This window comes from Acidipropionibacterium jensenii, from assembly GCF_005890135.1.
Lineage (GTDB): Bacteria > Actinomycetota > Actinomycetes > Propionibacteriales > Propionibacteriaceae > Acidipropionibacterium > Acidipropionibacterium jensenii.
On the sequence record NZ_CP040635.1, the window covers coordinates 2124266 to 2181216 of the forward strand.

54 protein-coding genes and 2 pseudogenes (2 of these 56 running past the window's edge) are annotated in these 56951 nt (G+C 69.4%); 44 read left to right on the forward strand and 12 right to left on the reverse strand.

The features are described from left to right. The 3 genes in view from FEZ32_RS09460 to FEZ32_RS09470 are tightly spaced (at most 10 nt apart) and all read right to left on the reverse strand, a layout consistent with a single transcriptional unit that may run on beyond the window. Positions 1-762 carry the 5' portion of a methyltransferase domain-containing protein gene (locus tag FEZ32_RS09460; protein ID WP_331855826.1) on the reverse strand. The gene continues 75 nt to the left of window position 1, outside the view, so the window shows 762 of its 837 coding nt (coding positions 1-762); the start codon lies at positions 760-762; its stop codon lies off the left edge, out of view. After that, positions 759-1667, reverse strand: a complete 909-nt coding sequence (locus tag FEZ32_RS09465; RefSeq protein ID WP_126412800.1) for an SURF1 family cytochrome oxidase biogenesis protein — start codon at positions 1665-1667, stop codon at positions 759-761. Before FEZ32_RS09465 ends, FEZ32_RS09460 begins: the two co-directional genes overlap by 4 nt. 10 nt (positions 1668-1677) lie before the next feature. Further along, entirely contained in the window at positions 1678-2103 is a 426-nt protein-coding gene (locus FEZ32_RS09470) for a DUF3099 domain-containing protein (protein ID WP_232020930.1), read from the reverse strand. A 138-nt stretch (positions 2104-2241) separates the two neighbouring features. Here FEZ32_RS09470 and fabG point away from each other — a divergent pair, with 138 nt between their 5' ends. Continuing rightward, positions 2242-2967, forward strand: coding sequence for a 3-oxoacyl-ACP reductase FabG (gene fabG, locus FEZ32_RS09475; protein ID WP_097798596.1), 726 nt, complete (start codon positions 2242-2244; stop codon positions 2965-2967). A 47-nt stretch (positions 2968-3014) separates the two neighbouring features. Beyond that, positions 3015-3788 (forward strand): enoyl-ACP reductase FabI, encoded by a 774-nt coding sequence (fabI, locus tag FEZ32_RS09480; protein WP_097798597.1) that lies wholly within the window; start codon positions 3015-3017, stop codon positions 3786-3788. Between the two features lie 111 nt (positions 3789-3899). Here fabI and FEZ32_RS09485 read toward each other — a convergent pair whose 3' ends face one another. Both FEZ32_RS09485 and FEZ32_RS09490 read right to left on the reverse strand, forming a co-directional pair. Next, positions 3900-5327 carry an aspartate ammonia-lyase gene (locus FEZ32_RS09485; protein WP_028702330.1) on the reverse strand — a complete coding sequence of 476 codons (1428 nt, stop codon included), beginning with the start codon at positions 5325-5327 and terminating at the stop codon, positions 3900-3902. A gap of 252 nt (positions 5328-5579) precedes the next feature. Further along, on the reverse strand, positions 5580-6338 hold the full coding sequence (locus FEZ32_RS09490) for a hypothetical protein (RefSeq protein WP_028702331.1): 759 nt from the start codon (positions 6336-6338) through the stop codon (positions 5580-5582). A 60-nt stretch (positions 6339-6398) separates the two neighbouring features. Between FEZ32_RS09490 and dxr the strand changes: the two genes are divergently transcribed. From dxr to FEZ32_RS09510, 4 genes are all read left to right on the forward strand, one after another. After that, complete coding sequence (gene dxr, locus FEZ32_RS09495) at positions 6399-7484, forward strand: 1-deoxy-D-xylulose-5-phosphate reductoisomerase (RefSeq protein WP_097798598.1); 1086 nt, start codon at positions 6399-6401, stop codon at positions 7482-7484. 38 nt (positions 7485-7522) lie between these two features. After that, positions 7523-8311, forward strand: a complete 789-nt coding sequence (locus FEZ32_RS09500; RefSeq protein WP_028702333.1) for an ABC transporter ATP-binding protein — start codon at positions 7523-7525, stop codon at positions 8309-8311. Positions 8312-8318: 7 nt separating this feature from the next. Continuing rightward, positions 8319-8813, forward strand: a complete 495-nt coding sequence (locus tag FEZ32_RS09505) for an NfeD family protein (RefSeq protein ID WP_138680479.1) — start codon at positions 8319-8321, stop codon at positions 8811-8813. A gap of 85 nt (positions 8814-8898) precedes the next feature. Further along, positions 8899-10233, forward strand: a complete 1335-nt coding sequence (locus FEZ32_RS09510; RefSeq protein WP_138680480.1) for an SPFH domain-containing protein — start codon at positions 8899-8901, stop codon at positions 10231-10233. A gap of 79 nt (positions 10234-10312) precedes the next feature. On the opposite strand, the gene FEZ32_RS09515 is transcribed toward FEZ32_RS09510, so the two are convergent. Next, on the reverse strand, positions 10313-11305 hold the full coding sequence (locus tag FEZ32_RS09515) for a bile acid:sodium symporter family protein (protein ID WP_138680481.1): 993 nt from the start codon (positions 11303-11305) through the stop codon (positions 10313-10315). Between the two features lie 657 nt (positions 11306-11962). Here FEZ32_RS09515 and FEZ32_RS14060 point away from each other — a divergent pair. The 7 genes and pseudogenes from FEZ32_RS14060 to FEZ32_RS09550 all read left to right on the forward strand — a co-directional run. After that, positions 11963-12532: pseudogene (locus FEZ32_RS14060) on the forward strand (ABC transporter substrate-binding protein); the annotation flags it as partial. 40 nt (positions 12533-12572) lie between these two features. Next, positions 12573-13190, forward strand: a complete 618-nt coding sequence (locus tag FEZ32_RS14065; protein ID WP_276338736.1) for an ABC transporter substrate-binding protein — start codon at positions 12573-12575, stop codon at positions 13188-13190. Next, on the forward strand, positions 13187-14155 hold the full coding sequence (locus FEZ32_RS09530; RefSeq protein ID WP_138680484.1) for an ABC transporter permease: 969 nt from the start codon (positions 13187-13189) through the stop codon (positions 14153-14155). Before FEZ32_RS14065 ends, FEZ32_RS09530 begins: the two co-directional genes overlap by 4 nt. Beyond that, positions 14152-14928, forward strand: a complete 777-nt coding sequence (locus tag FEZ32_RS09535; protein WP_138680485.1) for an ABC transporter permease — start codon at positions 14152-14154, stop codon at positions 14926-14928. The genes FEZ32_RS09530 and FEZ32_RS09535 overlap by 4 nt, the downstream gene beginning before the upstream one ends. Further along, on the forward strand, positions 14925-15722 hold the full coding sequence (locus tag FEZ32_RS09540; RefSeq protein WP_138680486.1) for an ABC transporter ATP-binding protein: 798 nt from the start codon (positions 14925-14927) through the stop codon (positions 15720-15722). The genes FEZ32_RS09535 and FEZ32_RS09540 overlap by 4 nt, the downstream gene beginning before the upstream one ends. After that, complete coding sequence (locus FEZ32_RS09545) at positions 15710-16531, forward strand: ABC transporter ATP-binding protein (RefSeq protein WP_138680487.1); 822 nt, start codon at positions 15710-15712, stop codon at positions 16529-16531. The genes FEZ32_RS09540 and FEZ32_RS09545 overlap by 13 nt, the downstream gene beginning before the upstream one ends. 23 nt (positions 16532-16554) lie before the next feature. Further along, on the forward strand, positions 16555-17370 hold the full coding sequence (locus FEZ32_RS09550; RefSeq protein ID WP_097798601.1) for a TrmH family RNA methyltransferase: 816 nt from the start codon (positions 16555-16557) through the stop codon (positions 17368-17370). 46 nt (positions 17371-17416) lie between these two features. On the opposite strand, the gene def is transcribed toward FEZ32_RS09550, so the two are convergent. Then, positions 17417-18019: a peptide deformylase gene (gene def / locus FEZ32_RS09555; protein WP_097828158.1), complete on the reverse strand. Its 603-nt coding sequence runs from the start codon at positions 18017-18019 to the stop codon at positions 17417-17419. Between the two features lie 68 nt (positions 18020-18087). Next, complete coding sequence (locus FEZ32_RS09560; RefSeq protein ID WP_138680488.1) at positions 18088-19155, reverse strand: lactonase family protein; 1068 nt, start codon at positions 19153-19155, stop codon at positions 18088-18090. A 68-nt stretch (positions 19156-19223) separates the two neighbouring features. Between FEZ32_RS09560 and FEZ32_RS09565 the strand changes: the two genes are divergently transcribed. Then, complete coding sequence (locus FEZ32_RS09565; RefSeq protein ID WP_097798604.1) at positions 19224-20141, forward strand: tyrosine recombinase XerC; 918 nt, start codon at positions 19224-19226, stop codon at positions 20139-20141. Positions 20142-20150: 9 nt separating this feature from the next. Here FEZ32_RS09565 and FEZ32_RS09570 read toward each other — a convergent pair whose 3' ends face one another. Further along, the gene (locus FEZ32_RS09570; protein ID WP_051238102.1) at positions 20151-21218 is read right to left on the reverse strand and encodes a M23 family metallopeptidase; all 1068 of its coding nucleotides are present in this window, start codon (positions 21216-21218) and stop codon (positions 20151-20153) included. A 352-nt stretch (positions 21219-21570) separates the two neighbouring features. Between FEZ32_RS09570 and rpsB the strand changes: the two genes are divergently transcribed. The 6 genes from rpsB to rlmN all read left to right on the forward strand — a co-directional run bounded on the left by rpsB (position 21571) and on the right by rlmN (position 27044). Further along, positions 21571-22530 carry a 30S ribosomal protein S2 gene (gene rpsB, locus FEZ32_RS09575; protein ID WP_028702341.1) on the forward strand — a complete coding sequence of 320 codons (960 nt, stop codon included), beginning with the start codon at positions 21571-21573 and terminating at the stop codon, positions 22528-22530. A gap of 36 nt (positions 22531-22566) precedes the next feature. After that, entirely contained in the window at positions 22567-23379 is an 813-nt protein-coding gene (tsf, locus tag FEZ32_RS09580; protein ID WP_028702342.1) for a translation elongation factor Ts, read from the forward strand. 160 nt (positions 23380-23539) lie between these two features. Continuing rightward, positions 23540-24253, forward strand: a complete 714-nt coding sequence (pyrH, locus tag FEZ32_RS09585) for a UMP kinase (RefSeq protein ID WP_028702343.1) — start codon at positions 23540-23542, stop codon at positions 24251-24253. Positions 24254-24336: 83 nt separating this feature from the next. Beyond that, positions 24337-24858, forward strand: a complete 522-nt coding sequence (frr, locus tag FEZ32_RS09590; protein WP_051238113.1) for a ribosome recycling factor — start codon at positions 24337-24339, stop codon at positions 24856-24858. Positions 24859-24877: 19 nt separating this feature from the next. Then, the gene (locus FEZ32_RS09595) at positions 24878-25750 is read left to right on the forward strand and encodes a phosphatidate cytidylyltransferase (protein ID WP_028702345.1); all 873 of its coding nucleotides are present in this window, start codon (positions 24878-24880) and stop codon (positions 25748-25750) included. Between the two features lie 76 nt (positions 25751-25826). Continuing rightward, positions 25827-27044 (forward strand): dual-specificity RNA methyltransferase RlmN, encoded by a 1218-nt coding sequence (gene rlmN / locus FEZ32_RS09600; protein ID WP_097798606.1) that lies wholly within the window; start codon positions 25827-25829, stop codon positions 27042-27044. 105 nt (positions 27045-27149) lie between these two features. Here the strand turns inward: rlmN and FEZ32_RS09605 are convergent, their stop codons facing one another. After that, positions 27150-28205 carry a calcium:cation antiporter gene (locus tag FEZ32_RS09605; protein WP_232020931.1) on the reverse strand — a complete coding sequence of 352 codons (1056 nt, stop codon included), beginning with the start codon at positions 28203-28205 and terminating at the stop codon, positions 27150-27152. 203 nt (positions 28206-28408) lie between these two features. Here FEZ32_RS09605 and FEZ32_RS09610 point away from each other — a divergent pair, with 203 nt between their 5' ends. The 8 genes from FEZ32_RS09610 (at position 28409) to FEZ32_RS09645 (ending at position 37890) form a co-directional block, all read left to right on the forward strand. After that, complete coding sequence (locus FEZ32_RS09610; protein ID WP_138680490.1) at positions 28409-29692, forward strand: M50 family metallopeptidase; 1284 nt, start codon at positions 28409-28411, stop codon at positions 29690-29692. 98 nt (positions 29693-29790) lie between these two features. Beyond that, a complete protein-coding gene (ispG, locus tag FEZ32_RS09615) occupies positions 29791-30933 on the forward strand; it encodes a flavodoxin-dependent (E)-4-hydroxy-3-methylbut-2-enyl-diphosphate synthase (protein WP_097798609.1) in 1143 nt (380 codons plus the stop codon). A gap of 1 nt (position 30934) precedes the next feature. Further along, positions 30935-31771: a GNAT family N-acetyltransferase gene (locus tag FEZ32_RS09620; protein ID WP_097828810.1), complete on the forward strand. Its 837-nt coding sequence runs from the start codon at positions 30935-30937 to the stop codon at positions 31769-31771. Between the two features lie 58 nt (positions 31772-31829). After that, complete coding sequence (locus FEZ32_RS09625; RefSeq protein ID WP_051238114.1) at positions 31830-33464, forward strand: circularly permuted type 2 ATP-grasp protein; 1635 nt, start codon at positions 31830-31832, stop codon at positions 33462-33464. Further along, positions 33458-34369, forward strand: a complete 912-nt coding sequence (locus FEZ32_RS09630) for an alpha-E domain-containing protein (protein WP_201270134.1) — start codon at positions 33458-33460, stop codon at positions 34367-34369. Before FEZ32_RS09625 ends, FEZ32_RS09630 begins: the two co-directional genes overlap by 7 nt. A 3-nt stretch (positions 34370-34372) precedes the next feature. Continuing rightward, on the forward strand, positions 34373-35215 hold the full coding sequence (locus FEZ32_RS09635) for a transglutaminase family protein (protein WP_028702352.1): 843 nt from the start codon (positions 34373-34375) through the stop codon (positions 35213-35215). A 142-nt stretch (positions 35216-35357) separates the two neighbouring features. Continuing rightward, entirely contained in the window at positions 35358-37103 is a 1746-nt protein-coding gene (locus FEZ32_RS09640) for a proline--tRNA ligase (RefSeq protein WP_138680914.1), read from the forward strand. Between the two features lie 4 nt (positions 37104-37107). Further along, positions 37108-37890: a sulfite exporter TauE/SafE family protein gene (locus FEZ32_RS09645; RefSeq protein ID WP_138680491.1), complete on the forward strand. Its 783-nt coding sequence runs from the start codon at positions 37108-37110 to the stop codon at positions 37888-37890. Between the two features lie 8 nt (positions 37891-37898). On the opposite strand, the gene FEZ32_RS09650 is transcribed toward FEZ32_RS09645, so the two are convergent. Further along, entirely contained in the window at positions 37899-38843 is a 945-nt protein-coding gene (locus tag FEZ32_RS09650) for a DUF4439 domain-containing protein (RefSeq protein ID WP_138680492.1), read from the reverse strand. A 70-nt stretch (positions 38844-38913) separates the two neighbouring features. Here FEZ32_RS09650 and rimP point away from each other — a divergent pair, with 70 nt between their 5' ends. The 12 genes from rimP to FEZ32_RS09710 all read left to right on the forward strand — a co-directional run bounded on the left by rimP (position 38914) and on the right by FEZ32_RS09710 (position 54015). Further along, positions 38914-39441 (forward strand): ribosome maturation factor RimP, encoded by a 528-nt coding sequence (gene rimP, locus FEZ32_RS09655; protein ID WP_028702356.1) that lies wholly within the window; start codon positions 38914-38916, stop codon positions 39439-39441. A gap of 1 nt (position 39442) precedes the next feature. Further along, positions 39443-40453 (forward strand): transcription termination factor NusA, encoded by a 1011-nt coding sequence (gene nusA / locus FEZ32_RS09660; protein WP_097828150.1) that lies wholly within the window; start codon positions 39443-39445, stop codon positions 40451-40453. A 68-nt stretch (positions 40454-40521) separates the two neighbouring features. Beyond that, complete coding sequence (locus tag FEZ32_RS09665; RefSeq protein WP_097799817.1) at positions 40522-40725, forward strand: YlxR family protein; 204 nt, start codon at positions 40522-40524, stop codon at positions 40723-40725. A 300-nt stretch (positions 40726-41025) separates the two neighbouring features. Beyond that, entirely contained in the window at positions 41026-44052 is a 3027-nt protein-coding gene (gene infB, locus FEZ32_RS09670; protein ID WP_138680493.1) for a translation initiation factor IF-2, read from the forward strand. A gap of 262 nt (positions 44053-44314) precedes the next feature. Continuing rightward, positions 44315-44773, forward strand: coding sequence for a 30S ribosome-binding factor RbfA (gene rbfA / locus FEZ32_RS09675; protein ID WP_097798616.1), 459 nt, complete (start codon positions 44315-44317; stop codon positions 44771-44773). 41 nt (positions 44774-44814) lie between these two features. Continuing rightward, a complete protein-coding gene (truB, locus tag FEZ32_RS09680; protein ID WP_138680494.1) occupies positions 44815-45705 on the forward strand; it encodes a tRNA pseudouridine(55) synthase TruB in 891 nt (296 codons plus the stop codon). 46 nt (positions 45706-45751) lie between these two features. Then, positions 45752-46678, forward strand: a complete 927-nt coding sequence (locus FEZ32_RS09685; RefSeq protein WP_097828148.1) for a bifunctional riboflavin kinase/FAD synthetase — start codon at positions 45752-45754, stop codon at positions 46676-46678. Positions 46679-46829: 151 nt separating this feature from the next. Further along, positions 46830-47093, forward strand: a complete 264-nt coding sequence (gene rpsO, locus FEZ32_RS09690; protein ID WP_028702362.1) for a 30S ribosomal protein S15 — start codon at positions 46830-46832, stop codon at positions 47091-47093. A 228-nt stretch (positions 47094-47321) separates the two neighbouring features. Further along, complete coding sequence (locus tag FEZ32_RS09695) at positions 47322-47951, forward strand: PadR family transcriptional regulator (RefSeq protein WP_138680495.1); 630 nt, start codon at positions 47322-47324, stop codon at positions 47949-47951. Then, positions 47948-48727: an ABC transporter ATP-binding protein gene (locus FEZ32_RS09700; RefSeq protein ID WP_097798620.1), complete on the forward strand. Its 780-nt coding sequence runs from the start codon at positions 47948-47950 to the stop codon at positions 48725-48727. Before FEZ32_RS09695 ends, FEZ32_RS09700 begins: the two co-directional genes overlap by 4 nt. Positions 48728-48879: 152 nt before the next feature. After that, positions 48880-51543, forward strand: a complete 2664-nt coding sequence (locus FEZ32_RS09705; RefSeq protein WP_138680496.1) for an FtsX-like permease family protein — start codon at positions 48880-48882, stop codon at positions 51541-51543. A 270-nt stretch (positions 51544-51813) separates the two neighbouring features. Then, positions 51814-54015, forward strand: a complete 2202-nt coding sequence (locus FEZ32_RS09710; protein ID WP_126412802.1) for a polyribonucleotide nucleotidyltransferase — start codon at positions 51814-51816, stop codon at positions 54013-54015. Positions 54016-54189: 174 nt separating this feature from the next. Here FEZ32_RS09710 and FEZ32_RS09715 read toward each other — a convergent pair whose 3' ends face one another. Further along, a complete protein-coding gene (locus FEZ32_RS09715; protein WP_138680497.1) occupies positions 54190-54684 on the reverse strand; it encodes a hypothetical protein in 495 nt (164 codons plus the stop codon). Between the two features lie 110 nt (positions 54685-54794). Between FEZ32_RS09715 and FEZ32_RS09720 the strand changes: the two genes are divergently transcribed. From FEZ32_RS09720 to FEZ32_RS09725, 4 genes and pseudogenes are all read left to right on the forward strand, one after another. Beyond that, complete coding sequence (locus FEZ32_RS09720) at positions 54795-56072, forward strand: hypothetical protein (RefSeq protein ID WP_244937842.1); 1278 nt, start codon at positions 54795-54797, stop codon at positions 56070-56072. Continuing rightward, positions 56063-56134: pseudogene (locus FEZ32_RS14220) on the forward strand (hypothetical protein); the annotation flags it as partial. The gene FEZ32_RS09720 and the pseudogene FEZ32_RS14220, both read left to right, overlap by 10 nt. Next, positions 56135-56569: a sensor histidine kinase gene (locus tag FEZ32_RS13965; RefSeq protein ID WP_244937843.1), complete on the forward strand. Its 435-nt coding sequence runs from the start codon at positions 56135-56137 to the stop codon at positions 56567-56569. It abuts the pseudogene before it with no gap. Next, on the forward strand, positions 56560-56951 hold the 5' portion of the coding sequence (locus tag FEZ32_RS09725; RefSeq protein ID WP_138680498.1) for a LuxR C-terminal-related transcriptional regulator. 247 nt of this gene lie beyond the right edge of the window; 392 of the gene's 639 nt are visible here — the first part of the coding sequence; its start codon is at positions 56560-56562; the stop codon falls past the right edge of the window. The genes FEZ32_RS13965 and FEZ32_RS09725 overlap by 10 nt, the downstream gene beginning before the upstream one ends.

Here is a 56951-nt window from a genome sequence, read left to right on the forward strand (position 1 = left end):
GTGGGTGGCGTGATGGGCGCTGGGTCCCATCCCCACCGCATCGGCGGCGAGCCGCGGATCCAGGGTCACGACATTGCTGACCGTCTGATGGGCGAAGGGTGTGAAGGACTCCACCAGCCCCTCCATCATCTGGTGCCTCTTGTCGGGCTGGATCCCGATCATCCCGGTGGCCTCGCGCAGCTCGGCTAGATGGGTGCTGAGCGGGGTCACGACGACCAGCAGACCCCCGGCAGACAGCACCCGGTGGAACTCCTGGCGGTTGCGAGGAGCGAAGACGCACATCACGGCGTCCACCGATCCGCTGCGCAGCGGCAGGCCGCGCCAGGTGTCGGCGACGACAGCCGCCATCCGCGGATGGGCCCGGGCCGCCCGGCGGACGGCGGCCACCGAGACATCGGAGGCCAGTCCGTGGGCCGACCCGACGGCGTCCAGCACCTTCCCCAGATGATGTCCGGTGCCGGCCCCGGCCTCGAGGATCCGCTGCGATGAGGCCAGTTGTCGCGCCATCACGGCGTCCACCGGGTCGAAGATGCCGGAGTCCAGGACGCGCTGGCGGGCAGCGACCATCTCGGTGGTGTCGGCATTGATGCCGGGGCGCGCCGGGATCATCGTGACGTGACCCTGACGGGCGACGTCCAGGCTGTGACCGTGACGACAGCGCAGGGTTCGCTCGGTCAGTTCCAGGCCCTCCTCGGCGCCCGTCCGGCGTCGACAGGTGGGGCAGATGAGCCAGTCGACGACCTGGGCCAGGCCGCCGGTCACGAGGGATCGTCCGAGGAGGGGCCGGTGCTCGAGGAACCGGTGCCGGGCACCCCGGTCGCGGAGTCGATCGGGACGCCGTTGCGGGTGGCTGGCTTACCGATCGGGACGCCGTTGCGGGTGGCTGGCTTTCCGACCGGGGCCGGCCTGTGAGCCCTGCGGGCCGAGCGCTCCCGGCGCGTGCGGCGGTCGCGGATGTCACCGCGGATCAGGACGAACAGCCCGCCCACCGCGATCGCGGTGAAGCAGAACCACTGGATCGCGTAGGACAGGTGCGGACCCTCGTCGAGCTGGGGCAGCGGCAGCGGGGTGATCCGCGCCGACTGCGGAGGCATCGAACTGGCCAGCATGATGTACCCGTCGACGTAGTCGCCGCCCTGGGCGCGGCCGATCGCCTGTGAGTTGATGAGTCTGGCGCGGCCGTCGACCGGGACGACGGCACTGTCCTTGCCGTTCTCGTTGCCGCGCACATAGCCGATCACCGTGACGGTGCCGCCCGGAGGTGCCGGGATGTCGGCGATGTCGGGATCGGTGCCGTCCCCGGCTCGCGGGATGAATCCGCGGTCGACGAGCACGGTCCGACCGTCCGCGGCGCGCAACGGGGTGATGACCTCACTGCCCTGCTGGTCCCCGGACTTCCGGTAGCGGATCTGCAACTGGTGGGCGGCGTCATAGCTTCCGGTGACGGTGACCCGGGTCCACTGGTCGTCGGCGCCGATGACCTTGCCGGGGGTGAAGACCTGGGCCCAGTCGACGACCGGTTGGCCCTCGTGGGCGCGGACGATCGCATTGGCCTCGCGCCGGCCCGAGAGCCGGTGGAGCTGCCACTCGCCCAGGCGCACCATCACCCCGGCCAGGATCACGACGAACAGCGCCAGTCCGATCCATCGCAGCCACAGCCTCTTCACCCGGCCGAGCCTAGTCGCTGCGGTCGGTCCGGTCCCGGGGGCTTCCCGCCGGGTCCTGGTCGTCCTCGGCCAGTTGTCCCGGGATGGTCACCGCCGAACCGAGCTGGTGCTGGGCCTGCGAACGCTCGGAGGCCTCGACGGTACTGGTGCGACGGTCGTCGACATTGCCCAGGATCACCGCGATGGCCGGCAGCAGGGCCGCCCCGGGGATGAAGAGCCATCGCCACGGGTTCGGGGCGACCACCAGACCGATGAAGCAGACCGTCCTGATCGCCATCGAGATGAGGTAGCGGCGCTGACGCGACTCCAGATCCTCGGAGGCCGAGGGCCGGGCGCCGGTGATGAGATGACCGCCGTGGCGGCGCGAGTGCGACCTCCGGCCGGGGTGGCCGGTGTCGCTGCGGTGCGACGACTCGGATGGCACAAGAGTGGGCACCCCTTCAGGGTAGGCGCGCCGTCGGGCCTGTGGAGACCTCACAGACACCTGCTTTCCGGGTTGTGCTGCCAGCGCATCGGGCACCCGCCGGCAGGGGCCGTCGTGCCTGAAGCTCCCGTGCGGCGCTAGGTTCGTGCCATGACTGTTGAGGATCCTGACCAGGGGCGCGTCGCGCTCGTCACCGGAGGGTCGCGAGGTATCGGCGCGGCGATCGCCCAGGCACTGGCCGCCGACGGCTACCGGGTGGCGGCCACCAGTCGCAGCGGCACCGCACCCGAGGGAGTCCTCCCGGTGGTCTGCGATGTCACCGACGCCGACTCGGTCGACGCCGCCTTCACCACGGTGGAGAAGGAGCTGGGTCCGGTCGAGGTGCTGGTCGCCAATGCCGGAATCACCCGCGACACCCTGCTGGCCCGGATGAGCGAGGAGGACTTCACCTCGGTCCTCGACACCAACCTCACCGGGGCTTACCGGGTGATCCGTCGCGCCGCCCGCGCCATGACCCGTGCCCGGTTCGGCCGGATCGTGGTGATGTCCTCGGTGGTGGGACTGCTGGGATCGGCCGGCCAGGTCAACTACGCGGCCTCCAAGGCGGGCCTGATCGGGATCGCGCGCAGCGTCTCCCGGGAGCTCGGGGCCCGCGGGGTCACCTGCAATGTCGTCGCTCCCGGGTTCATCTCCACCGACATGACGGCGGTGCTCCCGGACAAGGTCATCGCCGACTACCGGGCACGGATCCCGGCCCGGCGGCTCGGGGAGGTCGACGACGTCGTCAACGCCGTGCGCTTCCTCACCTCCGATGCCACCTCCTACATCACCGGCGCCGTCATCCCGGTCGACGGCGGTCTGGGCATGGGCCACTGAGCTCCGCCTCCGGCTGCCTCTGAAACGTCAACGAAAGGGTTACAACAATGGGACTTCTCGAAGGAAAGACCATCCTGGTCACCGGGGTGACGATGCACACCTCGATCGCCTTCAAGGTGGCGCAGATCGCACAGGACGAGGGCGCCCGGGTCATCGTCTCCAACATCCCCCGCGCGATCCGGGTCACCCACCGGGCGGTCCGCAAGCTGGATCCGGTACCTGAGGTGATCGAGCTGGACGCCACCGACGAGGAGCAGCTCACCGCCCTCCCGGAGACCCTGCGCGCACTGGGGGTCGAGAAGCTCGACGGCGTCGTCCACGCGATCGCCTTCGCCAACCCGAAGACCGCCCTGGGCGGGGAGTTCCTCAACACCGAGTGGCACGACGTCGACGTCGCCCTGCACACCTCGACCTACTCCTACGTCTCCCTGGCCAAGGCCGTCCAGCCGCTGTTCGGCACGACCGCCGCGGTGGTCGGGCTCACCTTCGACGCGACCGTGTCATGGCCCTTCTACGACTGGATGGGAGTGGCCAAGGCCGGTCTGGAGTCGGCCAACCGCTACCTGGCCCGCTACCTGGGCAAGGACGGGGTGCGCTGCAACCTCGTCTCGGCCGGACCGCTGGACACCATGGCCAAGACCTCCATCCCCGGGGCCGACGCCTTCAACGACCTGTGGGGGGACCGAGCCCCGCTGGGATGGGACACCAAGGACGCCACGGCGGCCGCCAAGGCCGTGGTGGCCCTGCTGTCCGACTGGTTCCCGGCCACCACCGGTGAGATGGTGCACGCCGACGGAGGACTGCACTCCACCGGCGCCTGATCCGACCCTCCGCTGGGAGGACGCGACGGTCCGGCACTGTGCAGTGCCGGACCGTCGCTGTGTACTGGGGCGCTCCGCGGGGTTGTGGGGCGCCCCGCCGGGCTCGCGGGATCAGTTCGTCGGCATCCAGGGGTGGATGAGGTGCTCGGGGGCCAGCGCCGAGGCGAGTGCGTCCTTGTCGAGGAGGTGCTCCTCCAGGATGATCTCGCCGACCGTGCGGCCCTCCGCCAGAGCCTGCTGAGCGACCCGGGTGGCGGTGCGGTAGCCGAGCGCCGGCGACAGCGCGGTGACGATGGAGACCGACCTCCAGACCTCCTCGCGCAGAGTCTCCTCATTGGCGGTGATGCCGGTGATGCAGCGGTCGGTGAAGACCACCATGGCCCGCTGGAGGTGGCGGATCTCCTCGAACAGCAGGTGGGCGATGATCGGCTCGAAGGCGTTGAGCTGCAGCTGGCCGGCCTCGGCGGCCATCGAGATGGTGACGTCATGGCCGACGATCTCGAAGGCAACCTGGTTGACCATCTCGGGGATGACCGGGTTCACCTTGCCGGGCATGATGCTGGATCCGGCCTGGACCGCCGGCAGGTTGATCTCCCCGAGCCCGGCCCGCGGACCCGAGGACAGCAGCCGCAGGTCGTTGCAGATCTTCGAGATCTTCACCGCGATCCGCTTGAGCACCCCGGACAGCTGCACGAAACCGCCGACGTCCTGAGTGGCCTCGACCAGATCGGGGGAGGCCGACAGCTCGAGGCCGGTCAGCCTGTTGAGCTCGGTGATCATGGCGGGGGCGTAGGCGGCCGGGGTGTTGATGCCGGTGCCGATGGCGGTGCCGCCGATGTTGAGCTGGGTGAGCAGTTTCCGGGCGGCCGCCAGGATCGACTCGTCATTGCGCAGCATCACGGCATAGGTGCCGAACTCCTGGCCCAGGGTCATCGGGACGGCGTCCTGGAGCTGGGTGCGTCCGAGCTTGAGGACGTCGGAGAACTCCTCGGCCTTGGCGGCGAAGGCGTCGCCGGCGTGCCTGAGCGCACCGGAGAGGTCGTCGAGCATCAGGAGCAGGGCGATCTTGATGGCCGAGGGGTAGACGTCATTGGTGGACTGGCAGCAGTTGACGTGGTTGTGGGGGTCCACGACGTCGTAGCGGCCCTTGGCCAGACCGAGCTCCTCGAGGGCGACGTTGGCGACCACCTCGTTGGCGTTCATGTTGGTGGAGGTGCCGGCCCCACCCTGGATGGTGCCCACCACGAACTGGTCGTCGAACTCACGGGCGCGGATCCGCTGGCAGCCGGCGATGATCGCCTCGGCGGCGCGGGCGGGGACCAGCCCCTGTGCGGAGTTGACGGTGGCGGCGGCCTGCTTGATGACGGCCAGGGCGTCGACGAACTGAGGGTAGTTGCCGATCTTCTTGCTGGTGATCGGGAAGTTCTCGAGGGCGCGGGCGGTGTTGATGCCCCAGTAGTGGGCGTCGTCGATCTGCACCTCCCCGAGCAGGTCGACCTCCACGCGGCTGGACTGGGATGACCTCGGGTGCTGTGTCATGAAGCTCCTCGCCTTGGTTGGACACCACTCATGATGGGCCAACCATACGGACAGCCGCGAGGCTCGGGTCCGGCGCGGTCCTTCCTGCGCGAGTCCTCCTCGTGGCCCGTGTCCGGCGCCGTCGACGGTGTTCGTCGATCTGAGCGCGAGACGCTGATCAGGTGGTCGGGCAGGGCTGCTCGTCCGGTCACCGCACTGTGTTCAAGCGGCCATGAGATGTGCTCGGTGGGCCGTGGCTCTGTGCTCGGTCGGTCACTCTCGACGGCCCGGCGCCCGATCGCCCCGGGGCCAGGCGGTGGCGGCGGTGACGGCGTCCTGAGCGGCGGCGCGCAGCCTGCGAAGAGCGGACTCGCGGACCTGGGAGCCTTGGGAGGTGAGCATCGGTGAGGACTCCAGACCCGACTCACTGGCCTCCAGGGCGGTCCATGCCAGGTCCAGCAGCACCTGGTCGGAGTGCCGGTGCCCCCGGCCCAACCTCGGCGGGACCGACTCGGGACGACTGCCGGTGACGATGTCGAGGCGGCCCAGCTCCCCGGAGACCTCGGCCATCACCTGACGCAGCTGCTGGCCCGCCTCGGCAGGGGTGGCCGGGGGAATCGGCGGTCGGCCCTGCACTATTCGCCACTGAATGGCCGGGCCGACCGGCTGGGGGATCCAGCACAGCCCGGCCGGAATGCCCGCCGGTCCCGAGGTGTGGCAGATCACCGCGGTCCCCGCCTCCAGCACGTCGGCGTTGAGCTCGGCGGGCCCGCGCAGTCCGGCCAGCCGACCGGGAGCGGTGAGCACCATCGCCCACAGGGCGGACCCGGCCCCGGGCCAGTGGGCGATCCGGGTGAGGGCCCGGCGGACCGGCACCGAGGCCAGCGGATCCTGCTCGGACAGCTGCAGCAGGCCGTCGGGGTCGTGGACCTGGTGCATCGGTCCGAGTCGGTCCTCGGCCATCGGCGCGCTGATCCGGCCTGCGCACAGGTCGTTGAGCAGGGATGTCAGCTGCAGACAGGTCTCACGCACCTCAGGAAGGATACGGGGCGGGGCGGACCATGGCCCGTGTGCATGTGACAGTCTGTGGGCATGCGACGCGTGATCCTTCTCGGTTCCACCGGATCCATCGGCACCCAGGCTCTCGATGTGGTGAGGGCCAATCCTCAACGGTTCCAGGTGGTGGGCCTGTCGGCAGGCAGCAACCGGGAGATGCTCGCCGACCAGGCACGGGAGTTCGGCGTCGAGCATCTGGCACTGGGCGCCGAGGAGTCCTGTCAACTGGTTGCCGATGTCGAGGCCGACGTCGTCCTCAACGGCATCACCGGGTCGGTCGGGCTCGGCCCGACCCTGGCCACCCTGAAGGCTGGCAGGTGCCTGGCGCTGGCCAACAAGGAGTCACTCATCGTGGGCGGGGAACTGGTGAGGAGGGCGGCGGCCCCCGGCCAGCTGGTCCCCGTCGACTCCGAGCACTCGGCCATCGCCCAGGCCCTGCGCGCCGGCGCTCCCACCGAGGTCGCGAGGTTGGTGGTGACGGCCTCCGGCGGCCCGTTCCGCGGCTGGACCCACTCCGAGCTGGAGGAGGTCACCCCCGCCCAGGCGCTGGCCCACCCGACCTGGCGGATGGGCCGGGTCGTCACCACCAACTCCGCAACCATGGTCAACAAGGGGCTGGAGGTCATCGAGGCCCACCTGCTCTTCGACGTCGACTACGACAACATCGAGGTGGTCGTCCACCCCCAGTCGGTCGTCCACTCGATGGTCGAGTTCGTCGACGGGTCGACGATCGCCCAGGCCTCCCCGCCCGACATGCGGCTGCCAATCTCGCTGGGCCTGGGCTGGCCCGATCGCGTCCCCGGGGTCGGCCGGCCGCTCGACTGGCACCAGGTCACCAGCTGGACCTTCGAACCCCTCGACGAGCAGACCTTCCCCGCGGTGGCCCTGGCCCGACAGGTGGGACGGGCCGGGGGAACCTACCCGGCGGTCTACAACGCGGCCAACGAACAGGCCGTGGAGGCCTTCCACGCCGGTCGGCTGTCCTTCCCGGGGATTGTCGAGACGATCCAGCGGGTCGTGGAGGCCCACCAGCCGCCCGCCGAGCTCACCCTCGACAGCCTGGCCGGCGCCGAGCAGTGGGCGCGTCGTCGCGCCGATGAGGACATCGCCGCACGGCGGTAGCGGCTCGGCCCCTCGCGATCGTTGGTAGGTTCGTGCCCATGAATGCAGTGGTGCAGTTGGCCGGGGTCGGTGTGCGGCGCGGGACCACCCAGATCCTCGAGGATGTCGACTGGGAGGTCGACGAGGGTCAGCGCTGGGTGCTGGTCGGACCGAACGGCGCCGGGAAGACCACGATCCTGCAGATTCTGGGCGCCCAGCTGCACCCCACCACCGGGCTGGTGGAGATCCTCGACGAGATCATCGGGGCCGTCGACGTCTTCGAGCTGAGACCACGGATCGGGGTCTGCTCCTCGGCTCTGGCCCACCGGATCCCGGCCTCCGAGACGGTGCGCAACATCGTCGTCTCGGCCGCCTGGGCGGTGATCGGGCGCTGGCGGGAGTCCTACGACCCGATGGACCTGGCCCGCGCCGACGAGCTCATCGCCCAGATGGGGCTGGCCGGAATGGCCGAGCGCACCTACGGGACCCTCAGCGAGGGGGAGCGCAAGCGGGTGGAGATCGCCCGGGCGCTGATGACCGACCCGGAGCTGCTGCTGATGGACGAACCGGCCGCCGGCCTGGACCTGGCCGGCCGCGAACAGCTGGTCGCCGTGATGTCGCAGATCTGCGCCGATCCGAGTGCCCCGGCCACCGTGCTGGTCACCCACCATCTGGAGGAGATTCCGGCCGGTATCACCCACGCCCTGGTGCTGGACGGCGGCAGGGTGGCGGCCAGCGGTCCGGTCGACCAGGTGCTGACGTCCGAGATCCTCTCCGAGGCCTTCGGGCTACCCTTGGAGGTCACCACCAGCAACGGTCGCTGGAGCGCCGTGGCAGCGAGAGAGTGAGGCCCCGATGGCAGAGTTCTGGAGGTGGGTCGCCGAGCACGGCTGGGTGGGCTGGCTGGGAGCCTCGGCGGTGCTCGCCTGCGCCGAGATGCTCACCCTCGACTTCACCCTGCTGATGCTGGCCTCCGGGGCCCTGGCCGGTGGTGTCACCGCCGTCTTCCTGCCCGGTGCCTGGCTGATCCAGGTGCTGGTCGCCGTCGCGGTGGGCGGCGTGATGCTCGCCGTGCTGCGGCCCACCCTGCTCAAGCGGGTGAGGGACGCCCCGGGTTACCGGTCCCTGCTGGACCAGTTGGTGGGTTCGGAGGGCACCGCCACCCGGCAGGTCACCTCGGAGACCGGGGAGGTCAAGGTCCACGGGGAGATCTGGGAGGCCCGCACGATGAGCCCCGGCGTCACGATCGACGCCGGCGAGTCGATCGAGGTCTACCAGGTCGATGCCACCACCCTCATCGTCTACCCGGCCAGTCAGGGCCTCGGATGGTCGGGAGGGGCCCGAACCTGAGGCCCGTCCGGCGCGCGGCACCGGATGGCGGCGCAGCGGATGGCAGGATGGAGGAAATGACTGTCGCACTCGCTGAGGAGGCCTGATGACCGAGTTCATCGTCGCGATCATCATCATCGTTCTGGTGGTGGTTGCCCTTGGATCGTCGGTGAAGATCATTCACCAGCAGAAGATCGGACTGGTGGAGCGTCTGGGGAAGTTCCACCGGCGTCTCAATCCGGGACCGCATCTCGTGGTCCCCGTCATCGACAAGGTCCAGTACAACCTGGACATGCGAGAGCAGGTCCAGCCCTTCCCGCCCCAGGGTGTCATCACCGAGGACAACCTGATGGTCAACATCGACTCGGTGATCTACTTCCAGATCGTCGATCCCGAGCGTGCCGCCTACGAGGCGCAGTCCTACCGGACCGCCATCGAGCAGCTCACCATGACCACCCTGCGCAACATCATCGGCGGGATGGACATGGAGGCCGCGCTCACCTCGCGCGAGGAGATCAACCAGAAGCTGCGGTCGGTCCTCGACGAGGCCACCGGCAAGTGGGGCATCAAGGTCAACCGTGTCGAGCTGAGGGCCATCGAGCCGCCGCCCACCATCCGTGACGCGATGGAGAAGGGGGCTCGCGCCGAACGCGACAAGCGGGCCGCGATCCTGCTGGCCGAGGGCCAGCGTCAGTCCCAGATCCTGGCCGCCGGCGGCGACCGGGAGTCGGCGATCCTGAGGGCCCAGGGCGACCGGGAGGCTCAGGTGCTGCGCGCCCAGGCTGACCGTCAGGCCCAGATGCTGAGGTCGGAGGGCGAGGCCCAGGCCATCACCACCGTGTTCAACGCGATCCACGCCGGTCAGCCCGATCAGGGGCTGCTGGCCTACCAGTACATGCAGATGCTGCCCACCCTGGCGCGTGGGGACGCCAACAAGGTGTGGATCGTCCCGAGCGAGCTGAACGACGCCCTGCGCGGACTCGGTCAGATGGTCGGTGACGGCGACAACCGCAAGCCGACCTACCAGACCGCCGACCCCTCCTCCTTCGACCAGCCGAAGAAGGTCGACGTGATGGCGGAGATCGCCCAGCAGAAGGAGGACGAGCGGGCGCAGTCCGACGCCACCGTCCAGCAGGCCATCGAGGAGGCCGCGAAGCTGGAGAACCCCGGCCTGAGCACCGGGCCCAAGACCGCGCCGTCGGTCGGTCGTGGACCCTCGACCGCGCTGCCCGGATCGTCCAAGGGCGGCCACACGCCGGCCGATCAGCAGGCCCAGGGGCCGATGGGTGGTCTCTACCAGACCGGCTGGGGCACCCCGCAGAGCCAGCCGACCCCGCCTCCCCAGCGCCCGCAGGCCCCCCAGGCCCCCCAGGGCCCGCAGCCGGACCAGGGTCAGCCTCCCCAGCAGCCCTTCAACCCTCGTGGCGGCGACCAGGGCTGAGGTCGCGGGCGGGATCGGGGTCGCCCCGGACCGCTCGCAGGAGCACTCGTCACAGCGCGTTCAGATGTACCCCGGGGGCTCAGCCCCCGGGGTGCTGCGCGTCCCACTGCTGTCGGTAGCGTTCGGCGATCCAGCCGCAGGCGATGAGCTGGGCCATGTGGAAGATCATCAGCGGCAGCACGATGAGTCCGACCGGCTGGCCGGTGAACAGCACGGTGGCCATCGGCAGGCCGGTGGCCAGCGACTTCTTGGTCCCGCAGAACTGGATCGCCACCCGGTCGGCCCGGGGGAAGTGCAGCCATCCGCTCAGCGCCCAGGTGAGCCACAGCATCACCGCCAGCAGGACCAGGCAGATGAGGACCGTCACGGCCAGCTGCGGGCCGCTGGTGATCGACCAGATGTGCTCGCGCATCCCCGAGGAGAAGGCGGAGTAGACCACCACGAGGATGACGCCGTTGTCGACGAACTTGAGGGGCTTGCGGTGCTCGGTGACGAAGCGGGCGGTCAGCGGGCGTGAGAGCTGCCCGAGGACGAAGGGCAGCAGGATCTGCAGGGCGACGTCGAGAATCGACGAGGCGGAGATGGTGACCCCGGAGTGCGAGGAGACCAGCAGGAATGCCAGCACCGGGGTGATGAAGGTCCCCAGCAGGTTGGAGGTGGTCGCCGAGACGATGGCCCCGGGGACGTTGCCGTGGGCGATCGAGGTGAAGTTGATCGAGGACTGGACCGTCGAGGGGACCAGACACACCCACAGCAGCCCCAGGTAGAGCAGCGGCGAGATGGCCCACGGCACCAGGAGCTGCAGGAGGATGCCGATCAGCGGGAAGACGATGAAGGTGCACCCCAGGATCGTCAGGTGCAGTCGCCAGTGGGTGAGCCCGGCCAGCGTCTCGCTGGGTTGCAGGCGGGCGCCGTAGAGCAGGAAGAGCCAGAAGACCAGCACGTTGACCAGTCCGTCGACCACCGGGACTCCCGCCCCGCGGGCCGGCAGGACACTGGCGATGAGGGCGGAGGCGACGATGCCCACCAGGAACCAGTTGATCTGATGGTGTCTGCCGGACGTCGGGGTCACCCCGACACCCTATTCTCGCGGGCCCGGTTCCCGGGCGGTCCCGCAGGAGCGGTGCCCGGGACCAAACGGCGTCCGACAGTGCGGGGTCCGGTCATCCGGTTCGGTCTGGGACTCCCCGGGACCCCCGCGGTCATCGCTCGGGGGCGCGGGTGTTAGCGTGACGCTGCGTTCGTGCGGAGGAATCCAGTGAAATCCTGGGGCGGTCGCGCCACTGTGAGGCTGAAGAGCCGAGCCAGACCCTCTCGAGCGCGTCACATGTTGTATCGGAAGCGCACGACTTCTGGCTGTGACCGGTCGGCCGAGCTGCCGCACTGGCATCGGAGGATCGTGCCGAGATAGGAGCGCACCTCTCATGTCATCCCGTTTGTTGCACGGCACTCGCAGCAGAGCCCTGCTCGCATGCCTGGTCACGGTCTCGATGGGCTGATCACCGGATGCGGATCGACCGCATCCTCCTCGACGGCCTCGTCCTCGGGGCCGACGGCCTCCCTGGTCGTCGGTCAGACGAGTGTCGCCGACAGCAGCAATCCCTTCAAGGATGCCTGGGACCTCACTTCTCACGGCGTCGCGGAGTACGTGTTCATGCTTGACGCCAAGGGGAATCAGACGTCCCGCTTCGTCAAGGATGTGAAGCAGACCGGGAATCTCGACTGGACGATGGCGGTCAAGCCCGGTGCCAGGTTCTCCGACGGATCCGCCGTCGATGCGAAGGCACTGGCCTGGAGCCTCAACCAGATCCAGCAGAAGAACCCGCTGTCCAACGCGTCTGCAGGCAGGATCACCTTCACCGCCGGTTCCAGCACTCTCACCGCGCACACTACGCGCATCACAAGGGTTCTCCCGGCAATCCTGGGGGAGTGGAGCAATGTCGTCTTCAAGACCGACTCCAAGGGGAACTACCTGTACACCGGTCCTTACCGAATCACGTCGATGCAGTCCGGAACGCAGATCAACCTCGCGCCGAACCCCTCGTACCCCAACGCCGGCAGGCGCCAGAATGTGACCCTCAAGGCGTTCAAGGACGCCGACGCGATGAAGCTGGCGATGCAGACCAGGAGCATCGACATGGCCTTCACCGTCACCCCGACCGTCGCCGAGCAGCTCAAGTCGACCGCGGGAGTCACCGTCAAGACCCTCGACGCGGGATACCAGTACTTCGGCCGTCCGAACCTCAAGTCCGGGATGCTGGTTGACCCCACCGTCCGCAAGGCCGTCGACCTGGGGCTGAACCGCAACGCCTACGTCACCGCTCTGCGCGGCGGACGCGTTGCGACAGGGGCCTTCGCCCACTACTACAGCTTCGCAGGGACCGAGAAGCTCCGGGCCAACGCCGACCGAGGCGGCCGCACTGCTCGACAAGGCAGGATGGAGGAAGGGGCCCGACGGGATTCGCACCAAGGACGGCAAGAAGCTCACCCTGCGTCTGGTGACATATGCGTCACGGCCCGATCTGTCGGTCATCATGCAGATCATGGTCTCCCAGCTCAAGCAGCTGGGTATCACATCGACGACATCTGTCGCCGATGACATCGTGGCGACGATGAACAAGGGTGGTTATGACTTGGCGGTCTACGCCCAGCACACGGCGCCGACCGGGGACCCGTCATTCTTCCTCAACCAGTTCTTCCGCTCCGGCGGGGCCAACAACCTCACCGGATACTCGTCGAAGTCCACCGACGCGCTGCTCGATCAGCTGGACGCGATGACTCCCGGCGCCGCCCGTGACGCCAAGGCCGTGCAGATCCAGCACCAGCTCCACGAGGACGAGGCGCTGTTCTACCTGGTCGATCCGCAGTGGTATGTCGCCCTCTCTCAGAGGGTCTCCGCCTACCAGCCCTACGGCGGGGACTACTACATCGTTGATGCCGATTTCGGCCTGAGATGAACGGGGACCGGCCCGCGGCCGGCCACCGCGGGCCGCAACCATTCCTGGTGCGCGGCATGGTCCGCACCCTGCTGCGACAGGTGGCTCTGCTCATCGCCGCCAGTGTGCTGGTCTTCGCACTGACCCGTCTGCTGCCCCAGACGCCGATGGAGGCGTACCTCCAGCACCAGGGCCTTCCCGTCACCCGGGAGGCCGTCGAGGCACTGCGTCATCAGTGGGGCCTGGACGGCTCATGGCTCCACCAGTACGGGCACTGGGCCGGTGGCTTCGTCACGGGAAACTGGGGAGTCTCCCTGGTCTCCGGAGAGGCTGTGGCCCCTGAACTGCTCTCCCGGGTACCCGCCTCCATGACGATCGGACTGGGAAGTCTGCTCCTCGGCGCCGTGGCAGCCTACGTGCTGGGTGTCACCGCCAGCACCTGGGGAGGCGTCTTCGACGTCTTCTCCAGGGCGCTCACGATCATCGAGCAGGCCGTGCCCGGTTCCATGGCCTGCGTCATCGTCATCAACCTCGTCGGGGTGAAGTGGGGATGGGTGAGTTTCTACCGACTGAGTGGTCCCGGGATACTCGTCGCACCGACGCTGGTGATGGCCTTCCTCGTGGCCGGGCCACTCTCCCGGGTGGTCGCGGCCCATGTTGACCAGCTCCGGGTCGAACCCTTCATCCAAGCGGGTCTGGAGCGCGGCGTCAGCTTCACCCGGCTGGCCTGGACCGACGGATGGCGCCCGAGCGTCTACGGACTGGTGTCGGCCATGATCTCCCGGATGGCCAGTGTGCTGGGAGGCGCGGCGGTCGTCGAGTACGTCTTCGCCGTGCCCGGAATGAGCTATCTGCTGATCTCCAGCATCGCCGACCGTGACTACTCGATGGTTCAGGGCTACCTCATGATCATGGTCATCTGGATGCTGATCGCCCGAGGACTGCTCCAAATCGTGCTGTCCGCGCTGGATCCGAGAGCCCGATGAGTGGCAAGGTGCGCGGCGCGAGTGCCGCTGCGGTCCTGGTTGTCCTGGTCGTGGTCTTCGCACTGCCTCATCAGGATCCGACCAGTGTCGACCTCACCGCGATTCTCCAGAATCCGAGCCGGACCCATCTGTTGGGGACAGACGACCTGGGCCGGGACGTCTGGGCACTGCTGGCGGCCGGATTCTGGCGCACCTGCACCGTGGTGATCGTCACATGCGCGATCTCCGTGCTGCTCGGCGTTCCGGCCGGCCTGGCCGCCGGCTTCCTCGGACGCACAACGGACTCCGCCATCTCATCGGTGACCGACCTGGTACTGGTCGTGCCGAGCCTCGTGGTTGCGCTCATCGTCACATCGGTCGTCGGACTGAGTCCTGTGTCTGCAGGAGTCGTGCTGGGACTGTACGGCGCCGGCACCTACGCTCTTCAGACCAGGTCGCTCACCCGGGTGGTGCGCGATCGCGACCATGTTCGCGCTGAGGTCCTGCTGGGCACTCCGCGACCGGTGATCCTGGCCCGCCAGATCCTTCCCGAGATCTCCTCGCCACTTCTGCACTACCTGGGATCGACCGCGGCCGGTGCCATCCTGTCCTTCGCCGGACTTGCTTTTCTCGGCCTGGGAGTGGACGCCACAGTTCCGGACTGGGGGACGATGCTCTACCAGTACCGAAGTCAGACCGGTCATCCCACGCTGCTGCTCGCCCCCAGTCTAGCGATCGCGATCCTGGCCGGGGCGATCCACATGGTGTGCGACGCCCCGGGGAGGAAGAGATGACCGAGATCCTGGCAGCGAACGGACTGGGTTTGCGGACGGGCGGCCGCCACCCGGCCAAGATCCTGGCAGATGTTGACTTCAGCATCAGCACCGGTCAGCGGTGGGGAGTCATCGGTCCCTCCGGGGCCGGTAAGAGCATGCTCCTCCGTTGTCTGACGGCCTCCCAACCCGCGGGAAGCCGACTCGACGGCGGAATCCGGGTCAACGGCACGCCTCTCGACGCCATCGCACCGTCCCGGCGCCGCCAGTTCGTGGCCCGCCACATCGCTGTCCTCCGCCAGGACTCGATCGGCTCGCTCAACCCGTACCAGCGCATCGGCACCCAGTTCCGCCACGTACTGGCGGTCCAACGCCGCACCCGCGGCCCGGTCACCGCAGGCCTGTCCCGCGAATGGCTCGGCCGGGTCGGTCTGCCCGACATCGATCGAATTCTGCACTCCTACCCGCATGAACTCTCCGGTGGCATGAGGCAACGGGTGTCACTGGCCCTGAACCTGTGCGGAGATCAGCCACTCGTGGTGGCCGATGAGCCCACCACCGCCCTGGACATGCCCCACCAGAAGGAGTGCATCGACCTCATCGACCAGATCTGCACGCAACAGCAGCGCGACCTGCTGTTCGTCTCCCACGACCTCGCCCTCGTGTGGAGACTCTGCGAGCACGTCATCGTGATGGAGAACGGTCGGATCATCGAACACGGTCCGGTCGACCAGGTTCTCACCGCCCCCGCCACCGATCTCACCCGCACGCTGCTGGCCCAGACCAGAAAGGTGAGGCCGACATGCCCGTCCTGAGCTACCACGACGTCGGGGTCGTGTACGCGAACCACTCACGCCGCGTTGACGCCCTGTCCGGGGTCACGTTCACCATCGACGAGACAGAGTCCATCGCAGTTGTCGGGGAGTCGGGTTCCGGCAAGTCGACGCTGGGCAAGGTGGGAGTCGGGCTTCTGCGTCCGACCAGTGGATCGGTCGTCTCGGCCGAGGGGATCGACCTGGCGAGTGCCCCTCCTCGGCTGATCCGCACGTTGAGACCCGCCCTGCAGCTCATCACACAGAACCCGTACCAGGCGTTCTCCTCGCGCCTGAGGCTGTCACGCTCGCTACTGCCGGCGGCTCGGCGTTTCCGTCGGAGCTCCGATCCTCGGCAGACTGTGATCGAGCTGTTCGAACGGATGGGCCTGTCGCCGGAGCATCTCGACCGGTACCCGCACGAGCTCTCCGGAGGCCAGCTTCAGCGTGCCGCGCTGGCCCGCGCCCTGCTGCCCGACCCCCGACTGCTCATCGCCGACGAGGTGATGTCCGGCATCGGTGTCGCCGGTCAGGAGGAGGCCACGGAACTCCTGCGCAGTTACCAGGAGGAGCGTGGATTCGCGATGCTGTTCATCACCCATGACCTGGGACTGGCCCGGCAGGTCGCCGATCGGATCCTCGTGATGGAGGACGGCCGCATCGTCGAGCAGGGGCTGCTCAACGAAGTGCTCGACGCTCCCCAGCATCCCGCCACCGCGCGCCTGCTCGAGGCCATTCCCTGCCTGCCGCCCCCGGCTGCATCGGGTCAGGGCCGCACCACCGGCAGTCGCTGCGGGTCACCGACGTCATGACACCGAGCATCTAGGCTGTCGGGGTGGCTCGATTCGTGACGATTGACGACTCCCAGGACCCCCGGCTCGCCGACTACGTGAGTCTGCGCGACGTCAACCTCCGCCGGAGTCTGGAGGCCGCCGAGGGACTGTTCATCGCCGAGGGGGCCAAGATCATCCGGCGTGCCGCCGAGGCGGGCTACCGTCCGCGCTCCTACCTGCTGGCGCCGCGGTGGATCGACGGGCTGCGGGATCTTCTGGACGACGTCGACGTGCCGGTCTACGTCGTGACCGAGGAACTGGCCGAGAAGGTCACCGGGTTCCACGTCCACCGGGGAGCGCTGGCGTCGATGGAGCGGGTGACCCGCTGGTCGGAGGCCGATCTGATGTCGGCCGACCGTCTGGTGGTCTGCGAGGACATCGTCGACCACACCAATGTGGGGGCGATCATCCGGTGCGCCGCCGGACTGGGCTGGGACGGCGTCCTGCTGGCCCCCAGGGCCGCCGATCCGCTGTACCGCAGGGCCATCAAGACGTCGATGGGGACGGTCTTCGCGCTTCCCTGGGCCCGCCTGTCGGACTGGCGTCAGGGCCTGGGCCATCTCAAGGAGCACGGTTTCACGATCGCCGCGATGGCGCTCAGCGATGACTCGGTGAGTCTCGACGAGTTCGCCGCACAGCTGCGCTCCCGGCCCCGCAAGGTGGCCCTGCTGATGGGGACCGAGGGGGCCGGGCTGTCCTCCCACTGGGTGAACCAGGCCGATGTCGTGGTGCGCATCCCGATGCACCACGGCGTCGACTCCCTCAATGTGGCGGCGGCCGCCGCGGTGGCCTGCTACGCACTCGGCCCCGTGCACTAGCAGCAGACGTGCTCCCGGAGGGATCCGGCCCGAGAGGACCGGGGCCTCAGCCCTTGGGGTGGACCGGCCAGTCCTCGGGGAAGAGGTGGTCGAGGTTCTCGTGCTGCTCGTCGAGCTTGCGCCGGGAGCGCTTGGAGAGCCGGTCGCCGAAGACGATCCCGTTGCAGTGGTCGGTCTCGTGCTGGAGACACCGGGCGAAGTAGCCGGTTCCGGTGACCGACAGCGGGGTGCCCCAGGGGTCCTGACCGGTGCAGGTCGCCAGATCGGGGCGGGCCAGCGGCTGGAACCCGCCCGGCCAGGACAGGCAGCCCTCGTCGACCGAGACGAGATTGCGGTCACGGCCGGTGGGCAGGGTGACCTGCGGGTTGCAGATCGCGCCCTTGTGGACCACCCCGTCGTCGTCGGGGCAGTTGTAGATGAACAGGGACAGACTCAGCCCGACCTGGGTGGCGGCCAGGCCGACGCCGTCGGCGGCCGCGTTGGTGACGAACATGTCGCGGATCAGCTCGTGGAGGTCATCGTCGAAGTCGGTGACCGGCTGGGTGCTGGCGTGCAGCACCGGTTCGCTCCACCGGGTCACCCGTCGCAGTGTCCCGCCGGTGAACAGTTCTGCCCACCTGGGATCGTCGGTCGGGGTGTGCTCGCGCATGAAAACTCCTCAGGCTGTTCCGATTCGCCCGCCCGATTCTGCCACCAGTGCCCCTCTCCACACATTTTCTAGACAGTGACGCCGACCAGGACGTGGGTGGCCTCGGGAAGATCGAGGGACAGCCGCTGCCGCCAGCCCTGGGGCCCTCGGGTGAAGCAGGAGACCGTTCCGGCGTCCTGCTGGGCCACCCAGACGCGGTCACCGTCGAGGGTGAGATCGCGCGGTGCGATGCCGCCGCAGTCGAACTCCTCGGCCACCCCCAGCTGCCCCGACCAGGTCGTGAGGGCGTGCGCCCCGGTGATCACCGAGACGGTGCCGACCAGCCGGTTGGCGACCAGCAGGGTGCCGTCGGAGCGGGCCACCAGGCCCGACGGCTGGGAACGGCCGCGCAGGGAGGCCGCCACGGGTTCGTGGGGATGCCAGTCCTTGGCCCAGACGTCGTCCCCGGCGCGGCGGGCCCAGGTGAGCAGGCTGCCCGACAGCTCCCCGCAGACCGTGAGGACCTGGAGGCGCCCCGCGGTGGTGAGGACCAGGTGACGCGGTCCGAATCCGGCCGGAGTCTCGATGCTGCCGATCTGCTCCAGCCCGGCGGGACCGTACTTGAGGATCCGGATCTGGTCGGTGCCGAGATCGGTGACGGCCAGGTGCCCACGGTCCAACCAGGTCACCTGGTGGGCGTGCGGAGCCTCCTGGCGGGAGGCGACCGGCCCATGACCGGTGAACTGCAGGCGCGCCACCTGCCGGGGACCGGACCGCCAGGAGTCGAGCTCGATGACACTGACCTCCCCGGAGCCGTAGTGGGCCACCGCCAGGAGACGTCCGGTCGGGTCGGCCGCGGCGTGGCATGGGAGCCCTCCGCCCAGATCCAGCTCGGCGGCGACCGACAGGTCGCCCGACCGCACCAGCCACAGCCGGGAGTCGCGCTCCCCGATCACCGCCAGCATGCTGCCCAGCGGCACGATCCAGGAGGCGTCGCCGAGGGCCACCTGGCCGGTGGCGGTGGCAGTGAGCTCGGCACGGGGATCTGGCAGGCCGTGGTCGTCGCACGGGGCCTCGACCTCCCAGCTGGAGAGTCCGCCGGGCCCGGCCGCAGTGCTGTAGCCGCTGGCCAGGACGGGGGTGCGCAGCATGGTCATGGCCGAAGACTACGACCTCCAGCGTGTCCACCGGCGGGCCGCTCGAGCCGCGGGCCACAGTGGAGGCGATGACACTCCCCGCCGCGCTGACCGTCCCGCTGGAGGACTTCTGCGTCCACCTCAGAGCGGATCTGCGCCGCTCCCCGCGCACCGTCACCGCCTACCGCACCGACCTGGAGTCTCTGTTCGACCACGCCGCCGACAACGGCGTGACCCGGCTGGCGGAGATCGACGTCTCGGCCCTGCGGTCCTGGCTGGCCGACGGTCGCGGTGCCGCAGAGGCACCGGCGACCCTTCAGCGGCACTGGGCCAGTGCCAGAGTGTTCTTCCGCTGGGCCTGCGCCGAGGGGCTGATCGGTGTCGATCCGGCCGCCCGGCTCAAGGCGGCCAAGGTTCCCCGCCGGCTGCCTCGCACCCTGGGCGTCGACCAGGCGCGACGCCTCCTCGACGACGCGGTGGCATCGGCGAGCACCGACGACTCACCGCAGGGGGCCAGGGATGCGGCGATTCTCGAGGTGCTCTACGGGTCCGGCATCCGGGTGGGGGAGTTGTGCGGACTGGACCTGAGCTCCCTGGACCGGGCACGCGACACCCTCCGGGTGCTCGGCAAGGGGTCGAAGGAGCGCACCGTCCCGCTCGGCGATCCCGGCTGGCGGGCGATCGACGGCTGGCTGTCCAGGCGGTCCGAGTGGCAGACGGCGTCCTCCGGCCAGGCCCTCTTCCTGGGCGCCCGCGGAGCCAGGATCGATCCCCGGGTGGTGCGCCGGATGGTGCACCAGCATCTGCGGTCCGAACCCGGTTCCCCCGATCTGGGCCCTCACGGGCTGCGTCACGCGATGGCGACCCACCTGCTGGAGGGGGGAGCGGACCTGCGCACCGTCCAGGAGATCCTCGGCCACGAGTCCCTGGCGACCACGCAGATCTACACCCACGTCTCGACCGAGCGGCTCAGACGCGCCTTCAACCAGGCCCATCCGAGGGCCTGAGCGGGTCGCTCAACGCGACAGGTGCGGCAGCGGGTCGACCGGGGTCCCGTTGCGCTCCATCCCCAGGTGGAGGTGGCAGCCGGTCGAGAAGCCGGTGCTGCCCACCCGGCCGATGGGCTGGCCGCGCAGCACCACCGCTCCGGCCGCGGTGCCCGGACCCGACAGATGGTTGTAGGTGGTCGCCAGACGCGATCCCGACACCGTCCCGTGGTCGACGACCACCCGGTACCCCCAGGCCGGGTGGTACCCGGAGTAGGACACCCGTCCGGTGGCCGCGGCACGGATCGGGGTGCCGCAGGGGGAGGCGAGATCCACCCCGTCGTGGAGCTTCCACACTCCCCGGACGGGGTGGTGACGCATCCCGAAGACCGAGGAGACCGGGCCCGGGACGGGCCTGAGGAAGGAGCCTGGCTGACCGGCTCCGGTGGCCAGCGGCATGCCGATCCCCTGATCGGGGACCGACCGGGGCGGCGGGGGAGGCCGACGGGGCCGGTGACCCTCGGGGTACAGGCGCACCGTCGCGCCGGGATCACCGGAACCCAGCAGAGACATCGGATCCTGGTAGCTCCTGCCGTTGATCAGCCCCCAGTGCAGGCACGGCCGGGAGCAGTGCCTGAACTCGGCCAGGGTCCCGATGATCTGGCCGACCACGACCGGTTGGCCGACCCGCACCGAGGGGCTGACCGGCAGGTGGCTGATGCGGCGGCCGTCTGCCATCTGCACCACCACGACCGGGCGGCCCGCCACCATGCCGGCCACCGTCACCACCCCCGCTCGCACCGCTGTCACCGGGGCGCCGACCGGTGCGGCGATATCAACCCCTCGGTGGCCGGGCAGCCAGTCCCGGGCCGGAGGATCAAAGCCGTGCAGCACCTCGCCGTCGACCGGTGGTGAGTCGGCTGGAGGAGCTCCGGGACGCGGTGCGGCACCCGCCGAGGAGACGGGCGACATCGCGACATCGGCCAGCGCCCGGGCCGCGGTGGTCGAGGTGAGCAGCATGGTCAGTGGGACCGCCAGCAGCGCCGAACCGAGGGTGAGCGCCGTGCGTCGAGCCGAGGTGGTGAAGGGGTGTCTCATACTGAACGTCTCGTGGCGCGGGCCCGGATCTGCCGCACCGGGCAGAATCTGTGGACAACTCGTCGCTGCGAGTCGCCGGGACTCCGGCTCTGGGGACAACTCGCGGAACCACCACCCCCAGACCCGTCGGGCCCCGGATCGAAGTGGCGCCCACCGTGCCCGCGGCATACACTTGGCCCGCAGTCCGGGCTGTCCCGGACTGACTTCGCATGCGTTCGACTCCCCTGTGGGAGGCCGGAACAACGGTCCCGTCCCGACGGGCAGCTCCCGGCGACGCATCAGGCGGTGGCGCACCACGTCACCGAACAACCGCCGGCGCGCTGTGGCGCGCCCTGATGAAAGGACGAGCCCCATGGCCGTCGTCACCACCCGCCAGCTTCTCGAGAGCGGCGTCCACTTCGGACACCAGACTCGTCGTTGGAACCCGAAGATGAAGCGCTTCATCTTCACCGAGCGCAACGGCATCTACATCATCGACCTCCACCAGTCGCTGAGCTACATCGACAAGGCCTACGCCTTCATCAAGAAGACCGTCGCCAATGGTGGCCAGGTTCTTTTCGTGGGCACCAAGAAGCAGGCCCAGGAGGCCATCGCCGAGCAGGCCGCCCGCGTCGACATGCCCTTCGTCAACCAGCGCTGGCTCGGTGGCATGCTCACCAACTTCCAGACCATCTCCAAGCGGATCGCCCGGCTCAAGGAGCTCGAGGCGATGGATCTGGAGACCGTGGCCGGCTCCGGACGCACGAAGAAGGAGCTGCTGATGCTCTCTCGTGAGAAGGACAAGCTGGCCAAGGACCTGGGCGGCATCCGCGACATGCCCAAGACCCCGCAGGCCGTCTGGATCGTCGACACCAAGAAGGAGCACCTGGCCGTCGATGAGGCGCGCAAGCTGCACATCCCGGTGGTCGCCATCCTCGACACCAACTGCGACCCCGACGAGGTCGACTACGCCATTCCGGGCAACGACGACGCCATTCGCTCCGTCTCCCTGCTCACCCGGATCATCGCCGACGCCGTCGCCGAGGGCCTGGTGCAGCGCTCCAAGGGCAACGAGTCCGCCGAGAAGGGTTCCGAGGCCGAGCCGATGCCCGACTGGGAGCGCGAGCTCCTCGAGGGTTCCGACAAGCCGGCTGACAAGGGCGCCGAGAAGCCTGCCGAGCAGGCCAAGGTCGAGGACGCCGAGACCGCCGAGAAGAGCGACGCCCAGGCCGAGCAGCTCACCGCCGAGGTCGAGGCTGCTGCTGCCGCCAAGCCGGCCGCTCCGGCCAAGCCCGCCGCCCCGGTTGCCGAGGCCCCCGCGGAGAACAACTGAGCCGTCAACCCACACCACGACAGGAATCAATCACAGATGGCAATCAAAGCTGCTGATGTCAAGAAGCTCCGCGACGCCACCGGCGCCGGAATGATGGACGCGAAGAAGGCGCTGACCGAGGCCGAGGGAGACTTCGACAAGGCTGTCGACCTGCTGCGCGTCGCCGGAGCTGCCAAGGCCGCCAAGCGCTCCGACCGTGAGGCCAGCAACGGCCTGGTAGCCGCGGCCGGGCACGCCCTGGTCCACATCGGCTCCGAGACCGACTTCGTGGCCAAGAACGCCGAGTTCATGGCCACCGCCGACCAGATCGCCCAGGCCGTCGAGGACGCCAAGGCCGACGGGAAGGACGCCGCCGGTGCGGCCGCCCTGCCCGACGGGACCACGGTCGCCCAGACCCTGGGGGCGCTGGCCGCCAAGATCGGCGAGAAGATCGAGCTGGCCGACGCCGCGTACTTCGACGGCACCGTCGAGGTCTACCTGCACCGTCGCTCCCAGGACCTGCCCCCGCAGGTCGGCGTGATGGTCGAGTACAAGGGTGACGACGCCGCCGCGATCCACGGCATCTGCCTCCAGATCGCCGCGATGAGCCCCCGCTGGCTGTCGCGCGAGCAGGTTCCCGCCGAGATCGTCGACCACGAGCGCACCGTCGCCCGCGAGATCGCCGTCGAGGAGGGCAAGCCCGAGAAGATCCTCGACCGGATCATCGATGGTCGCCTGAACGGCTTCTTCAAGGAGAACTGCCTGCTCGAGCAGGCTGCCGTCTCCGACGACAAGAAGACCGTGGAGAAGATCCTCAAGGAGGCCGGAGTCACGGTCACCCGGTTCGTGCGGTTCTCCGCCGGGGACTGACCTCCCCGCAGACGGTCCGGACCCCCGGGCCGCTCGAACCCGGCACCCGGCAGGGGCCCCGCCATCAGGCGGGGCCCCTGCCGCATCCGGGTCCGGGAGCGCCGAACCCGGCAGAGTCGGTAAGCTGAGGCGACGCAACAGCCCCGATCCAGGAGAGACGATGCCCACTCCGTACCACCGTGTTCTGCTCAAGCTCTCCGGAGAGGTCTTCGGAGGAGGCGGGATCGGCGTCGATCCCGACGTCGTGGCAGCCAAGGCCCGCGAGATCGCCGATGTCGTCAACGCCGGGGTCCAGGTGGCGATCGTGGTCGGGGGAGGAAACTTCTTCCGCGGCGCCGAGCTCCAGCAGCGCGGAATGGACCGCGACCGCGCGGACTACATGGGCATGCTCGGAACCGTGATGAACTGCCTGGCCCTCCAGGACTTCTGCGAGAAGGAGGGGGTGGCCACCCGGGTCCAGACCGCCATCGCGATGGGCCAGGTCGCCGAGCCCTACATCCCGCGCAAGGCCGAGCGCCATCTCGAGAAGGGACGGGTGGTGATCTTCGGTGCCGGGTCGGGGATGCCCTACTTCTCCACCGACACGGTTGCCGCCCAGCGCGCCCTGGAGATCGGCGCCGACGCCCTCCTGATGGGCAAGCAGGGCACCGACGGGGTCTACGACTGCGACCCGCAGACCCACCCGGAGGCCAAGAAGTTCGACGAGTTGACCTACGATGAGTTCCTGGCCCGCGATCTCAAGGTGGCCGATGCCACCGCGGTGGCGATGGCCCGCGACAACGATCTCACGATGATCTTCTTCAACCTCGAGAAGCGCGGAAATATCGCCAAGGTCATTGCCGGGGAGCCGATTGGCACCACCGTTCACCGTTGAGCCACCCGACCGCACCTCTACCAGACATCAAGCACGAAGGATCAGCAGTGAGTTCAGACATCATCAAGGACGCCGGCGCCAAGATGGCCACCGCCGTCGACCACGCACGTGAGGAGTTCGCGGCGATCCGCACCGGTCGTGCGAACCCTGCGATGTTCAACCACATCATGGTGGACTACTACGGCGCCATGACCCCCCTCCAGCAGCTGGCCACCTTCCAGGTTCCCGAGGCCCGCACCGTGCTCATCGCCCCCTACGACAAGAGCTCGGTGAACGAGGTCGAGAAGGCCGTGCGCGACTCTGACCTGGGCGTCAACCCGTCCAGCGACGGCAACATCGTGCGCTGCGTGCTGCCGGCCCTCACCGAGGACCGCCGCAAGGAGTACATCAAGCTGGCCAAGGCGAAGGCCGAGGAGGGACGCATCGCGGTGCGCAGCATCCGACGCTCCTCCAACGACGTGCTGAAGAAGCAGGAGAAGGACAAGGAGATCACCGAGGACCAGCTGACCCGTTCCGAGAAGGAGCTGGACCAGGTGACCAAGAAGCACGTCGACCAGATCGACGCCCTGCTCAAGGCCAAGGAGTCCGAGCTGCTCGAGGTCTGAGCACTCCTCCCCACCGACCGTGACCACACCACCGACACCCCAGTCCGCTCCCGCCCACGAGCGGACTCCCAGGGCCGGGCGAGATCTGCCCGCTGCGATCGTGACCGGGGTCGTCCTGGTCGTCATCGTGGTCGGCACCGTGCTGTGGTGGCACTGGGGATTCGTCATCTTCGTGGCCCTGGCGCTGAGCATCGGGGCGGTGGAACTGCACCGGGCGATGGGCCGGCTCGGGATGCACTCGGCGGTGGTCCCGATCGTGGTGGGCACGGTCCTGATGCTGCTCGGCGCCTTCGCGGCCGCCGCCTACGACCTGCCGATCGGCGCCAACACCCTGCTGGTCGCCGGTCTGGGACTCACCTCGGCGGTCTCCATGCTGTGGCGGCTGCCGGGCGGGCCGAAGGGGTTCGTGGCCGACGCCGCCGCCAGCCTGTTCACCATCGCCTACCTGCCGCTGATGGGATGCTTCATCCCGCTGATGATGGCCGACACCCTCGGGGACCGGCGGATCATCGCCTGGATGCTCTGCGTGATCGCCTCGGACACCGGCGGATACACCGTCGGCGTCCTCCTCGGCCGGCACCCGATGGCCCCCAGAATCAGCCCGAAGAAGAGCTGGGAGGGAATGGCCGGGTCGGTCGTGACCGCGATGCTGGTCGGTGCCGGCTGCGCGGTGTGGGGTCTGGGAGCGCCGGCCTGGGTCGGTGTGCTCCTGGGCGGAGTACTCTCGGTAGCCGCTACCTGCGGAGATCTTGTCGAGTCGATGATCAAGCGCGACGCCGGGTTGAAGGACATGTCCCACTTCCTTCCCGGCCACGGCGGTGTGATGGATCGGCTCGACTCCATGCTGCTGTCCGCCCCGTTCGCGTGGGCTGTGCTCTCCCTGTGCCTGTAGGGCCCGTGCGCCTGCAGGTGGACCGGGGAGGGCCACGGACGCAGAGCGCCGCTGACTGTCCATCGAGGAGTGTGTGATGTCCACCGAGCCGCGTCCAGCCGTGTCCCCATCGGGACTGGTGCTGCCGATCACCCCGCTGGCGGAACCCGGCACGGAGATGCCGGTGGTGCTGCGCAGCCCGAGTCGCACAAAGCCGCCCCGCCACTGGATCGACCTGTCTGTCGACGAACGCGTCGAGGCGGTCAAGGAGATGGGTCTTCCGGGCTTCCGCGCCCGCCAGATCTCCGACCACGTCTTCGTCCGACACGAACTGGATCCCCAGCAGTGGACGGATCTGCCGAAGGCGGCCCGCACACCGATCGCCGAGACCTGGTTCCCCGAGCTCCTCACCGAGGTGTCCCGGCAGTCCTGCGACAACGGCACCACCGTCAAGACCCTGTGGCGACTGCACGGCGGGTCCCTGGTCGAGTCGGTGCTGATGCACTACCGGGCCACCCGGCACTCCTCGGCGCGCACCACCCTGTGCATCTCCTCCCAGGCCGGGTGCGGGATGGCCTGTCCGTTCTGCGCCACCGGCCAGGGCGGTATCCAGCGCAACATGTCGACCGCCGAGATCGTCGCCCAGGTGCTGGCCGCCGACCAGCTGCTCGCCTCGGGACAGGTGCCGGGGGCCGAGCGGGTCTCCAACATCGTCTTCATGGGGATGGGCGAGCCGATGGCCAACTACCGGTCCGTGATGGCAGCGGTGCGCACCTTCATCGCCCCGGCGCCCAACGGCATCGGCATGAGCGCCCGTGGCATCACGGTGTCAACGGTCGGTCTGGTGCCCAGGATCAAGGCCTTCACCGAGGAGGGCATCCCGGCCACCCTGGCGGTCTCCCTGCACGCCCCCGACGACGAGCTGCGCGACGAGCTCATCCCCGCCAACCGGCGGTGGAAGGTCGACGAGCTGCTGGACGCCGCCTGGGAGTACGCCCACCGCACCGGGCGGCGGGTCTCCATCGAGTACGCCCTGATGCGCGACATCAACGACCAGGCGGACCGGGCCGCCGCCCTGGCACGTCAGATCCGTCGTCGTGGCGACTGGACCTGGGCCCACGTGAACCTCATCCCGCTCAACCCCACCCCCGGCTCCCGGTGGACGGCGTCACGGCCCGAGGACCAGGACGCCTTCGTCACCACCCTGGAACGCTGGAAGATCCCGGTGACCGTCCGCGACACCCGCGGGTCGGAGATCGACGGGGCGTGCGGACAGCTGGCGGCCAGGGGCCGCGCCGAGGGGATGGGCGCCTGAGGGGCCAGTCCTCGGTACGGGTGCTCGATCGGACACCCGGTCCCGGTCTCGGGCCGGGGGACCGGCGTCCGGTCTCGTGGCCGGGGCGACCGGCGTGGCGATCGGTCAGGGAACGATCGACATGAAGAGGAAGGCTGCCAGCACGACCAGGTGCAGGGCACCGTGGAGGCGGGTGACCCGCTGGCCGGAGACCGTCAGCATGCCCACCGCCATCGTGGTGATGAGCAGCACGATCTGAAGGTTCCCCAGGCCCAGCTCGAGCTGCACGTCCAGCAGCGGGCTGAGAGCCGCCAGGGTGGGCACGGTGAGTCCGATGCTGGCGATCGCCGAGCCGAAGGCCAGGTTGATCCCCACCTGGAGGTGTCCGCGCTTTCCCGCGTTGTACGCGGCGATGGTCTCGGGGGCCAGCACCAGCAGGGCGATGATCACCCCGACGAAGGTCTGCGGCAGGTTGGCCGCGGCCACCCCGGCCTCGATGGCGGGGGACTCCACCTTGGCCAGCCCGACCACCGCGATGAGCGCGCACACCAGCAGCCCGACGCTCATCATGGCCACCTTGGTGGGCGGCGGATCGGCATGGGCCGAGGCCGTGATGATGTTGCCCTTGCGGTTGAGCGGCAGGAAGAAGTCGCGGTGCTGGACCGACTGGGTCATCACGAAGGTGACGTACACCACGATCGACGCGACCGCCTCGAAGGCGAGCTGGCTGCCGGTGAGGAAGGCCCCGTTGGCGGAGGTGGTGAACCGGGGCACCACCAGGGTGAGCGCGGCCAGCACGACCACGGTCGCCAGCGCGGCGGCCGAACCCTCCTCGTTGATCCGTCCGCTCTCCCCCTTGCGCCTGCCGGTGCCGGCCAGGATGGACAGCCCGAGGATGCCGTTGCAGGTGATCATCACGGCCGAGAACACCGTGTCCCGGGCCAGACTCTGGGTCTCTGATCCGGAGGAGGAGGTCATCAGCATGATGATGAGGCCCACCTCGATCACCGTGACCGCGACGGCGAGGATGAGCGAGCCGAAGGGTTCACCCACCCGGGCTGCGACCACCTCGGCGTGTTCGACGGCCGACAGCACCGATGCGGCGAGAATGATGGCCACCACCACCGAGATGACGACCGGGAGGTCCCGGTGCCAGGTCAGTGCGAGGGTGACCAGACCCACAGCCGGCGCCCCTGTCGTCCATCGGGGCAGAAGAGAACGTGCGGATTGAGGTGCAGTCTTCGACATTGGTCGTATTGTCCCGTGCCGGGCAAATCGCCGCAAACCACGACGGGGAACCCGCCATCGCACGACGGCCGGCTCCCGTGGCCCCGCGGAGGGCGGCCGGGGCCGGATGACTGAGCCGACGTGCCACACTGGGCCCCGTGACTGTCCTGCTGGAGATCCTGGGTGCGCTGCTGTTCTTCGCACTCATCATTGTGTCGGTCTGCCTGCACGAGGCCGGTCACTTCATCCCCGCCAAGATCTTCGGGATCAAGGTCACAGAGTTCTTCGCCGGCTTCGGGCCGAGGATCTGGTCGCGGCGTCGCGGCGAGACCGAGTACGGCCTCAGATGGATACCGGCGGGCGGCTACGTCAAACTCGTCGGGATGTTCCCCCCGCAGGTGACGCGGCGTCACCCCAACTGGCTCACCCGGCTGGCCGACGAGGCCCACGAGGCCGAGCGTGACGACTGGACCCCCGCCGACAACGGACGGCTGTTCTCCCAGAAGCCGATCTGGCAGCGGCTGATCGTGATGAGCGGAGGCATCCTCACCAACCTGCTGCTGGCCTTCCTCATCTTCTGGGCGGTCTTCGGGATCTACGGGCGCACCGGGGAGACCACCACCGTCGCCACTGTCTCCGAGTGCATGATCCCCGCATCGCGCTCGGCATCAACCTGCCAGCTGGGCGACGCCGAGACCCCCGCCCATGCCATCGGGCTGCGCGCCGGGGACCGCATCGTCTCCTTCAACGGCACCGCGATCGGCTCCTGGTCCCAGCTCTCCGAGCTGATCCGGGCCAACCGGGACGGTGCCGCCGCCGTGGTGGTGGAGCGCGCCGGGTCCACCGTGAGGCTGCCCGCCACCCGCACCGTGCTCAACCAGGTGGTCAACCGGCTGGACCCGGGGAGCACCGTGGAGGCCGGCTTCCTGGGATTCGCGCCGGCCACCGAGATCATCCACTCCGGGCCCGCCGACACCGTCGCCCAGATGTGGACGATGTCCAAGCAGTCCCTCTACGCCCTGGTGCGCCTGCCGGTGCTCACCTGGAATGTCGGCGTCGACATGGTCACCGGGCAGGCCCGCAGCCTGTCGAGCCCGATGAGCATCGTCGGCGCCTCTCGTGTCGCCGGCGATGTGGCCGGCGACACGCGGCTGAGCACCGGCGACAAGCTGGCGATGGGCGGCAGTCTGCTCGGCTCGCTCAACCTTTTCCTGTTCTGGCTCAACGTCGTCCCGCTGCTGCCGATGGACGGCGGTCACATCGCCGGGGCTCTCTACGAGGCCTGCAAGCGGGTCGTCTGGAGGATGCGCGGCAAGGGAGATCCCGGACCCGTCGACACCGCGATGATGATCCCGGTGGCCTGGGCGATCGGGGCCGTCATGGTGGTGATGGGGGCGGTACTCATCATCGCCGACATCGTCTCCCCGGTGAAGATCCTCTGAGCCGCGGGCGGCCTTCGCCGGGCAGTGACACACTGGCTGGTGGATCTGGCTGACAGATACTGGTAGATGGATAGCGTCGACACAGGAGCAACACCGCGATGACCGTGAACCTGGGAATGCCCACTCCACCGGCCCCCACCCTCGCGCCCCGCCGCAGGACCCGGCAGATCCGGGTGGGAGATGTCCTGGTCGGCGGTGACGCCCCGATCTCCGTGCAGTCCATGACCACCACCAAGACCCATGACATCGGCGCCACCCTCCAGCAGATCGCCGCCCTCACCGCCGCCGGCTGCGACATCGTGCGGGTGGCCTGCCCGACCGACAAGGACGCCGAGGCTCTGCCCGTGATCGCCCGGCAGTCCCAGATCCCGGTGATCGCCGACATCCACTTCCAGCCGAAGTACGTCTTCGCAGCCATCGAGGCCGGCTGCGGTGCGGTGCGCGTCAACCCCGGCAACATCCGCAAGTTCGACGACCAGATCGCCGCCATCTGCGCGAGTGCCGCTGAGCACCAGGTGAGCCTGCGGATCGGCGTCAACGCCGGATCCCTGGACCCCCGGCTGCTGGCCAGGTACGGCGCCCCCACCGCCGAGGCGCTCGTCGAGTCGGCGCTGTGGGAGGCCAGCCTGTTCGAGCAGGTCGGCTTCCACGACTTCAAGATCTCGGTGAAGCACCACGACCCGGTCGTGATGATCAGGGCGTACGAGCAGCTCTCCGAGCAGTGCGACTACCCCCTCCACCTGGGAGTCACCGAGGCCGGACCGGCCTTCCAGGGCACCATCAAGTCGGCGGTGGCCTTCGGGCACCTGCTCTCCGAGGGGATCGGCGACACCATTCGCGTCTCGCTGTCGGCCGACCCGGTCGAGGAGGTCAAGGTCGGCATCAAGATCCTGGAGTCGCTCAACCTGCGGCCGCGAGGGCTGGAGATCGTCTCCTGTCCCTCCTGCGGACGCTGCCAGGTCGACGTCCTCACCCTGGCCAACGAGGTGACCGACGCCCTGGAGGGGATCACCGCCCCGCTCCGGGTGGCGGTGATGGGATGCGTGGTCAACGGACTGGGGGAGGGTCGGGAGGCCGACCTGGGAGTGGCCGCCGGCAACGGCAAGGGCAAGATCTTCATGCACGGCGAGGTGATCCGCACAGTTCCCGAGCACGAGATCGTGGCCACCCTGGTCGATGAGGCCAACCGAATGGCAGCAGAGATGAGTGACACCGGTGACCCTGTGGTCTCGGTCTCCTGAGGTGGCCACCCGGGTTCGCACCCTCGACGACGCCGACCTGGCCGACGTCATGGAGCTGTTGTCGACGGACCCGGTCGGCAATGTCTTCCTGCTGTCGAGATTCGGACAGTTCGGTCTGGAGCGCCACCGGCTCGGCTGCTACGTCTTCGGCGCCTGGTCCGGTGAGCGGCTGGTCGGCGTGCTGCACGCCGGAGCCAATCTGGTGCCGGTGTGCACCGAGCCCGGGGTACTGGGGCGGCTGGCCGCCCATGTGGGTCCCTGGCGCCATGCCACCTCCATCATGGGACGCGCCGACCTGGTGATCGCCCTGCACACCGAACTGGCCCGCCGATGGGGTCGGCCGTGGGCCCAGGCCCGGGAGATCAGGGCGCACCAGCCGCTGATGGTGATGGGCCCTCACCCCGTGGTTGCGGCGGACCCGCGGGTGACGCTGGTGACCGGGCGCCACTTCAACTCCTACTTCGAGGCCGCGGTGGCGATGTACACCGAGGAGGTCGGCGTCACCCCGTTGGACTCCAGCAACGGCTACCGGCGTCACATGTCCGCTCTGGTGGATCTGCACAACTGCTTCGGGATCGTCGACGACGGGGTGGTGCGGTTCAAGTCCGACATCGGGGTGGCCTGGCGCGACGTCTGCCAGATCCAGGGAGTCTGGATGGATCCCGCCTGGCGTCACCACGGCTCCGCGGCCGCGGCGATGGCGGGGGTCGTGGAGCTGTGCCGGAGGCGCTATCCGACGGTCTCGCTGTACGTCAACGACTTCAACACCCCCGCGCTGAAGATGTACCGACGGGTGGGTTTCACGCAGGTCGGCGAGATGGCCACGGTCTTGTACTGAAACATCGTTGTAATGGGGTCGCGACGACCCGTAACACGGTGAGGGCAGCATGCCCGGCATGGAGTCGTTGCTGGACGGATATCCCATCTCGCCGTCGATCCACGACGAGTTGCTCGGAGCGGACGCGGTCCGACCTCCGTGCGAGAGGTTGGCGAGCGAGTTCGACCGGCTCGGGGTCGACGAGGTGCGCTCCCGGGCCGCCTATCTGGCCTCCCGATATGTCGACTCCGGCGTCACCTTCGACCTGGGCGGCACCGAGAAGCCCTTCCCCCTCGACATCATGCCGCGGATCATCACGGCCCCCGAGTGGAGCACCATCAGCACCGGCGTCGCCCAGCGGGTCTACGCCCTGGAACGCTTCCTCGGTGACATCTACGGCACCGGCAAGGTCTTCGACGACGGCGTGGTGCCGCGACGGCTCATCGTCACCTCTCCGAACTTCGCCCGCGAGGTGGCCGGCATCACCCCGGCCAACGGGGTCCGCATCCATGTCGCCGGCATCGACCTGATCCGTGACGGGGAGGGCACCATGAGGGTGCTCGAGGACAACGTCCGGATCCCCTCGGGGGTCTCCTACGTCCTCACCAACCGTGCCGCGATGGCCGGGGCGATGCCCGATGTGATGCGCCAGTACGACGTCGAGCCCGTCGACATCTACCCCTCCCGACTGCGCGCCGCCCTGGAGGCGGCCGCTCCGGCCGGGGTGAGCGAGCCCAATGTCGTCGTCCTCACCCCCGGGATGTACAACTCCGCCTACTACGAGCACTCCCTGCTGGCCCGCACGATGGGCGTCCCGCTGGTCGAGGGCCCCGACCTGGTCTGTCAGCAGGGCCGCGTCTACGTGCGCACCACCCAGGGCCTCAACCGGGTCGACGTCATCTACCGACGGGTCGACGACGAGTTCCTCGACCCCGTGCACTTCCGCGGCGACACGGTGCTGGGGGCCGCCGGCCTGGTCTCGGCGATGGCCAACGGGACGGTCACGATCGCCAACGGGATCGGCAACGGCGTCGCCGACGACAAGCTCATCTACACCTACCTGCCCGACCTCATCCGCTACTACTGCGGGGAGGAGCCGGTGCTGCCCAATGTGGACTCCTGGCGGCTGGAGGAGCCCGGCGCCCTGGAGGAGGTCCTGGACCGGCTCGACGAGCTGGTGGTCAAGCCCGTCGACGGGTCCGGCGGCAAGGGAATCATCATGGGCCCCGAGTGCACCCGCGAGGAGCTGGACGCCGCCCGGGTCAAACTGCGCTGCGACCCGCGCGGCTGGATCGCCCAGCCGCTCATCCAGCTGTCCACCGTACCGACCTTCGTCGGCGACCGGCTGCAGCCCCGGCGGGTCGACCTGCGCCCCTTCGCCATCAACGACGGGGATGCCATCTGGGTCCTTCCCGGGGGCCTGACCCGGGTCGCCCTGAGGGAGGGGCAGTTCATCGTCAACTCCTCCCAGGGAGGCGGCTCCAAGGACACCTGGGTGCTCGCCGACCGCGGCGCCGCCGAGCACGACAGCGTGCCGGCGATCCAGCTCCAGACCGTCTCCCCCGAGGTGCCGATGTCTCCCCTGGTCGGCACCGAGCCGATGGAGAAGCCCGACCGGTCGGTCTGGGAGGCCCAGCAGGGCCAGCAGCAACAGACCCGCCAGGTCCGTGGCGGTCACGACGAGTCCGCAGATGAGGTGGTGAAGCCATGCTGAGTCGGATGGCGGAGTCGATGTTCTGGATCGGGCGCTACCTGGAGAGAGCCGAGGATGTCGCCCGGATCCTCCAGGTCCACCTCGAGATCACCGCCGAGGAGACCGGGCGCCAGCGCAGCACCGACTCCCGCGCCCTGCTGGCCAGCCTCGGCGCCGAGCAGTCCGAGCAGGCCGGCCCCTCGGAGGTGTGGCGGGTGCTCGGCCACGACCCGGACTCGACGATCTCGATCGTCTCGGCCCTCTCCAGCTGCCGGCAGGCCGCCCGGAGGGCCCGCGAGGTGCTCTCCCTGGGCACCTGGGAGGAGATCAACCGGGCCTGGCGGGCGGTCGCCCAGGGCCAGCTCCGGAGCACCTACCAGCAGCTGGCGCTGCGCACCGTCCTGGACCACTGCTACGCCATCTCGGGGATCATCTACTCGACGATGAGCCACGACGAGGGGTGGGAGTTTCACCATCTCGGCCGCTCCATCGAGAGGATCGATGTGACCGCCAGACTCATCTCGGTGGCCCCGGTCACCGAGACCGAGAGCCAGATCGCGACCCTGCGGGCCTGCGGGGCCGACCACGCCTTCCTCATCAGTCGCGGTGGGGACCGCAGCCGGGGGGCGATCATCGACTTCCTGCTGCGCGATCGGTTGTGCCCCCGATCGGTGGTGCACTGCCTGGCAGAGGCCGACGCCTGCCTGGAGCGCCTGGACGTCGGGAGGCGGACCGGATTCCAGTCCGACGCCCAGCGACTGCTGGGCCGGGTCCGCGCCGAGATCGAGTACCGCTCCGACGAGGCCCTGCTGGTCGGACTTCCCGACCAGATGGCAGGGCTGAGCCGCACCTGCCACAGAGCCACCGATGCCCTGTCGGCCCACTACTTCCAGGGGGCCGACGCGTCCCAGTGGCACGAGGGATGAGCCATGACCTCCACACTGCGTATCCAGCACCGCACCGATGTCCACTACGACGGGCCGGTGATCCAGAGCTTCGACGAGGTCCGGATGACCCCGCTGTACTCCGACTCCCAGCTGATCAGGAGCACCTCGATCAGCATCCTGCCCCACCCCTGGCAGTTCTCCTACGTCGACTACTGGGGCACCCAGGTGACCTCCTTCGAGCTGCACGAGCCCCACGACCGCCTCACGGTCAATGCGGACACCACCCTGGACATCGTCAAGCTTCCACACGTCGACTCGGGGATGACCCTTCCCGAGGTCGTCGCCGGGCACGACCGCTGGTACGAGTACGTCGTCACCTCGGCGGTCACCGATCCCGGTGACGAGCTGCGGGAGCGCACCCGGGAGCTGCTCCATGACTCCATGACCGTCAACCAGCTGGGCCATGCCGTCTCCGAGATGATCCACGACGAGGTGCACTACGTGCCCGGCTCCACCCGGGTCGACACCACCGCCCAACAGGCCTGGGAGGCCCGCTCCGGGGTCTGTCAGGACATCGCCCACCTGGTGATCGGCTGCATGCGCAGCCTCGGCGTCCCGACCCGTTACGTCTCGGGGTACATGCTGCCGACCACCGACGCAGGTCTCGGGGAACCCGTCGACGGCCAGACCCACGCCTGGGTCCAGTGGTGGGACGGCGCCTGGACCGGATTCGACCCCACCAACATGATCGACTCCGGGGAGAGCCACGCCCGGGTCGGGATCGGACGCGAGTACGCCGACGTCGCCCCCTTCAAGGGAGTCTTCAGCGGACCGGGGGTCACCACCACCTATGAGGCCGCCGTCATCATCAGGAAGCTCGCCTGATCCCGCCCGGCCGTCGCACCAGCCTGCGCGGTGAACCCCCTCGGGCGGTTCTTCGGTAGGATCTGCCCGGATCGTGCCTGGTCACGCCGATGGGCGGCGGAGGGCTCAGCACGCACAGAAAGGTCACCACGTGTTGACGCGCATGTCACAGCTGTTCGTCCGAACCCTTCGGGAGGACCCGGCCGATGCCGAGGTCCCCAGCCATCGCTGGCTGGTCCGCGCCGGGTACATCCGGCGGGCCGCCCCCGGCATCTACACCTGGCTGCCGCTGGGCCTGAAGGTGCTGCGCAAGGTCGAGGGAGTCGTCCGCGAGGAGATGGACGCGATGGGCGCCCAGGAGGTCCTCTTCCCGGGGCTGCTGCCTGCCGACCCCTACAAGCAGACCAACCGCTGGGTCGAGTACGGCGACAACCTGTTCCGGCTGACCGACCGCAAGAATGTCGAGATGCTGCTGGGGCCGACCCACGAGGAGATGTTCACCCTCCTGGTCAAGGACCTCTACTCCTCCTACAAGGACCTTCCGCTGGTCCTCTACCAGATCCAGAACAAGTACCGCGACGAGGCCCGTCCGCGCGCCGGGATCCTGCGCGGCCGCGAGTTCGTGATGAAGGACTCCTACTCCTTCGACGTCGACGACGCCGGACTGGACGTCGCCTACAACCGGCACCGCGAGGCCTACATCAGGATCTTCGACCGGCTGGGATTCGACTACGCCATCGTCAAGGCGATGTCGGGGCCGATGGGAGGGTCGCGCTCCGAGGAGTTCCTGGCCGTCTCCGAGAACGGCGAGGACACCTTCGTGCGCTCCCCGGGCGGATACGCCGCCAATGTCGAGGCGGTCACCGTCCTGGCCCCCGACCCGGTCGACTACTCCCAGGTGCCGGCCCCCGAGGTCGTCGACACCCCCGACGTGCCGACCATCGACACCCTGGTCGCGATGGCCAACGAGGTGAAGCCCCGCGCCGACCGGCCGTGGACCGGTGCCGACACCCTCAAGAACGTCGTCTTCATGGTCACCGACCCCGACGGCACCCGCGCCCCCCTGGCGATCGGCCTGCCCGGAGACCGCGATGTCGACGAGAACCGGCTGGCCGCCGCCCTGGAGCCCTCGGTCGCCGAGCCCTTCGGCGAGGAGGACTTCGCCGCCAACCCGACCCTGGTCAAGGGGTACATCGGGCCCCGGGCGCTGGGCGAGAAGAACTCCTCGAAGGTGCGCTACCTGGTCGACCCGAGGGTCGTCACCGGCACCAGCTGGATCACCGGCGCCGACCAGGACGGGCACCACGTGTTCAACCTGGTGGCCGGCCGCGACTTCACCCCGGACGGCACGATCGATGTCGCCGAGGTCCGGGAGGGGGATCCCGCCCCCGACGGCTCCGGTCCGCTCACCCTCACCCGCGGCATCGAGATGGGCCACATCTTCCAGCTCGGCCGCAAGTACGCCGACGCCCTGGGACTGAAGGTCCTCGACCACAACGGCAAGCTGGTCACCGTGACGATGGGCTCCTACGGCATCGGGGTCTCCCGTGCGGTGGGCGCCGTCGCCGAGTACACCTGCGACGACCGCGGTCTGGCATGGCCGCGCGAACTGGCCCCCTACGATGTCCACGTGCTGGCCACCGGCAAAGGGTCCGAGATCCTCGACGAGGCCACCCGAATCGCCCGCGAACTCGAGGAGGCCGGGCTCGACGTCCTGCTGGACGACCGCAAGGCCTCCCCGGGGGTCAAGTTCGCCGACTCCGAGGTGCTCGGCATGCCGACCTCCGTGGTGGTCGGACGCGGACTGAAGAACGGCGTCGTGGAGATCCGCGACCGCCGCTCCGGTGCGGCCCGCGAGGTGCCGGTGGCCGACGCCGTCGCCGAGGTGCTCACCGAGGTGCGCGGCTGAGGTCGTGACCGTCCCTCTGGAGATCCTGGCCCTGCTGGTGGTGGCGGCCCTGGTCGCCGGCTGGGTGGACGCCGTGGTGGGCGGGGGAGGGCTGATCCAGCTTCCCAGCCTGCTGCTGGGGCTGCCCGCCGACACCCCGGTGGCCACCATCGCCGGGACCAACAAGGTCTCCTCCTTCGCCGGCACGCTGACCGCCGCGACCGCCTACCTGCGCTCGGTGCGGGTGCACTGGCAACAGGCCCTGGCCATCATGGCCGGGGCCTGCGCGGGTTCTGCCGGTGGAGCCCGCCTGGTGCAGTTCCTGCCCCGCCAGTGGTTCACCCCGATCGTCCTGGTGGTGCTGGTGGGGGTGGGGGTGTTCACCCTGCGCCGTCCCGCCCTGGGGGTGGAGAACCGGGTCCGCCACCAGGGCCGGGCCCTCCACCTGAGACTTCTCCTCATCGGCCTGCTGATCGGCTGCTACGACGGGGCGGTCGGGCCGGGGACCGGAACCTTCTTCGTGATCGCCCTGGTCTCACTGATCGGGTACGGCTTCCTGGAGGCCAGCGCGCTGGCGAAACTGGCGAATCTCACCACCAACGCGGCGGCCATCGCGGTGTTCTGGATCCACGGCGTCATCTGGTGGCGGGTCGGTCTGGTGATGGCCGTGGCCAATCTCACCGGTGGCTGGATCGGAGCCCGGATGGCGGTCCGCCACGGCAGCCGTTTCGTCCGCAAGGTCTTCCTGGTGACGGTGGCGGGACTTGCGGTGAAGCTGGCCTGGGACACCGTCGCCCAGTTCCGCTGAGGGTCTGCTCAGACCCAGCCCGGCCAGCCCGGCTGCGGCACCCCGTAGTAGGAGAGGAAGACCATCGACTGGGACATCGCGAGCATCGCTGCCCGTCGGTCGGCGCCGTCGGCGGCGGCCGTCACCCGTCCCCAGCCGGCCAGCGCGCCGCGCTCCAGGCCGCTCCACAGGGTCCGGGTGGAGGCAGCGTCCGAGGGGGTGGCGGGCATCGGGTAACCCGGCTGAAGGGGGGTGGGGGAGGCCGAGGCGGCCCGCAGGGAGGCGCGCAGGGAGGCCTTCTGATACTCGACGCGTCTCAGCCGGTCCACACCCGTGGCGTGCAGCGGATCGGTCGAGGAGAGCCTGCCGACTCCCCACTCCAGTCCGGTGGACAGGGCGTTGAGTCGGCTCAGCAGCACCTGCCGCGCCGCTGTCAGCGGTTCGGAGGGGACCGTCACCGGGTAGGCGTCACCGAGTTCGGGTGCCGGGCCGGTGAACCTGACCGAGTTGGCGAAGACGGTCAGGCTCGCCCAGATGAGCGTCCAGGACGGGTCATCGGACCGGCCTGCGATCTCCAGATAGTCTCGGCCGGCGACACGCTCGGCCGTTGTCAGCTGCAGCAGCGGCGACACGGTCGAGGGGGAGGCGGGGCTCGAGGGGGTCACCGGGATGACCGGGGTGGTGTCGGCGCTGCGTCCGGCCAGTGGGTCGACCTGGGCCAGCACGGTGGCGTGGCCGGTGTGCACGGCGGCGATCCCGGCCAGTCCGGCGGCCCGGGCCAGCTGCGCCAGGGTCGCCTCGGTGGACACCGCGGAGCGCCGTTCGGCGGTCACCGGCGGCGATGTGGCCGAGGCGCGTCGGTCCTCACCGCTGCCGACCAGCGGCGAGACCCGGTAGCAGCCCGACAGGGAGGCCGCAGCCAGCCCGAGAGTCGCCATCATCACGGTGCGTCTGCTGGGGGTGGCCGAACTCATGGGCACAAGGGTATCGGTCGTCTCGTAGACTGGCCCCCACAACAGCAGGGACAACAGGACGAGGCCAGGGATGAACGCGAATCAGCTCAGTGAGCTCATCGAGCCGTTGCTCGCACAGTTCGGGATGGAGCTGGACAAGCTGGATGTCGTCGCCGCCGGGAGACGCCGTCTGGTCCGGGTGACCGTCGACGGGGACGGTGCCGACGGACACGGACCCGGCCTCGACGACATCGGAGAGGCCACCTCGGCCCTGTCGAAGGCGCTCGACGCCTCCGAGGTGCCGGGGGAGGCTCCGTACACCCTGGAGGTCACCTCCCGGGGGGTCGGGACCCCGCTGACCCTGCCCAGGCACTACCGCCGCAACATCGGCCGGCTGCTGGCGGTCACCCTCGACGCGGCCGAGGGCGCCAGGCCCGAGAAGATCACCGGACGGATCACCGCCGCCACCGGGACCACTGTCACACTCGAGGTGCCGGCCCCCGGCTCCAAGCCGCACAAGCCACTCACCGTCAGTCGTGAGATCCCGCTCGACCAGATCCGGCGCGCTGTCGTCCAGGTCGAGCTCAACCGCAAGTCAGAGAATGCTGAGGAGAACTGAGATGGACATCGATCTGGCCGCGTTGCGCATGATCGAACGCGAGAAGGAGATCCCGCTCGACTATCTCGTCGAGACTCTCGAGGACGCCCTGCTCAACGCCTACGCGAAGACCGAGCACCCCGTCAAGGACGCCCGTGTCGAGCTCGACCGCAAGACCGGCAACGTCGCGGTGATGGTCCCCGAGCGCAACGAGGAGGAGGAGATCGTCGGCTGGTACGACGGCACCCCCTCCGACTTCGGCAGGGTGGCGGCGTCCACCGCCCGGCAGGTGATCTTCCAGCGTCTGCGCGAGGCCGAGGACGAGCAGAAGTACGGACAGTTCCAGGCCGTCGAGGGGGACGTCGTCACCGGCGTCGTCCAGCAGTCCTTCCGCGACACCCGCACGGTGCACGTCGACCTGGGCGCCATCGAGGCGATCATGCCGCCCGCCGAGCAGGTGCCCGGCGAGAAGTACACCCACGGGCGCCGCCTGCGGGTCTACGTGGTCGCGGTCCGCAAGGAGCTGCGCGGCCCCCAGGTGGTCGTCTCCCGGACTCACCCGAACCTGGTGCGCAAGCTCTTCGCCCTGGAGGTCCCCGAGATCGAGCAGGGGGTCGTCGAGATCAAGGCCCTGGCCCGGGAGGCCGGCCACCGTTCGAAGATCGCGGTCACCTCGCACAATCCCGATGTCTCGGCCAAGGGGGCGTGCATCGGGCCGATGGGCCAGCGGGTCCGCGCGGTGATGCACGAACTGGACGACGAGAAGATCGACATCATCGACTGGTCGGAGGATCCGGCCACCTTCGTCGGGGCCGCGCTGTCCCCGGCCAAGGTCAAGAGCGTCACGGTGGTCGACCCGGCCACCCGCGCCACCCGCGTCGTGGTGCCCGACTACCAGCTCTCCCTGGCGATCGGGAGGGAGGGTCAGAACGCCCGGCTGGCCAACCGGCTGACGGGCTGGCGGATCGACATCGTGCCGGACAATCCCGTCGACACCGCCGGACCGGCCACCACCGTCCCCGCCCAGCAGTGAGTCGGTCGGGGGGCCGCCCGACGCAGCGCACCTGCGTGGGGTGCCGGCTCACCGGCGACCCGGAGACGATGGTGAGGTTCGTTCTCAGCGGAGACGCCGGCACCGGGTGGCTGGTCCGCCTGGACCCGACCTCCGCAGCCCCGGGCCGGGGTGCCCATCTGCACCCGGACCGGCGGTGCTGGCAGGCCGCGACCCGGGGAGGCTTCGCGCGGTCATTCCGCCGCAGACTGAGGGTTGAGGCCCCGGACCGCCCCTGGGCGGCCGGCGACTGAGTACCGGCCGTAGGCCGGCGCGCGACACCGGGGCGCTCCGGGTGCGGGCCGACGGCGGCCTCAGCCGGAGCGGGGGCCGTCCCGGGTGGGAATTGGCCCCCGCTTGGGTTTTCGGTACACTCGACCACGCGCGTCTGCCGGAAACCGCCGGCGACCTCACCGAACTATGCCCTGCCCCTGACGGGGAAGGACTGACAAGAAAGTGAGCAGACGCTCATGACGACTCGATGAGTACGCATCAATGAGCAATCGCACCATCTAGTTGGCCCGAGCCAACACGGCCGGGTCCGAAGGAGAGTAGTGGCCAAGGTCCGTGTCTATGAGCTCGCGAAAGAGCTCGGACTGACAAGTAAACAGCTTCTGGGGAAGCTGGGCGATATGGGAGAGTTCGTCCGGTCTGCTTCCTCAACGATTGAGGCGCCGGTCGTGCGACGCGTGCGCGACCAGTTCAAGAACGGCTCACACGGCGGCGACGCCGGTGAGACCAAGCAGACCCCTCGCCCCCGCTCCGGCGTCAAGCCCGGCCCCGGGCGCAAGCATGTCGCCGAGCAGGGGCATGACGAGCACGGTACGTCCGACAAGGACGCCGGTGGCGAGTCGCACGGTTCTGCCGAGAAGCACCACGTGGGGCCCCATCCGGTCCCGCACCCCACACCGCGCGGCGGGTTCAACACCGCTCCCGGCGGTTCGTCTGCGGCGCGCACCAGCGTCACCCCGCGTCCCGGCCTCATCAAGCCCGGTCCGCACCCGCAGAGTCACCAGGGTGAGGCCGCCCACGGCGGCACCTCCCAGGGGCGGCCCTCCGCCAACGAGGCCGGCCATCACGGTCAGGGGGGTGCGCACTCCGGTTCGGAGGCGCCGCGTCCCGGTTCCGGTCGCAGGACCCCTTCCTCGGGAACTCATCCGACCCCGCGCACCGCGCCGCTCAAGGGTGCTCCGCACCCGCATCCGGGACCGCGTCCCGGTGGTTCGCGAGCCGGTGGCACCGGCGGTCTTCCCACCTCTGGTCGTCCGGGCCCCAAGCCCGGTGCCCGTCGCAGTTCCGGGCCCCGCCCGGGCAACAACCCCTTCGCGTCCAGCCAGGGGATGGGTCAGAATCGACGTCGCTCCGAGCAGGGCGGTGGCCGTCCCGGCCAGCGTCATGAGGGCGCCTCGCGTCCCGGTGGCGAGCGGATGCCCCGTCCGGGCGGCACCTCGGGAATCCCGCATCCGAATCCCGCGATGATGCCCAAGCACCAGTCGAACCAGATCGGCCACACCTCCGGTGGCGGTCGAGGTGGTCGTGGTGGCCGCGGCGGTGGCCGTGGCGGCCAGGGTCGTGGCGGTTTCGGCGGCGGTCCCGGTTTCGGCGGCGGTCCTCGCGGACCGGTCGGCGGCGGCCGTGGTGGCCGTGGCGGTCGTGGCACCCAGGGAGCCTTCGGGCGCGGCGGGTCCGGCGGTCGTCGGGGACGCAAGTCGCGTAAGCAGCGCAGGCAAGAGTTCGACGAGATGCAGGCGCCGCTGGTCGGCGGCGTGCGCGTCCACAAGGGCAATGGGCAGACCCTGCGGCTTCGCCGTGGTGCCTCGCTGACCGATCTGGCCGAGAAGATCAATGTCGAGCCGGCGCAGCTGGTGCAGGTGTTGTTCAACCTCGGTGAGATGGTCACCGCCACCCAGTCGGTCTCCGACGAGACCCTGGAGATCCTGGGTACCGAGCTGGACTACAAGATCCAGGTCGTGTCCCCGGAGGACGAGGACCGCGAGCTGCTGGAGTCCTTCGACCTGGAGTTCGGCGAGAACGAGGGAGACGAGGACGATCTTGCTCCGCGTCCCCCGGTCGTCACCGTGATGGGCCATGTCGATCACGGCAAGACCAAGCTGCTGGACACCCTGCGCCACTCCCATGTGGTGGAGGGCGAGGCCGGTGGCATCACCCAGGCGATCGGCGCCTACCAGGTCGAGACCGATGTCGACGGACATGATCGCAAGATCACCTTCATCGACACCCCCGGTCACGAGGCCTTCACCGCCATGCGTGCCCGTGGCGCCCAGTCCACCGATATCGCGGTGCTGGTCGTTGCGGCCGATGACGGCGTGATGCCTCAGACCGTCGAGGCGTTGAACCACGCCAAGGCGGCCGGGGTGCCGATCGTGGTGGCGGTCAACAAGATCGACAAGCCGGGAGCCGATCCCGAGAAGGTGCGCGGTCAGCTCACCGAGTACGGGCTGGTGACCGAGGAGTACGGCGGCGACACGATGTTCGTCAACGTCTCCGCCAAGACCGGCGAGGGCCTGGACAAGCTGCTCGAGGCGATCATCCTGACCGCCGACGCCGCCCTGGATCTGCGCGCCAACCCGGACATGCCCGCCCAGGGTGTGGCCATCGAGGCTCACCTGGACAAGGGTCGTGGCCCCGTGGCCACCGCCCTCATCCAGCGCGGAACGCTCAACATCGGCGACTCGATCGTGGCCGGTTCGGCCTACGGCCGTGTCCGTGCCCTCATCAACGACAAGGGCGAGACCGTCGAGAAGGCGCTGCCCTCGGATCCGGTTCAGGTGCTCGGACTCACCTCCGTGCCCGGTGCAGGAGACAACTTCCTGGTTGTCGAGGACGACCGGATGGCCCGGCAGATCGCCTCCAAGCGAGAGGCGCGGATGCGCGCCGCCCGCCAGGCGAAGTCGTCGCGGCGCAAGACCCTCGACGAGCTGTTCGATCAGCTGGAGAAGGGCGAGACGCAGGAACTGCTGCTCATCCTCAAGGGCGACGGCGCCGGTTCGGTGGAGGCCATGGAGGATGCCCTGGCCAAGATCGACGTCGGCGACGAGGTGGATCTGCGGGTCATCGACCGCGGTGTCGGTGCCATCACCGAGACCAACGTCGACCTGGCATCGGCCTCCAACGCGGTCATCCTCGGCTTCAACGTGCGCCCGACCGCGCACGCCGCCAAGATGGCCGACGAGGAGAACGTCGACATCCGCTACTACTCGGTGATCTACGACGCGATCGACGACATCGAGGCGGCACTGAAGGGGATGCTCAAGCCGATCTACGAGGAGAAGGCTCTGGGCAGCGCGGAGATCCGTCAGATCTTCCGCTCCTCCAAGGTCGGCACCATCGCGGGTTGCATGGTCACCAACGGAACCATCCGTCGGCACGCCAAGACCCGTCTGGTCCGCGACGGAGTGGTGGTCACCGAGACCGAGATCAACACCCTGCAGAGGGAGAAGGACTCGGTCACCGAGGTGCGCGAGGGGTTCGAGTGTGGCCTCACACTCACGAACTACTCCGACGTCCGCATCGGCGACGAACTGCAGTGCTACGAGATGGTCGAGAAGCCGCGCGAGTGATCGCCGGCTGAACCACCAGACCGCCCCGTCCTCCGATCGGAGGACGGGGCGGTCTCGGTTCTCGCGGTCTTGTTCCATGGTCTTGTGGACCTGCTGAGGTGGCCCGTGGCGGCCGCCTCGGCGAGCCGCGTGGAGGGCCGGCTCCCGGGAAACCGGGGTAGTCTGGAGCGCCGATGCCCGAGCGGTCGGGACATCTGCTGTCGGGAGCGCCGATCCGAGGGATGCTCGGGAACCGTGCGCATGGAGGAGCGAGGAGAGCGCTATGACCAATCCACGTGTGGCCAAGCTGGCGGACCAGATCAAGGTGGTCGTCGCCGGCATGCTGGAACGCAGGATCAAGGACCCCCGGCTGGGATTCGTCACGATCACCGAGGTCCGTCTCACCGGGGACTCCCGCGACGCCACCCTGTTCTACACGGTGCTGGGCACCGACCAGGAGCAGGACGCCACCGCGGCCGCACTCGAGTCTGCCAAGGGACTGCTGCGCGCCACGGTGGGCAAGCGACTGGGGCTGCGCTACGCGCCGACCCTCACCTTCGTCCGCGACGCCAGTTTCGAGACCGCCAAGTCGATCGAGAATCTGCTGGCCCGTGCCGCGGCCTCCGACGCCGAGGTGGCCAAACTGGCCACCGGCGCCGCCCATGCCGGCGAACCCGACCCCTACCGGCGCCGTGACGAGGAGGATCCCGACGAGCCCGATGAGGCCGACGAGCGGGACTGAGCAGTGACAGCCGGGACCGCGAGTCCGGCAGAGAGGTCGCCATGGACTCCGGTCTGCTGATCATCGACAAGCCCTCGGGATGGACCTCCCACCAGGTGGTGGGCAGGGTGCGCCGATTGATGGGCACCCGGAAGGTCGGCCATGCCGGCACCCTCGACCCGATGGCCACCGGAGTGCTGGTGGTGGGAGTCGGCCGGGCCACCCGGCTGCTGGGTCATCTCGCCCTCCACGACAAGGACTACACGGCGACCATCCGTCTCGGGGTCGCCACGCTCACCGATGACGCTGAGGGCGAGATTGTCTCGACCGCCGACGCCTCCGCGCTGACCGATGAGCAGATCGAGGCGGCGATGGGCCCACTGCGCGGCGACATCATGCAGGTGCCGACGGCGGTCAGCGCGATCAAGGTCAACGGCAGACGGTCCTACGCCCGGGTGCGCGCCGGGGAGCAGGTCGAGCTGGCGGCACGGCCGGTCACCGTCTCGCGGTTCGAGTGCACGGCGCTGCGGCGCACTGTCGGGCAGGAGGGCACTGTCGTCGATCTGGATGCCGAGGTCAGCTGCTCCACCGGCACCTATGTGCGGGCCCTGGCCCGCGATCTCGGGGCGGCGCTGGGGGTCGGTGGCCATCTCACGGCCCTGCGTCGCACCCGGATCGGCCCCTACCGGCTGCCGGATGTCGCGGTCGACCTGTCCGATGAGGCGCCCCGGTCGGAGATGATGACGATGGCGCAGGCCGCCCGGCTCAGTTTCCCGGTGGTCGAGCTCGATGCCGCGCAGGAGGCGGACCTCAGGGTCGGGCGCCGGTTGGAGATGGTGGTGCCGGCCGATCCGACGGCGATGATCTCCGGCGGCTCGGGTGATCTGCTGGCCCTCTACCGGCCCGATCCGGAGCGTCCCGGGTGGTCGCGCGCCCTCGCGGTACTCGTCTGATTCGGGCCCTCAGCTCCCGGGAGCCTAGAATCCCCCCGTGTCACCGATGCGCAACCCTGCCCCGAACCCTGTCCAGTCGACGGTCGTCATCGGCAACTTCGACGGCGTCCATCGAGGGCATCGAGCCGTTCTGGAGAGGGCCCGGGCGCTGGATCCCGATCTTCCGCTGGTGGTGGTGACCTTCTGGCCGCACCCCGTCTCGGTTCTCACCCCTGGCCGTGAGCCCCTGCTGCTGTGCTCCCTGGAGCGGCGCATCGAGCTTCTGGAGCAGGCCGGTGCCAGCCAGGTGAGAGTGGTGCGGTTCACCCGGGAACTTGCCGGGTGGAGTCCCGAACTCTTCGTGGAGAGGGTGCTCAACCCGCTCAATCCGCGCCATGTCGTGGTGGGGCGGAACTTCCGCTTCGGCCACCGTGCCGCCGGCACCCCCCAGACCCTCGCCCAGATCGGCGCCGGACGGTTCGACGTCAACTCCCTGGATCTGGTGCACGTGGAGGGCAGCTCCACCTCCTCCACCCTGATCCGCGCCGCCGTCGCCGAGGGGAAGGTCCGCCAGGCCGCCCGGCACCTGGGCCGCAATTTCGAGGTCCAGGGTGTGGTGGTGATGGGGGACCAGCGCGGCCGCGAGCTCGGGTTCCCCACCGCCAACCTCGTGCTGACGGCCGCCTACGCCGTTCCCGCCGACGGGGTCTACGCCGGATGGCTCGTCCCGGCCACCGGGCCGGAGGCCGGCCGGCACCTGCCCGCCGCGATCTCGGTGGGCAGCAACCCCACCTTCGACGGGGTCGAGCAGCGGGTCGAGACCTATGTCCTGGATCGCACCGACCTGGACCTGTACGGAGTCGACATCACCGTCGAATTCGTCGACCGGCTGCGCGGTCAGGTGAAGTTCTCCGGCATCGATCCGCTCATCGCCCAGATGAGCACTGACGTCGAGGCCACTCGCCGGGTGCTCGATCTGGCCGACGGCGAGTAGCCGTCCGTCCGGCCCTGGAACGGGATTCGTCGAGCCGGGGCAGTCCCTGATATCCTTCACAAGTTGCCGTCAGATCGGCCGCGGCCTTGTAAGAGCTTCCAGCCAGTAGGGGCACCGGAGGCGCCGCGCAACGGACAGGGAGGAGCACCACATGGATGCTGCAGAGAAGAAGAAGATCGTCGAGGATTACGCAACCCATCCCGGTGACACCGGTTCCCCCGATGTCCAGATCGCGCTGCTGAGCGCTCGGATCGCCGACCTCACCGAGCACCTCAAGGTCCACAAGGGTGATCACCACTCTCGTCGTGGCCTGATGCTCATGGTCGGCCAGCGTCGCCGTCTGCTCAACTACGTCGCCAAGAGTGACATCGAGCACTACCGCGAGCTGATCGCGCGCCTCGGCCTGCGCCGGTGAGGCTGTAACTCCACGACCTGAGTCCATCGGGGCCGCTCCCATCGGGGAGCGGCCCCGATGTCGTCTGTTCGGACTCTGGCCCGTATGACCCCGGGCTCCGGGAATCCTGATCTTGACCAGGACATACTCAGTATGTCAGAGTGACGCATACCGAGTATTTATCGGTGGGCGGGAGTGCATGCCACATCTGGGGTGCACCGTCGGGGATCGGCTCAGGGAGGCACAACGATGTCCATCAAGTTCGCGATACTGGCGATGCTCGCCGAGAGGCCGCGTCACGGGTACGAGCTGAAGTCGGAGTTCGACCGGAGGACCAACTCCACCTGGCCACTCAACGTCGGACAGGTGTACACCACCCTGGACCGGCTGGAGCGCGATCAGCTGGTACTGCGGAGGGACGAGGACGCCGAGGGCCGCGTCGCCTACTCCATCACCGGCCTCGGCCGCGAGCGTGTGAGGTCGTGGTTCACCACCCCGGTGGCGGCCTCCCCGCAACGCGACGAGCTGGCGATCAAGATCGCCTTCGCGGCGACCACGCCGGGTCTCGACGTCGAGGCGATGATCCAGATCCAGCGACGCGAGACCATGCACCTGCTGCAGGACCATCGGCGCGCCCGGCGCGGAGTCGACGAGGACGACCTGGCCGGACAGCTCGTGCTGGACAGCTTCGTCTTCGCCGCCGAGGCCCAGATCAGGTGGCTGGACAACTGCGAGTCCGCGGTTCTGCGGGCCTCCCGCAACACGAGCCGGGAGAGTACCGGCCGGCACACCCCGCCGGGCTCTGCGTCACCGGACCGCCGGGCGGCCGGGCCCACCCCCGAGACCCGCTCGGCATCCTCGGCCAGGAGCCCGCGATGAGTGCCCCCGGACGCGCCATCGACGCCCCCGCCGTCCCCGCCTCGCGCACCGTTCTGGGACTGGACCATGTCAGCCGGGTCTACGGCTGCGGCGAGCAGGCCGTCCATGCCCTGCGCGACGTCACCCTCGACGTCCAGACCGGCCACTTCGTCTCCGTGATGGGCCCCTCGGGATCTGGCAAGTCGACCCTGCTCGGCCTGGCCGGCGGACTCGACCAGCCCACCGAGGGCACCGTGTCGGTCTGCGGTCAGCCGCTCAGCGGGATGTCCCGCGACGACCTGGCACGGGTGCGACGCCGTCAGCTCGGCTTCGTCTTCCAGGACTTCAACCTGGTCTCCACGCTGACCGCCCTGGAGAACGTCGCCCTCCCCCTGGAACTGGACGGGGTGGGCGCCAGGGCGGCCCGGGCCGCGGCCTGCGAGGCTCTGGAGAGGATCGGTCTGTCGGCCCTGGGGGACCGCTTCATCGAGGAGATGTCCGGCGGCCAGCAGCAGCGCGTCGCGATCGGCCGGGCGATCGTGGGTGATCGCCGTCTGCTGCTGGCCGACGAGCCCACCGGAGCCCTCGACTCGGCCACCGGTGACGAGGTGATGGCCCTGATCCGCCAGCTCGCCGATGACGGCGTGGCGGTGGTGCTGGTCACCCACGAGGCCCGTCACGCCGCCTGGGCAGACCGGGTGGTCTTCCTGCGCGACGGCACCCTGGTCGACGAGTCGTCGGTAGTCGGCGACCCGATGGCGCTGCTGGCCGACGGCCCCCGACGGGGGAACTGGTGATGCACCGCCACGTCCCGCCGCACGGCGGCCGGCCGACCCGACCGGTCCCCGCCGGTGACCCGGGCGCACCGCAGACACCCGGCGACCGGGTCCGAAGGGGTGGCCGGGGCCGGCCCTCGGGTCGCCTCATCGCCCGGCTGGCAGGACGTGAGATGGCCCGCCACAAGGCCCGGGCGGCCCTCATCGCGGTGCTGATCGCCCTGCCGGTGGCAATGCTCTGCGGCCTTGGTGTGCTGCAGCGCTACGAGGTCCCGGGTCCCCAGGACCATGCCCTGAGCGCCTTCGGCGACGCCGATCTCATCATCGAGCCGATGGCCGGCTGGAGCGGTCGGTGCACCCAGGAGAGTCTCGCCGACACGGCCTGCGGCGCCGGTTCGGTCGACACCGTCTCGGCGAGCAACCTCTCCCGTCAGCAGCAGGCTCTGCGCTCGATCGGAGACTCGACGGCGAGCACGACGTCGACCAGCCCGCTGCTGCCCGGGCACCCCGTGATCCCGGTCCGGACCGCCCATGTCACAGCGGACTGGCAGGGACTGGACGTCGCGGTGACCGTCGTCGGCGCCGATCAGATCCGGTTGCGCACCGCCAAGGTGAGGCTTCCCGCCGGCGCCACCACGATGCCCGGACCCGGCGAGGTCTGGGTCGGCAGGGACACCGCCGAGCGGTACGGCTGGACGGTCGGCCACACCATGCAGATCGGCACGGCAAACTACCGGGTAACCGGTCTCACCCGGGTCGAACCGCTGTCCGGACCATCGGTGTGGGTCGGCCCCGGGCACCCCCTGGTCGCCACCGGCGAACTCAGCTGGTTCGGAACCGGTGCCCCCGTCAGCCGCGCCCAGGCCGATCTCCTCAATGCCCACGGGTTGGCAGTGATGGACCGGCAGGCCTACCTCGACCTCCAGTCGGATGGACCGGCCGGCGACGGCGCGACGGCCACCATGCTGGCTCTGTCGGTGGGGGTGCTGGCGGCTCTGGTGACGGCCACTGTGGCCGGCGCCGCCTTCGCCATCGGGGCCCGCCAGCAGCGCCGCACCCTGGCCCTTCTCGGGGCCACCGGTGCCGACCGTCGAGTCATGCAGCACCTCGTCACACGGCAGGGTCTGGTCCTCGGCGTGGTCGGATCGGTGCTGGGGGCCGGCCTGGGGCTCGCCGGTGGGAACGGCTACCTCGCCTGGATCGGCGCCCACAACCCCTACTACCCGCCGTCCGCCCAGATCCCGGTGGGAATCACCGCCGCGGCGCTGGTGGTCGGCGTGGTCTCGGCCCTGGTCGCGGCCTGGGTGCCGGCTCGCGCGGTGGCCAGGCAGGACGTCCTGGCCGGGGTGCGCCATGCCGAGACGCCGTCAGGTCCCGCCCGTCTCCCCAGACTCGGTCTGGGACTGGTGCTGAGCGGAGTCGTCCTCGTGGTGGCCGCGGCGGTGATATTCCATCTCGGCTCCTCGGCGACGGATGCCCAGGAGCACACCCAGACGCTGTTCATCCCCGTGATCGTCGGCCAGGTGGTGATCTTCATCGGAATGGTGGCCAGTCTGTCCTGGTGCGTCGATCGGGCCGCCCGCGGCAGGGGCGGCCCCCTCGGGGTGCGCTTCGCGCTGCGCGACCTGGCCCGCAACAGGGGACGCGGTGCGGCCTGCGTGGCCGCCTCGATGGCGGTGATGGCACTGATGGCCAGCATCCTGACAGTGGCCGGGTCGCAGGACATCGCCGAGACCCGCAGATACCTGCCGCAGCTTCCCCCCGGCACGGCGGTGCTGGCATCGACCGACGCCCAGGGCAAGCCCCTGACCGCCGAGAGGGCAGCCGACCAGATTGCCGCCGTCGAGGCAGAGCTGGGCCCGGTCCCGCAACGGGTCCGGTCCCAGCAGCTGAGGACCTGTGACACCGACCTCTCCGATTCCGGACTGACCTGGTGCTCCGCGATGGTCTCGGTCGTCAGCACGACCGCCACCCGGGTCTCCCCGGACCAGGGCATCATCCAGGATCCCAACGGTCACCGCAGCTACACCCTGCGGGCCGAGGTGGTGGTCGATGACGGATCCCTCTACCACCTGCTGACCGGTCATCGGGCCACCCCGGAGGTGCTCAGGGCGATGGACCGCGGTGTCGTCATCCTCAATCCGGCCCTGGCCACCGGCGGCCGTGCCACCGCGGAGATCACCCGGAGACAGGGGGAGGACCCCATCGACAGGAGGGTTCCGGTGTCCACCGCCGCCGCGACCGTCGGCGGGAACCGGGTCCCGGCTCTCACCACCAGGGCGATGGCCGCCCGGCTGGCCGGCATGCCACCGGAGAAGCTGCCACTCGGGCCGGGGGACACCTGGCTGCGTCTGCCGGTGGCACCCACCTCCTCCCAGGTCGACCGGATCAATGCCGCCATCGCCCGCCGGACCACCGTCCAGCAGGCCTTCGAGTACGAGTCGGGACCCGTGCACAGCTACCGCGCGGTGCTCCGGTGGGGGACGCTGGTCGCCGCCGTGCTGCTGGTGGCCGTCGCGGTGGTCGTCCTGGCGCTGTCCCTGTCGGACTCCAGGACGGCCCGCCAGAGCGTGGCCGCGGTGGGCGCCTCCCGACGCGACCTCAAACGCATCACCGCCGTGCAGTCCCTGGTCACGGTGGGGATCGGCGGGGTGGCAGGAGCCCTGGTCGGAGTCGGGCCGATCGCCCTGGCCATGTGGGCGCAGGGACCCGCCGGGTCCTGGGGAGTCCCGTGGGGCTACTTGGCGGCGCTGGTCCTCGGCGTCCCGGTGATCGTCGCGGCGGCCGTGCGGGTCCTCGTCCCCGCCGCCTCCCCGGTGCTGCGGCCCAGGGACTGAGCCGGTCCCAACCCCGGGGAATTGCCGGGTCATCCCTGCTCACAGCGAGATTTCGGGAAAACAAGGTGCCCTGACATAGGATCGAAGGGCAACTATTGCGAATATCTAGAGAAGCAGACCGCCGCCTGGTCCGGAGTGCACGTCTCGGTCCTCGGTAGTGGCCAGCGGGTGAGAACTCCCCCGATGGCTTCGATCGAAGACCGGCGCGAGTGCCGGAGGCGCAGAAGAGCGTCCTCGGAGGCGGCGGCCTCACATGAAAGGAATCCCCATATGGAGGGACCCGGTCTCGAATTCACCGAGGCAGTCATCGACAACGGATCGTTCGGCAAGCATGTCGTCCGGTTCGAGGCGGGCCTGCTGGCCCAGCAGGCGGACGGCTCGTCGGCCGTCTATCTGGACGGCGACACCATGCTGCTGTCCACCACAACCGCCGCCAAGACCCCCCGCGACTCCATCGACTTCTTCCCGCTGACGGTCGATGTCGAGGAGCGCATGTACGCCGCCGGGCGGATCCCCGGCTCCTTCTTCCGCCGCGAGGGCCGCCCCTCGGAGAACGCCATCCTGGCCTGCCGGCTGATCGACCGCCCGCTGCGTCCGACCTTCGTCAAGGGTCTGCGCAACGAGGTCCAGGTCGTGGTGACCGTGCTGGCCCTCAACCCGTCCGTCTACTACGACGTCGTCGCCATCAACGCGGCCTCGATGTCCACCCAGCTCGCCGGGCTGCCCTTCTCCGGGCCCATCGGCGGAGTCCGGATGGCCCTCATCGACGACCAGTGGGTGTGCTTCCCCGACGTCGAGCAGCGCAAGGAGTCGACCTTCGACATGGTGGTCGCCGGCCGCGTGCTGGCCGACGGCGACGTCGCCATCATGATGGTGGAGGCCGAGTCGACCCCCGCCACCTGGAACCTGGTCCGCTCCGGACGCACCGCCCCCACCGAGGAGGTCGTCGCCACCGGTCTGGAGGCCGCCAAGCCCTTCATCAAGGTGCTGTGCGACGCCCAGGTGGCGCTGGCCGCCAAGCTGCCCAAGGAGACGTACGACTTCCCGGTCTTCAAGGACTACGAGCAGGACGTCTACGACGCCGTCGAGGCCAAGGGCCACGACGAGCTCTCGCGGATCGAGCAGATCGCCGCGAAGCTGGAGCGTCAGGACGCCGAGTCCGACCTCAAGAGCCGCATCAAGGCCGACCTGGCCGCCCAGTTCCCCGGCCGTGAGGCCGAGGTGTCCGGCGCCTTCAAGGCCATGATGAAGAAGATCGTGCGCAAGCGCGTGCTCGACGAGGGAGTCCGCATCGACGGTCGCGGTCCCCGCGACATCCGGACCCTGTCGGCCGAGGTCGGCATCATCCCCCGGGTGCACGGCTCGGCCCTGTTCCAGCGCGGTGAGACCCAGATCCTGGGAGTCACCACCCTCAACATGCTCGACATGGAGCAGAAGCTGGACACCTTGTCCCCGGACAAGACCCGGCGCTACATGCACAACTACAACATGCCGCCCTACTCCACCGGTGAGACCGGCCGGGTCGGCTCCCCGAAGCGCCGCGAGGTCGGCCACGGCAACCTTGCCGAGCGCGCCCTCATCCCGGTGCTGCCGGATCGTGACGAGTTCCCCTACGCCATCCGCCAGGTCTCCGAGGCGATCGGCTCGAACGGGTCCACCTCGATGGGTTCGGTGTGCGCCTCGACGATGGCCCTGCTCAACGCCGGTGTGCCGCTGCGCGCCTCGGTGGCAGGCATCGCCATGGGCCTGATGAGCGAGCCCAATGACGACGGCTCGACCAAGTACCTGGCCCTCACCGACATCCTGGGAGCCGAGGACGCCCTGGGCGACATGGACTTCAAGGTCGCCGGCACCAGCGAGTTCGTCACCGCCCTGCAGCTCGACACCAAGCTCGACGGCATCCCCGCCGATGTGCTGGCTGCCGCGCTGACCCAGGCCAAGGAGGCTCGCACCGCGATCCTCGAGGTGATGAACGACGCCATCGACGAGCCCGACGAGATGGCTCCGACCGCGCCGCGCATCCTCACCGTGCACATTCCGGTCGACAAGATCGGCGAGGTCATCGGGCCGAAGGGCAAGATGATCAACCAGATGCAGGAGGACACCGGGGCCAACATCTCGGTGCAGGACGACGGCACGATCTTCATCGGTGCCGCCGACGGCGCATCTGCCGAGGCCGCCCGCGACCTGGTCAATGCCATCGCCAACCCGCAGATGCCCGAGGTGGGGGAGCGGTTCCTGGGCACCGTGGTGAAGACCACGAGCTTCGGCGCCTTCGTCTCCCTGCTGCCCGGCAAGGACGGACTGCTGCACATCTCCAAGATGCGCGACCTCAACGACGGCAAGCGCGTCGAGGCGGTCGAGGACGTCCTCAGCGTGGGACAGACAATCCAGGTCGAGATCGCCGAGATCGACGACCGCGGCAAGCTGTCCCTGATCCTGGCCTCCGACGACAAGGATGACGAGGACTGACTCACTGGGGGACGTCGTCCCTCAGCACTGAGTGCACCGGGGACGTCGTCCCTCAGCACTGAGCGCACCGGGGAGGACCTCCCCGAGCACAGTTCACAGCGGCCCCCGGGTCCGGAAGATCTTCCGGACCCGGGGGCCGCTGCGTGCCCCTCCCAGGACCTCACGGATCGACGGTCAGCGCCGGGCCCACGCCCGGACCCGCGCCCGGACCAGGGCGAGGATCCCGATGGTGACGAGCAGCACCAGGGTGGTGACCACGGACCCGAGCCACGACGGGATCGCGGTGGTGGCGAAGAAGGAGTGGACCGGGTGCTCGAAGACGTGCTCGTCGGCGTGCGCGCCGCCGTGGCTGAGGACCACCGCCATCTCGCCCAGATGGCCGATGCACCATCCGGCGAAGGTCACCGTGGGGATCCAGGTGAGGACGCGAACCGCCTTCGATGTGGAGATGCGCCGGATCCCGGCCAGCAGGATGATGGCTACGACGCAGACGGGGGCTCCCACCAGGTGGAAGGCCAGGTGGCCCCAACTCTGCTCCATGGGCAGGAAGATGAAGGGCAGAGCGGCAGAGACGATGAGGACGGCGGCCAGCGCGGCCGTTCTCGGACCGGTTCCGGAGGTGGCAGTGCCGGTGGGTGCCACCGTCCGGGGTGCTGACAGGGATGTCATGGCTCCTCCTCCGTGGGCTTGAGGTGGCTCGACCCTACGATCGGGCCCGGGCGTCACACATCGGCGATCTGACCTATTTCCTCTCGACCCCGCTCGGGAGACCATTGAGCATGTCGAACAGGTCATGGCGGACTGCCATCTGGTGCGTCGCGGCGGTGGTGACTCCCGCCGCCATCTGGGCGATCGCGCTGCCCTGGCCAGCCGACAGCGACCTGGGGTTCGTCCTTCCCGTTCCGGTCCTGGCGGTGATGGCCCTGTCGGGAGCGGGAATTCTGCTGCTGGCCGGGGGCCAGAGCTCGGCCGGGCTGCGTGCCACCATGGCGATCCTCGGCCTGACCCTGCTGGGCTACCCCTGCCTGCTGGCGATGTCGGCCGCCTCACGGGGCGGTCCGCTGGTGGCGGGCGCCGCATTCGCGGGCCACCTGATCCCACTGACCATGGTCAGTGTGACTCCGGTGCTGGCCGTCTCCGTGGTCACCGCCAGGAGTCACCGGGGCTGGATCGCGGCGATTCTCCTGGTGACCGCGGTGACCACGGTCGTCGACATCACCGGTGTCCGGGTCCTGATCGTGCTGGCCTCTGTCGTCCGGATGTCCGGATTCGTGCTGCCGATCGCGGCGACCTGGCCGCTGGTCAGGAACACCGCCGCCGACATGAGACGGCGGGCCATCGTGTGCGGGATGGCCTCGGTGGTGCCGGTGCTGATGCTCGGTCTGACCGGCTGCGCCGTCGCCATCGCCGGCCTCACCTGGGGGGCCACCCGGCAGCGACCGACCTGGCTGATGCGCCGGTCGGCGATCCTGTGGATGCTCGCCGGGGTGCTGGCCGTCGTCACCCTCATCCTCGCAGCCGGCGGGGTGCTGGTGGCATCGGCGTTCGTGAGGGCCCCGGTCGCCATGCTGGTCGGGGTGCTCCTCACCGGGGCGGTCGGCCTGGTGTCGGTGCGCCTCCACCACTGGGCCGGGCGGCTGATCGACCCCAGGGCGGAGATCGAGACGGAGCTGGCCGGCCTGGGGGAGGTCTCCGGCCACCGCCGGATGGCCCTCCAACAGGTGCTGCGCAAGGTGACCGGGGACCCGTCGCTGAGCCTGGCGGTGCGCGCCGACGACACCTGGGTCGACGCGGACGGCAACCCGATCTCCCCGCCCGCCGACGCCGTGCCCCTCGGCAGGGCCGGCGGGGACGCACTGGTGATCTGTTCGCGGCCGGAGCTGTCGGGTCGGATCGCCCGGGTGGGCGACTGGGGCAGTCTGCTGGACCCGGCCGTGATGGAGGCGTTGTCGAGCAGGAGGCGGCCCGGGCGGACCGGGCGGCCGCCGCGGAGCGCAGCAGGATCAGCCGCGACCTGCACGACGGTGTCCAGGCCCACCTTCTCGGCATCGCGCTGAACCTCCAACTGTCGGGCCGGGGTCTGGAGGCGCCCGGCGCCCGGCTGCTCGTCGAGGAGACCGTGGTGGGGCTGAGGGACGCCGTCAGCCAGGTGCGCGCCCTGGCCGAGGGCGGTGCGCCCCCGGTGCTGGTGACCGATGGGCTGGGGGCGGCCCTGGCGCACCTCGTCCGGCCCCTCGACGTCGTCACCCAGACCCGGCTGCCCGAGCGCAGACACTCCGCGGAGGTTGAGGAGACCGCCTTCTTCGTCGCCAGCGAGGCGATCGCCAATGCGGTGAAGCACGCCGGCGCCGACCACATCGAGATCGCCGTCGAGGAGACCGGCAGTGTCCTGACCGTCATCGTCACCGACGAAGGGGTGGGCGGGGCGGATCTCCGGCTGGGAACCGGACTGCGCGGCATCACCGAGCGGGTGGCGGCCTTCGGCGGCCTGCTGGTGGTCCGCGAGGCGCGACCGCGCGGCACGGTGGTGGAGGCGAGCCTGCCATGCGGGTAGTCATTGCCGAGGACCAGGTGCTGCTGCGGGACGGACTCGCACGGCTGCTGGAGAGTGCCGGCCACCTGGTGTTCGCCCAGGTCGGTGACGCCCGGGCGCTCATCAGCCAGGTCAACCTGAACCGTCCCGACCTGGTGATGGCCGACATCCGGATGCCGCCGAGCTACACCCACGAGGGGGTGCGAGCCGTGAGCACCCTGCGGCGGGCCTGGCCGCAGCTGGCGGTGATGATGCTCTCCCAGGTCGTCGACCAGGAGCTGGTGGACCAGATGAGGGATGGGGCCCCGCGGTCCTTCGGCTACCTCCTCAAGGACCGGGTGCTCGACACCGAGGTCTTCCTCGACCAGCTCGAGACGGTCGCCGCCGGTGGCACGGTCTTCGA

Coding starts and splice junctions, on each gene's coding strand:
- fabG (WP_097798596.1), top strand. CDS start 2,242: ATGACTGTTGAGGATCCTGACCAGGGGCGCGTCGCGCTCGTCACCGGA.
- fabI (WP_097798597.1), top strand. CDS start 3,015: ATGGGACTTCTCGAAGGAAAGACCATCCTGGTCACCGGGGTGACGATG.
- FEZ32_RS09485 (WP_028702330.1), bottom strand. CDS start 5,327: ATGACACAGCACCCGAGGTCATCCCAGTCCAGCCGCGTGGAGGTCGAC.
- dxr (WP_097798598.1), top strand. CDS start 6,399: ATGCGACGCGTGATCCTTCTCGGTTCCACCGGATCCATCGGCACCCAG.
- FEZ32_RS09500 (WP_028702333.1), top strand. CDS start 7,523: ATGAATGCAGTGGTGCAGTTGGCCGGGGTCGGTGTGCGGCGCGGGACC.
- FEZ32_RS09505 (WP_138680479.1), top strand. CDS start 8,319: ATGGCAGAGTTCTGGAGGTGGGTCGCCGAGCACGGCTGGGTGGGCTGG.
- FEZ32_RS09510 (WP_138680480.1), top strand. CDS start 8,899: ATGACCGAGTTCATCGTCGCGATCATCATCATCGTTCTGGTGGTGGTT.
- FEZ32_RS09530 (WP_138680484.1), top strand. CDS start 13,187: ATGAACGGGGACCGGCCCGCGGCCGGCCACCGCGGGCCGCAACCATTC.
- FEZ32_RS09535 (WP_138680485.1), top strand. CDS start 14,152: ATGAGTGGCAAGGTGCGCGGCGCGAGTGCCGCTGCGGTCCTGGTTGTC.
- FEZ32_RS09540 (WP_138680486.1), top strand. CDS start 14,925: ATGACCGAGATCCTGGCAGCGAACGGACTGGGTTTGCGGACGGGCGGC.
- FEZ32_RS09545 (WP_138680487.1), top strand. CDS start 15,710: ATGCCCGTCCTGAGCTACCACGACGTCGGGGTCGTGTACGCGAACCAC.
- def (WP_097828158.1), bottom strand. CDS start 18,019: ATGCGCGAGCACACCCCGACCGACGATCCCAGGTGGGCAGAACTGTTC.
- FEZ32_RS09560 (WP_138680488.1), bottom strand. CDS start 19,155: ATGACCATGCTGCGCACCCCCGTCCTGGCCAGCGGCTACAGCACTGCG.
- FEZ32_RS09565 (WP_097798604.1), top strand. CDS start 19,224: ATGACACTCCCCGCCGCGCTGACCGTCCCGCTGGAGGACTTCTGCGTC.
- FEZ32_RS09570 (WP_051238102.1), bottom strand. CDS start 21,218: ATGAGACACCCCTTCACCACCTCGGCTCGACGCACGGCGCTCACCCTC.
- rpsB (WP_028702341.1), top strand. CDS start 21,571: ATGGCCGTCGTCACCACCCGCCAGCTTCTCGAGAGCGGCGTCCACTTC.
- tsf (WP_028702342.1), top strand. CDS start 22,567: ATGGCAATCAAAGCTGCTGATGTCAAGAAGCTCCGCGACGCCACCGGC.
- pyrH (WP_028702343.1), top strand. CDS start 23,540: ATGCCCACTCCGTACCACCGTGTTCTGCTCAAGCTCTCCGGAGAGGTC.
- frr (WP_051238113.1), top strand. CDS start 24,337: ATGGCCACCGCCGTCGACCACGCACGTGAGGAGTTCGCGGCGATCCGC.
- rlmN (WP_097798606.1), top strand. CDS start 25,827: ATGTCCACCGAGCCGCGTCCAGCCGTGTCCCCATCGGGACTGGTGCTG.
- ispG (WP_097798609.1), top strand. CDS start 29,791: ATGACCGTGAACCTGGGAATGCCCACTCCACCGGCCCCCACCCTCGCG.
- FEZ32_RS09625 (WP_051238114.1), top strand. CDS start 31,830: ATGGAGTCGTTGCTGGACGGATATCCCATCTCGCCGTCGATCCACGAC.
- FEZ32_RS09630 (WP_201270134.1), top strand. CDS start 33,458: ATGCTGAGTCGGATGGCGGAGTCGATGTTCTGGATCGGGCGCTACCTG.
- FEZ32_RS09635 (WP_028702352.1), top strand. CDS start 34,373: ATGACCTCCACACTGCGTATCCAGCACCGCACCGATGTCCACTACGAC.
- FEZ32_RS09640 (WP_138680914.1), top strand. CDS start 35,358: ATGTCACAGCTGTTCGTCCGAACCCTTCGGGAGGACCCGGCCGATGCC.
- FEZ32_RS09650 (WP_138680492.1), bottom strand. CDS start 38,843: ATGAGTTCGGCCACCCCCAGCAGACGCACCGTGATGATGGCGACTCTC.
- rimP (WP_028702356.1), top strand. CDS start 38,914: ATGAACGCGAATCAGCTCAGTGAGCTCATCGAGCCGTTGCTCGCACAG.
- nusA (WP_097828150.1), top strand. CDS start 39,443: ATGGACATCGATCTGGCCGCGTTGCGCATGATCGAACGCGAGAAGGAG.
- FEZ32_RS09665 (WP_097799817.1), top strand. CDS start 40,522: ATGGTGAGGTTCGTTCTCAGCGGAGACGCCGGCACCGGGTGGCTGGTC.
- rbfA (WP_097798616.1), top strand. CDS start 44,315: ATGACCAATCCACGTGTGGCCAAGCTGGCGGACCAGATCAAGGTGGTC.
- truB (WP_138680494.1), top strand. CDS start 44,815: ATGGACTCCGGTCTGCTGATCATCGACAAGCCCTCGGGATGGACCTCC.
- FEZ32_RS09685 (WP_097828148.1), top strand. CDS start 45,752: ATGCGCAACCCTGCCCCGAACCCTGTCCAGTCGACGGTCGTCATCGGC.
- rpsO (WP_028702362.1), top strand. CDS start 46,830: ATGGATGCTGCAGAGAAGAAGAAGATCGTCGAGGATTACGCAACCCAT.
- FEZ32_RS09695 (WP_138680495.1), top strand. CDS start 47,322: ATGTCCATCAAGTTCGCGATACTGGCGATGCTCGCCGAGAGGCCGCGT.
- FEZ32_RS09700 (WP_097798620.1), top strand. CDS start 47,948: ATGAGTGCCCCCGGACGCGCCATCGACGCCCCCGCCGTCCCCGCCTCG.
- FEZ32_RS09705 (WP_138680496.1), top strand. CDS start 48,880: ATGGCCCGCCACAAGGCCCGGGCGGCCCTCATCGCGGTGCTGATCGCC.
- FEZ32_RS09710 (WP_126412802.1), top strand. CDS start 51,814: ATGGAGGGACCCGGTCTCGAATTCACCGAGGCAGTCATCGACAACGGA.
- FEZ32_RS09715 (WP_138680497.1), bottom strand. CDS start 54,684: ATGACATCCCTGTCAGCACCCCGGACGGTGGCACCCACCGGCACTGCC.
- FEZ32_RS09720 (WP_244937842.1), top strand. CDS start 54,795: ATGTCGAACAGGTCATGGCGGACTGCCATCTGGTGCGTCGCGGCGGTG.